This window comes from Phenylobacterium sp. (assembly GCF_036563285.1).
Classification (GTDB): Bacteria; Pseudomonadota; Alphaproteobacteria; order Caulobacterales; family Caulobacteraceae; genus Phenylobacterium.
The window spans coordinates 169026-225539 of the sequence record NZ_DATCMR010000008.1; the positions used below are offsets into that span (position 1 = coordinate 169026).

Sequence of the window (56514 nt, forward strand, 5' to 3'; positions counted from 1 at the left end):
TCCAGCCCCGCCAGGCCTTCGGCGGCCGCAGCCTTGGCGAGTTGGGCGTCGAGCACGGCGGCGCCGGCGGTGAGCCGGGTGTCCCCCGTGCGCTCGACACCTGCGAAGGGCTTGCCCAGGCGGATGACCACACCGTCGACGCCGCCGTCCCGGACCAGCATGTTGGAGCCGACGCCGGTGGCAATGACCGGTACGCCGGGATCGAGCCCGCTGAGGAAGGCGGCCAGGTCGGCCTCGTCGGCCGGCATGAAGATCGCGTCCGCCGGGCCGCCGACCCGCAGCCAGGTGAACGGCGCCAGCGGCTCGTCCCGGAGCACGCGGCCGCGGACCTGCGGCAGCTTGTCTTTCCAACTCATTCGGCGGCTTCGCCCAGGGCCTGCAGCTGGTCGGGGAGCGCGTAGGCCCAGCTGGTGATGTCGCCGGCCCCCAGCAGCACCACCAGGTCGCCGGGCCGCGCCTCCTCGCGCACCATGCCGGCCAGCGCGGCGGGGCCGTCCAGCGGCAGGACGCGGCGGTGACCGCAGCGCCTAAGCCCCTCGACGAAGCTATCGCGGTCGATGCCTTCGATGGGCGCCTCGCCGGCCGCGTAGACGTCGGCCACGATGACCGTGTCGGCGTCGTTGAAGCAGCGGCAGAATTCCTCCAGCAGGTCGCGCAGCCGGCTGTAGCGGTGCGGCTGGACGACGGCGATGACCTTGCCCTCGCTGACCGCGCGGGCAGCGTTGAGCACCGAGGCGATCTCCACCGGATGGTGGCCGTAGTCGTCGACGATGCGCACGCCGTTGGCCACCCCGGTGGTGGTGAACCTGCGCTTCACCCCGCCGAAGCCGGCGAGCCCTGAGCGGATGGCGTCCACGGGCACGCCCAGCTCGCGGGCCACGGCGATGGCGGCGAGCGCGTTCTGCACGTTGTGCTGGCCGGCCATCGGCAGGGTGATGTCGTCCAGGGTGATGTAGTCGCCGCTGCGCGGGTTGATGACCACGGAGAAGCGGGCGCCGTCGGGGCCCATGGTGACGTTGTGCGCGCGCACCTCGGCCTGCGGGTTGAGGCCGTAGGTCACCAGCCGGCGGTTCTCCACCCGCGCGGCCATGGCCTGCACCTCCGGGTGGTCCACGCAGACGGCGGCGAAACCGTAGAAGGGGATGTTCTCCACGAAGTCCCGGAAGGCCTTCTTCACCGCCTCGAAGTCCCCGTAGTGGTCGAGGTGCTCGGGATCGATGTTGGTGACGATGGCGACGGTGGTCTTGAGCTTCAGGAAGGTGCCGTCGCTCTCGTCGGCCTCGACCACGATCCAGTCGCCGGCTCCGACCTTCGCATTGGTGCCGTAGGCGTTGATGATGCCGCCGTTGACCACCGTCGGATCCAGCCCGCCGGCGTCCAGAAGGGCCGCGACCATGGATGTCGTCGTGGTCTTGCCGTGGGTGCCGCCCACCGCCACGGACCACTGCAGCCGCATCAGCTCGGCGAGCATCTCGGCGCGGCGGACCAGCGGCAGGCGCCGGTCGCGGCCGGCCACCATCTCCGGATTGTCGGCCTTCACGGCGGTCGAATAGACGATGGCGTAGGCCCCATCGACGTTGGCGGCGTCGTGGCCGATGAAGATCCTCGCGCCCAGCTTCTCCAGCCGCTCGGTGTTGGCCGACGCCTTGGCGTCGGAGCCCTGCACCGTGTAGCCGGTGCGCATCATGATCTCGGCGATGCCGCTCATGCCGATGCCCCCGATGCCGATGAAGTGCACGGGACCGATCTCGAAGGGGACGGGGCGGCGGGTCATGCCGCCGTGCTAGCGCCGACCGCGGCCCGTAGCAATTGCTAGCCGGCGCGGGCGGTCTGCTCCACGACGTCGGCGAGGCGCTCGGCGGCGTCGGGGATGGCGACGGAGCGGGCGGCGGCGGCCATGCGGGCCAGGCGCTGGGGGTTGGTGAGCAGCTTCTCCAGTGCGGTGGAAAGCGTCTGGACGGTGAGCTGGTGCTCGCGGGCGATCTCCGCGCCGCCGGCGTCGGCCAGCAGCTTGGCGTTCTGGCCCTGGTCGTCGTCCAGCGCGATGGCCAAGGGCACCAGGATCGAGGGCTTGCCGGCCACCGCGAACTCGCAGACCGACCCCGCGCCGGCCCGGCCGATCACCAGGTGGGCGGCGGCCAGGCGGCTGGCCATGTCGCGGAAGAAGGGCGCGATCTCGGCGTCGACCACGGCGTCGCGGTAGATGCGGCGCGCGGTGTTCATGCTCTCCTGCCGCGTCTGCTGCTGCACCACCAGCCGCGCGCGCAGGCCCTCCGGCAGGGTCGCGATGGCTTCCGGCACCAGCTCGGACAGCAGGCGCGCGCCCTGGCTGCCGCCGGTGACCAGCAGGCGCACGGGCCCATCCGCCGTCGGCGGGTCGTAGGGCAGCTCGGCGAGCGCGCGGATCGGCGGGCGGACCGGGTTGCCGACGACGATCGCCTTGCCGGCCACCTTCTCGGGAGCCTTGGCCAGCGTCGGAAAGGCGCAGGCGATGGTCTTCACGTGCGGGGCGAGGCGCCGGTTGGTCCGGCCCATCACCGCGTTCTGCTCGTGGATGACGGTAGGACGCCGATCGAGGATGGCGCCCACCAGCGCAGGCGCGGACGGATAGCCGCCGAAGCCGACGACGACGTTCGGCCCCACCTCGCGGTAGAGCGCGCGGGCCTGGTTGGCGCCGCGCAGGACCGCGAAGCCGGCGCGCAGCATGCCGATGGGGTCGCCGCGCTTGAAGGTGGCGGCGGAGAGCGGGATGCGCCGCTCGGCCGGGAAGTCCTGCGCCAGGCCCGCCACCCGCTCGTCGGAGGCCAGGATCACCCCCCAGCCGCGCGCGATCAGCGCCTCGGCCAGGGCCTGAGCCGGGAAGAGGTGTCCGCCGGTGCCCCCGGCGGCGACGACCGCGAGCTTTCGCATCAGGCGGCTTTAAGCAAAGGCGCCGGCCTTGGCGAGGCCCTCCGGCGGGACGTAGGCGCCGGGCCGCCTGCGGGTGAGCGCCAGGGCCATGCCCAGCGTCAGCCCCATGGCCAGCATGGACGAGCCGCCGTAGCTGATGAACGGCAGGGTCATGCCCTTGGTCGGGATCATGTTGAGGTTCACGGCGACATTGATGATCGCCTGCTGGCCCACCAGCACGAAGAGGCCCGCCGCAGCCACCTGCTCGAAGGGGTCGGAGAGCTTCATGGCCCGGTAGAGGCCGCGGATCACCACGAAGGCGAAGAGGCTGATCAGCAGGAGGCTGAAGACCAGCCCATACTCCTCGGCGCCTACCGAATAGATGAAGTCGGTGTGCAGGTCGGGCACGTGGCGCTTCATGACGCCCTCCCCCGGCCCGCGGCCGAACAGGCCGCCGGCCGAGATGGCCTCGGCGGCGCGGTCGACCTGATGGGTGTCGGCGGTGTCCGGCGACAGGAACTTGTCCACCCGCGCATGCACGTGCGGCAGCAGGAAGTAGGTCGACGACAAGCCCGCGACTGCCGTCGCCCCGAGCAGCATCACCCAAGACATCGGCACGCCCGCCATCCAGAAGGCCGCGCCGAAGGCGACGGTGATCAGCACCGACTGGCCCACGTCGGGCTGGGTGAGCAGCAGGCCGATTGAGACGGCATAGAGCAGGAAGGCGATCGAGACGCCCGGGACCCCCTGCCCCTTCTGCCCCTCGGCGAACATCCAGGCGACCAGGACCACCAGCGCAGGCTTCATGAACTCCGACGGCTGGAAGCCGAACCCGCCGATCTGGATCCACCGCACCGCCCCCTTGGCGGTGTGGCCAATGAACGGCAAGGCGATCATCACCAGGATCATCGCGGTCCAGATGAAGAAGGCCGCCCGCCGTATCCCCTTCACCTCGAGCATGGAAACCGTGAGGAGGATGCCCCCCGAGACGACCGCGAAGACGCATTGCCGGACCGCGAAGTGGAAAGGGTCCCCGATGTTCATGCGCACCGCCGCGGCGGGGCTGGCGGCGAAGCTCATCAGCACGCCGATGCCAATCAGCAGGGCCAGGACGCCCAGGATCCAGCGGTCGACGGTCCACCACCACACGCCGACCGCGGTGCGGTCGGAGCGGGCGAAGGCGTGCGCCTGCGAGGGCGTCATGCGGCGCCCCGCGCCGCGGCGCCGGAGGCGATCCGCTGGACCGCGCGCCGGAAGGCCTCGCCGCGATCCTCGAAGTCGGTGAACTGGTCGAAGGAGGCGGCCGCCGGCGACAGCAGCACGATAGCCTCGTGGCCCGAGGCCGCGGCGTCGGCATGGGCGGCGGCCACGGCGGCGTCCATGGTCCCGGCCTGCACGACCTCGGCCTTGCCGCTCAACGTCCGACCGAACTCGGCGGCGCCCTCGCCGATCAGGTAGGCCTTCTCGATGCGCGGGAAGAGGTCGGTGAGACTCTCGATGCCGCCCGTCTTGGGCTGGCCGCCGGCGATCCAGTAGAACTTGGGATAGCTCGACATCGCCTGGCGGGCGGCGTCGGCGTTGGTGGCCTTGCTGTCGTTCACGAACCGGACGCGGCCCAGCACGCCCACCGTCTCCATGCGGTGCGCCAGGCCCGGGAAGCTCATCAGGTGCTCGGCGACTTCCTCCGGCGGAATGCCGAGGCCGCGAGCGGCGGCGTAGGCGGCCGCGGCGTTCTGCCAGTTGTGGCGGCCCGGCAGCGAACGCGCGCGCTTCAGGTCGGCGATCTCCACCGCGCGATCGGCAGTGGCGTCGTAGAGCAGGCCGTCCAGGGCATAGACGCCGCGGCCCATGGCCTTGGACGCCGAGACCGGCACGATGGTGCGGCGGTTGGCGGCGGTGATCTCGGTGCAGATGCGCGCGCCGTAGGGGTCGTCGACGCCGATCACAGCGGTGTCACCCTTGCCCTGGTTCAGCAGGATGCGGCGCTTGGCGGTGACGTAGTTCTCCATCGTCCCGTGCCGCTCCAGGTGGTCCGGGGAGATGTTGAGGATGATGGAGACGTCGGCCTTTAGGCTGGAGGTCAGGTCGAGCTGGTAGGAGCTCATCTCCAGGACGTAGACGGCGCCGCCGTGCATGTCCTCGAGGCCCAGCACGCCCACGCCGATGTTGCCGCCGATCCGGGTGTCCCGGCCGGCCTGGGCGCAGATGTGGCCGATCAGCGACGTGGTCGTCGACTTGCCGTTGGTGCCGGTGATCGCCACCACCTTCGGCCGCTTGTGCTCCGGCGCGGCGTTCACGGTGCGCGCGAAGAGCTCAATGTCGCCCAGGATCTCGACACCGGCGGCGCGGGCCTTCTCCACCGTCCAGTGCGGCGCGGGATGGGTCAGCGGCACGCCGGGCGACAGCATCACCGCGGCGAAGCGGCTCCAGTCGGCGCTGGTCAGGTCCACGACCGGGAAGCCTTCCGCTTCGGCGGCGGCGCGCGCGGCCGGCCGCTCGTCCCAGAGCGCGACCTGCGCCCCGCCGGCGACCAGCGCGCGCGCGGCGGCGAGGCCCGTACGGGCCAAGCCGAACACGGCGACCGTCCTGCCTTCGAAGCCGCGGACCGGGATCATGGCTGAGCGCTTTCCCTCCCTACCGCAGCTTGAGGGTGGCGAGGCCGAGCAGGGCCAGCATCACCGCGACGATCCAGAAGCGGATCACCACCGTGGATTCCGACCAGCCGAGCTTCTCGAAGTGGTGGTGCACCGGCGCCATGCGGAACACCCGCTTGCCTGTCAGCTTGAACGAGGCGACCTGGATCATCACCGACAGCGTCTCGGCCACGAACAGGCCGCCGATCACGCCCAGCACGATCTCGTGGCGGGTGGCGACAGCCACCGTGCCGACGGCCCCGCCGAGCGCCAGCGAGCCGGTGTCGCCCATGAAGATCTTCGCCGGGGGCGCATTGTACCAGAGGAAGCCCAGGCCGGAGCCGATCAGGGCCCCTGCGAAGACCGCGATCTCGCCCACCCCGGGGACGAAGTGGAGCTGCAGGTAGTTCGAGAAGACGAAGTTGCCCACCAGGTAGGCGATCACGCCATAGGCCGCGGCCGCGATCATCACCGGGACCGTCGCCAGGCCATCGAGGCCGTCGGTGAAGTTCACCGCATTGGCCGCGCCGACGATGATGAAGCCGCCGAACAGCAGGTAGAACCAGCCCATGTCGAGCACGAGCTGCTTGAACACCGGGAAGGTCACGCTGGTGAGCAGCCCCGGGCTTTCCGGAGGCTTCGTCGCGAACAGGATGATCAGCGCCACGGCGGCAAACGCGATGGCGAACTCCATGGCCAGCCGGATCGGCCCGGAGATGCCCGCCGTGGTCTGGCGCGTGACCTTGGCGTAGTCGTCGAGGAAGCCCAGCAGGCCGAAGCCCGCGGTAACGATCACCACCGCCCAGACGTAGGGGTTCGACAGGTCGCTCCACAGCAGCGTCCCGCCCAGCAGACCGGCCAGGATCATCACCCCACCCATGGTCGGGGTGCCGGCCTTCTCGATGATGTGGCGCTCGATGCCTTCCTTGCGGATCGGCTGGCCCTTGCCCTGCTTGGCCTGCATCCAGCGGATGAAGCGCGAGCCCATGGCCACGACGATCAACTGCGCCGTGAACAGCGCCATGCCGGTGCGGAAGGTTTGGTATTTCAGGAGGCGAAGGACGGAGTAGCCGTCGGCCGAAAGCTGTTCGTACAGCCAGTAGAACATCAGCCCGCCTCCCCGTCGGAATCGAGCGCACGGAGGGCCGCGGCGACCGCGCCGGCCTTCGATCCGTTCGACCCCTTCACCATCACCAGGTCGCCGGGCTCTACGGCGCGGACGACCTGCGGCGCGAGTTCCGCCGCCGTTTCCGCGTACGCTCCCCGCCGAGTCGGAGGAAGGGCGTCCCAGAGGCTTTTCATCAGCGGGCCGGCGCAGAACACCCTATCAATTGAGGCGCGCTCCAGCGGTTCTGCGAGGCCGCGGTGGAAGTCATGCGCCTGCTCGCCGAGCTCCAGCATGTCAGTAAGCGCGACGATGCGCCGCCCCTCGGTCCCGCGGGCGCCGAGTGTGGCGATCGCCGAGGCCATGGAGATCGGGTTGGCGTTGTAGCTTTCGTCGATCAGGGTGACGGTCCCGCCCCGTACCCGCAACAGCTTCTCGGCGCCGCGGCCTTCCAGCGGCTCGAACGAGCCGAGCGCCGCCAGGCTGTCGGAGAGGTCGACGCCCAGCGCCTCGTGCATCAGCAGCACGGCCATGGAGTTCAGCCCCCAGTGGAAGCCGGTCTGCAGGATCGGGAAATCCAGCCCCTTGCCGTGCAGGCGCGCCTGCACGGCGGCGTGCGGCGAGGGGACCTGAAAGTCGATCAGGCGGGCGTCGCAGTCGGCGCCCGTGCCGAAGGTCAGCACCTGCGCGCCCACGGTCTCGGCCGCGTCCTTCAGGAAGTCGAACCAGACGTTGTCGGCGTTCAAGATCGCGACGCCGCCCGGCTCAAGGCCCTCGAAGATCTCGGCCTTGGCGCGTGCGACACCCTTCTCGCCATCCGGGAAGTTCTCGGTGTGCACGGGCCCCACGGTGGTGATCACCACCGCGTGCGGGCGCACGAACTTCGTCAGAGGGCGGATCTCGTCGGCGTGGTTCATGCCGACCTCGAACACCGCGCGCTCTGTCTCCCGCGGCATCCTCGCCAGGGTCAGCGGCACGCCGATATGGTTGTTGTAGGACTTCACCGACGAATGCGCGCGCCCGGCAAGGCGCAGCCCGGCCATCACCGCCTGGGTGACGCTGGTCTTGCCGACCGAGCCGGTGACCGCCCCGCGGCGGACGTGCGGAGCCCGCTCCCGCGAGGCGACGCCCAGCTTCTCCAGGGCGGCCAAAACCTCGCCCTCGACCTTCACCGAAGGCCCGGGCACGTCTCGCGAGACCAGTGCGCCGGCGGCGCCCTTGCCCATCGCCTGCTCGACGAACTCGTGGCCGTCGCGCACGCCACCCAGCGCCACGAACAGGTCGCCGGGCTCCAGCGTGCGGGTGTCGATGGACACGCCGGCCGCCGCGAAGTGCGCGGTCACCCGGCCGCCGGTCGCAGCGGCGATCTCGTCTGCGGTCCAGAGCGGCTCAGCCATGGACCAGCTCCAGCGCCTGCGCCGTCGCGGTCACGTCGTCGAAGGGATGGGTCACGCCGGCGACCAGTTGGCCCTGCTCATGGCCTTTGCCGGCCACCACCAGGATGTCGCCATCCGACAGCATGGCCGCCGCGGCGCGGATCGCCTCGCGGCGGTCGCCGATCTCCCGGGCGCCCTTCGCGCCCTCCAGCACCTCGGCGCGGATGGCCGCGGGCTCCTCGGAGCGGGGGTTGTCGTCGGTGACGATGGCGACGTCGGCGAGCTCGGCGGCGATGCGACCCATGATCGGCCGCTTGCCGCGGTCGCGGTCGCCGCCGGCGCCGAAGACCACGATCAGCTTGCCGCGAACGTGCGGGCGGAGCGCCTTCAGCACCGTCTCAAGACCGTCCGGCGTATGGGCGTAGTCGACGTAGGCCTCGCCGCCGCGTGGACCGGAGCCCACGCGCTGCAGGCGGCCGGCGGCGCCGTCGAGGGTCTCCAGCCCCGCGAACGCCTCCTCCGGCGTCAGCCCTGCGGCGATGCAGAGGCCGGCCGCCACCAGGGCGTTGGACGCCTGAAAGCCGCCGGCGAGCGGCAGGCGGATGTCGTAGGGGCGCCCGGCCGTCTCCACCTTCAGCCGCTGGCCCTCGGGGAGCAGGGTGCGCTCCACGAGCTTCAGCCCCTGCCCCGCCTCGCCCACCGACATGATCGTCTGGCCGGCGATCACCGCGGCCGCGGCGAAGGTGGGGAACGCCTCGGAGTCGGCGTTCAGCACCGCCGTCCCGCCGCGCGGCAGCAGGGTCTCGAAGAGGCGCAGCTTGGCGGCCTGATAGGCCTCCATGGTCCCGTGGTAGTCGAGGTGGTCCTGCGTCAGGTTCAGGAACCCCGCCGCCTTCAACCGCACGCCGTCCAGCCGGCGCTGGTCGACGCCATGCGACGACGCCTCCATTGCGAAGTGGGTCACGCGCATGTCGGCCAGCTTGGCCAGCCATTCGGCGACGTCGGCCGCATCGGGCGTGGTGAGCCCCGGGGGCGTCAGCTGTTCGTGCGTCCCATCGGGTTGCGAGACGGTGATCCCCAGCGTGCCCATGCTGGCCGAGGTGCGGCCCGCGTGCGCGAACATCTGGCGGCAGAAGTTGGCCACCGAGGTCTTCCCGTTGGTGCCGGTGACCGCGATGCACACGTCCGGCTGCTTGGCCCAGAAGGCGGCGGCGGCCAGCGCATAGACCCTACGCGGATCCGGCGTCGCGATCGTCGGAACCGAGAGGCCCAGCTCGCGCTCGGCGATGACCGCGACAGCGCCCTGATCCACGGCCTTCGCGGCGAACTCCGCGCCATCGACCTTGGTCCCCGGCAGGGCGGCGAACAGAAAGCCCGGCTTCACCTTGCGGCTGTCGGCGGTGACGCCGGTGATCTCTGGGTCGGCGGCAAGCTCGCGCCGGACGATCTCGGACAGGCGCCGGGTCATTGCGCCTCTCCCGGCGCGGGCGGCGCGGGCGCGGCAAGCGTCAGGATGTCGGCCTTTCGCTTCACGCCCAGGAACGGCGCGATCCGCGCGATGGTCTTGCCCGCCGCCGGCGCCGCCACCCAGCCACCGGTCGAGTAGCCGAAGGTGTTGGCGCTGGGCTTGGGCTCGTCCATCAGGATCAGCACGAAATACCGGTCCTCGGTCACCGCGCCATCGGTCGGGAAAACCGCGGCGAACGACGAGACCTGCCGGTTGTGGTTGTAGGCCCGGATGGCGGGATCGTACTTCTCGCCGGTGCCGGTCTTGCCGCCGACCGAGAGGCCCGGCACGTCGGCCTTGCCGCCTGAGCCGCCGGTCACGTTCGCCCGCATGATCTGCAGCATCTGGGCGCTGGTGCGCTCGCTCATCACCCGGGCGGCCTGTGGACGGGCGCCCTTCTCCAGCTTGCGGATGGTCAGAGGCGGCATGACCCCCCCGTTCAAGAGCGCGCCCATCGCGCGCGCAAGCGCCAGCGGGCTCACATTCAGGCCATGTCCGAACGAGGTGGAGGCCACTGCGTCGATGTCCCACTTCTTCGGCGTCAGCGGGCGCGCGGATTCGAACAGCTCCACCTGCGCCGGCTTGGTGAGGCCGAGCGCCGAGAAATACTGCTCCATCTTCTGCGGGCCGACGCCGAGGGCCAGCTTGGCGGTGCCGATGTTGGACGAGTGCTGGAACACCTCAACCAGGGTCAGGATCTTCCGGGCCGCGTGGTAGTCGTGGATCGTCCGGTAGCCGAGCTTCATGGGCTCACGGGCGTCGAAGGTGGAGCTGGGCGTCGCCACGCCTGCGTCGAGGCCGATGGCGACCGTGAACGCCTTGAACGTGGAGCCCATCTCGAAGACGGCGGCGGCGGCCCGGTTCAGTCGCTCGCTGTCGGTGGCCCCGCCCGGGTCGTTGGGGTCGTAGGCCGGCCAGCTGGCCATACCCAGGATTTCGCCGGTCTGGACGTTGGTGACGAGGCCGACGGCGCCGACGGGCCGGAACTCCATCGCCGCCTTGGTGAGCTCGTCCTCCAGCGCCGCCTGCACGCGCAGGTCGATGGAGAGCGGCACGGGCGTGTTCGCGGCGGCCGCCCGGCGGATGTCCTCGTTCAGCGCCGCTTCCGCGCCGGAGAGGCCCTCGCCGCCCGTGTCGGCGAAGCCGATGATGTGGGCGGCCGTCTTGCCCAGCGGATAGACCCGCCGCTCCTCCGGCTCGAACGAGACGCCGGGCAGGCCCAGAGCGTGCACCCGCGCCTTGGCCTCGGGCGTGAGACCGCCCAGGACGAAGATGCGGCGCTCGCCGCGGAGGGCGCGTTCCAGCCGTTGGGCGTCGAGCTCGGGCAGCGTGGCGGTGAGCGCGCGGCGCGCCTCCGCGGTGTCCCAGATCTCGCGCGGGTCGATGTAGAGCCCGTAGTGCAGCAGGTCAGCGGCCAGCAGCATGCCGTTGCGGTCGACGAGGTCCGCGCGCGCGGCCCCCACCGGGGTTGCATAGCCGCCCGAGCGCAGGCCGGAGAACACCGCCGCCCGCGTGGCGCCGACCGCCAGGATCACGAACAGGAGCCCAAACAGGCCCAGCACCACGAAGATGCGGATGCGGGTGTCGTCCTCGGGCCGGCCCGAGGCGCGCGCCCGCTCGAAGGCGTGCTCCAGCTGCCAGACCCGCCGGGCGAACCAGCGCGAGACCGGCGAGCCGCCGAGCGCCTGCTGCCCGAGGCTCATCGGGCGGCCTCGTCAGCCGCGGGCCCGTCCTCGACGACCGGCGCGGCCGGCGCAGGCGCCGGCGCGGCGACCGCCGGCTTCTCGACCGGCTTGCGGGCGACGTCCACCAGCGCGTCCGGGCTCGTCTCCCGCTTCACCGAGATCGGCGCCAGGCCAAGGTAGGCTTCGGAAAGATGGCCGATGCGGGCGGGCTGCTCGAGGTGGCTGACCTCGGCCTGCAGCAGGCGGATGCGCGCCTTCTCGGCGGCGATCTGGCGCTCGACGCGGGCGATCTCGGCGCGCTCGCGCCCGGCCACGGTCTTGAACAGGTAGACGCCCAGGATCAGCACCACGAGCAGGCCGAGCGCCACCAGGTCGACCAGCCGGAAGCCCCGGACCCTGCGCTCGAGCAGCATCATGCCGCATCCCTCCAGACCGGCGCGTCGGTGCGCACGGCCGCTCTCAGTTTCGCCGAGCGGGCACGGGGGTTGGCCGCCACCTCCTCGTCCGACGGCGCGCGCGCGCCGTTGAACAGGAGCTGGAAGCTGGGCGCTGCGCCGGCCTGGACCGGCGGCGCGTGGCGCGAGCCCGCTGGCGTTCTACCCGCTCGCACCGCCAGGAAAGACTTCACGATTCTGTCTTCCAGCGAATGGAATGTGACGACGCACAGCCGCCCATTTGGCCGCAGCACGCGCTCGGCGGCGGCCAGGCCGGCCTCCAGCTCCGAAAGCTCCTCGTTGACGGCGATGCGGATGGCCTGGAAGGACCGCGTCGCCGGGTGCACCTTGGCGCCGCGCCGGCCGCCCAGGGCCTTCTCGATGAACTCGGCGAGTTCCAGGGTGCGGGTGAACGGCTGCTCGGCCCGGCGGCGCTCAATGGCGCGCGCGATGCGCCGGCTCTGCCGCTCCTCGCCGTAGACGAAGAGGATGCGCGCCAGCTCGGCCGGCTCGGCGGTGTTGACGAGGTCGGCGGCGGTGGGGCCGTCGGCGCCCATGCGCATGTCCAGCGGCCCGTCGCGCATGAAGGAGAAGCCGCGGTCGGCCTCGTCGAGTTGCATGGAGGAGACGCCGAGATCCAGCGCCACGCCGTCGACGCCCGCCTCGCCGACTTCCTGGTCCATTTCGGAGAAGCGGCTCTCGACCAGCCGGAAGCGGTCGGCGGGCAGGCCCTCTGCGAAGCGGCGGGCGGTGGGGTCGCGGTCGAAGGCGATGACGCTGGCGCCGGTGGCCAGGATCGCGCGGGCGTAGCCGCCGGCGCCGAAGGTGCCGTCGATCACCGTCTTGCCGGGGCCGGTCTCAAGGGCCGCGACCACCTCGGCCATGAGCACGGGGACGTGGGGCGCGCCGCTCATTGCGCGGCCCCGAGCTTGGCGGCGCGTTGCTGGGCGCGCAGCTGCGCCAGCCCCTCGCGGGCGAGCTCGCGCTGAGCGGCGCGGTGGGCGTGGAAAGCCTCGCGCTGCCAGATCTGGAACCGGTCGCCGAGGCCCACGACCACCACCCAGTCGGTGAGGCCGAACATCTCGCAGAGGCTTTCCGGCAGGGTGATCCGGCCGGCGGTGTCGAAGGACAGCCTGGCCATGCCGCCGAGCACCGAGGTCTCCAGGGCCGAGCGAAGCGGATCGCCGAACGGCAGCTCCTCGATCACGCCCATGTAGCGGTCGAACAGCGCCTGGCCGCCGCCCTCGATGCAGTCGGCCTCGATGGAGGGGAAGCAGATGACTCCGTCGAAGGGCCCGGCGGCGAGCGCGCGGAACTCCTGCGGCACGACGATGCGCCGTTTCGCGTCCAGCTGTTTCTCGAAGGTCGAGAGAAACATCCCGCCCGCCTGCCCCTGCCCGCCTCGCAACCGCCGCGCTGTCCGCCCCGCCCCCGGCGCAAATCAGCTTGGTTAGCGAATGGTGACTGGGTTAACACGGGACTGAATGGGACACAATGACTCTGGATGACTCAGCAGGCGCAAAAACGCACGCCGATACGGGGTCCACGCCCCGCGTGATCTGTGGCTCGCAATGAAGGGATCAGACGGCCTGTAAGCCGGGTTCTGTGCCGCCCCCTTGCGGAGACGCGGCGGCCATTCCTCTGGACCGACCCTCGCGGGCCGGTTCTCGCGACCTACCCGGGTCCCTCAGGCCTACGACAGCCCTATCCCGGAGCAAGTCCGGGACGCGGAACCCCTATTCGGTCTTGCTCCTGGCGGGGCTTGCCGTGCCGTCCCTGTTACCAGGAACGCGGTGGGCTCTTACCCCACCCTTTCACCCTTACCTCTCCGAAGAGGGGCGGTTTGCTTTCTGTGGCGCTATCCCTGGGGTCGCCCCCGGCGGGCGTTACCCGCCGCCATGTCGTCGTGGAGCCCGGACTTTCCTCGACCCCCGAAGGGGCCGCGACCGCCCGGCCGTCTGATCCGGGCGGACCTTGGTGGCTCGGAGAACGGGAGTCAAATCAGCTTCGCCAGCGGGTGGTCACCCAGGCCGCGGACCACGGCCGCCCGGTCCGCGTCGCCCTTGTTCTGCGAGAGCTTGAAGGTGCCCTCCAGCCGCTCGACCGTGAGCCGCACCCCCATGATCGCCCGCGTCATGGCCTCGAAGCGTCCCGGCGTCATCTTGGCCCGCGTCCATGGCGGCTTCGGCAGCAGCTTTGCCTCCTCCTGGGCGGACAGCGCGTCGAGCAGCGCCACGAGCCCGGTGTCATCCAGTCCCACACACGCGCCTTCCACCTCTACCGTGACGTAGTTCCAGGTCGGCACCTGGTCGGCGGCCTCGTACCAGTCGGGGCTGACGTAGGCGTCGGGGCCGAGGCTCACCAGGGTGGCGCGGAAACCGTCCGCGACGAAGGCGGTGAGCGCATTCTTGCGGGAGAGGTGGAAGTCCAGCGCCAGCCTGCCCTCCAGCCGCCGCGCGATCACCGGCGCATGGGCGATCCGCACGCGGCCGTCTGGGGCAGCAGCGACCGTGCACAGCGGCTGCCGCTCCAACTGCGCCAGCAGCGTCGCCTCGTCCTCGACGCGGAAGCCCGGCGCGGGATGCATCAGGCGCCGAGCCGCAGCAGGGCGATCAACCGCGCGCGGGTCTCCCCATCGGCGACGCCGTCGAACCGCTCGGGGCGCCAGTGCCGCTGGAAGGCGCTGACCACCGTCTTCGTGTGCGCGTCGTACTTGCCGGACGGCGCGCAGTCGTAGCCCAGGCGTGTCAGTCCTGCCTGCAGGGCGAAGACGCCGGCGCCCTCCTCGCCCTCGGCCAGCGGCGCGCCGGGCGCGGGCGGGACCTCGGCCCACAGCCCGTGACCCGCCTCCGCCAGCCGCCGCCAGGGGAACAGCTCGCCGGGATCGATCTTGCGATCGGGCGCCACGTCGGAGTGGCCGACGATATTGCGGTCCTCGATGGTCCACCGCGTTCGGATGTCTGCAACAAGTTCGATCACCGCCGCGATCTGCGGCTCCGGGAAGGGGCGGTAGCCGAACTCGTGGCCCGGATTGACGATCTCGATGCCGACCGAATTCCCGTTGACGTTCTCCACCCCGCGCCAGAACGAGCGGCCGGCGTGCCAGGCGCGGCGCTCCTCCGGCACCAGCCGGAACACGCGGCCGTCTTCTTCCACCAGGTAGTGCGACGAGACCTTGGCTTCCGGATCGCGCAGGCGGGCGAGCGCGCCTTCCCCGGTCTCCATGCCGGTGTAGTGCAGGACGAGGACGTCGGGCGGCGCGGTGCGGGCATCGAAGTTGGGCGACGGCGCCTCGATCACGTTCATTGCGCGCGGTTCCGTATGGCCATGAGCAGCGGCATCACCTGGGAGCCCCTCAACGCGATGATCAGCACGCCGGTCAGCGCGAGCACCGCGCCGATCGCCATCCGCGGCCCGAACGGGTCGTGCAGGATCGCCACCCCGAGCCCGATCGTGAAGAGCGGCGTCAGCAGCGTCAACGCGGAGATCAGGTTGGCCTCGTAACGCTGGATCAGCACGAAGTAGCCGGAGTGCGCCGCCAGCGAGACCACCAGGGCCGAGAACAGCACCGCCGCCAGGAAAGGCCAGCCGGCCGCGAGCCCCGCCTGCACCTGGCCGGGCTCCAGCCGGGCGGAGAGCACCGCCAGCGGCCACACCGAGGCGAACCCCACCCACGCCTGGTAGGTGAGCGGCTTCACCCCCTCCATCCCCTTGATCAGCACCGCGCCGAGCGAGCCCGCGAAGGCCGCCGCGGCCACGAACAGCAGGCCTGCGGAGATGCTGAGCCCGTGCGGGTCCCACATCACGGTCATGGCGCCGGCGAAGGTGAGCGCGATGCCGACGCCGCGGCGCCAGCGGATCCGCTCGCCCAGCATCACCATCGACAGCAGCAACGTCATCGGCATGCCGAGTTGCAGCACCACGGCCGCCGACGAGGCGGTGGACAGCTTCAGGCCCACGAACATCAGGGCGAAGTTGCCGCCGCCCATCAGCAGCGCCACCAGGATCAGCCGCCAGTAGGGCCGAGGCGCCGGGAACAGGAACGGCACGGTCGCCGCCGCCACCACGGCGAACCGCGCTGCCGCATAGAACAGCGGCGGCACGTCCATCCCGCTCACCACATGCTTGGAGATGATGTTGTTGAGGGCCCAGGTCAGGCACACCGCCAGCATCAGTCCGAGGTCGCGGAGGGACATGGCCCTCCGCTTAGGCCGCGTTGGCCGGCGGGGGCAACCTGGGCCGTCGTGAAACCGGCGAGGTCGGCATTCACCCGGTGCACTCGGGCCGTTCGGTTACGCGGTAGGTAAGGGGTAGTCCTTACGGCGGACGAACTTCAGCGCCGTATGCGTGTCCGAGAAGCTGACCACCTTGTTGTCGACCAGCCCATGCGCCTTGGCCGCGGCCATGACCTCGGTGTCCTGCAACGTGGCGGCCTTGCCCTTGCGCGAGACGATCCAGAGCGCGCCCGCCTCTGCCAGCGCCGGAACCAGCTCGCCGACCCGCGCCAACTCGGCGTCGCTGTCCGCGCCATAGAAGAGCAGGTCCAGCTCGGCGAGTTCATCGACCGGAACCGCGCCGGCCGCCGCCAGCTCTGCGGTAAGCGTCGGATCCGGAACGCCGATCACCGCCGCCCGCATGCCCGCCCTCACGCCGATCTTCTGGGCGCGGCCCTTCGGATTCAGGATGGCGTCGGCCCAGTTCGCCGCCCGCTTTTCACCCAGCGCGAACCGAGAGCCGTCCGCCAGCGCCAGGTCACCGCCGTCGGCGCGCACCCCCTTCAGCGCCTCGCCCTCGAACACCAGCCGCTCGCGCCCGCGGAAAATCAGCTTCGGCGCCTCGTACTGCAGCCGCCCCTCGTCGGGCCCGTCCGCCAGGATCGCCGTGACCTCCGCCTCCTTGCCCACGCCTAGGCGGCCTGGCCGAGGCTGAGGAACTCGTAGCGGGCCAGGTGGTGGTCGGTGTTGCCGAAGGCGCTCTCGATCAGGGTCGCCCGCTTGAAGTAGTGGCCGATGGCCATCTCCTCGGTCATGCCCATGCCGCCGTGCAGCTGGATGGCGTTCTGACCCACGAAGCGGCAGGCCTTGCCGATCTGCACCTTGGCGGCGCTGGCCGCCTTCGCCCGCTCGGCGTCGTCGCCGAGCTTGATCGTCGCCATGTAGGTCATGGAGATCGACTGCTCGACGTTGATGAACATATCGACCATCCGGTGCTGCAGCACCTGGAAGGACGAGATCGGCGCGCCGAACTGCTTGCGCTGCTTGGTGTATTCCAGCGTCCCTTCGTGCAGCCGGCGCAGCACGCCGAGCGCCTCGCCGCAGGTGGCCACCACCGCCTCGTCGACGACCCGCTCGATGAGCGGGAAGCCCTGGCCCTCCGGCCCGAGCAGGGCCTCGGCGCCGACGCGGACGTTCTCGAAGGTCACTTCCGAGGCGCGGCCGCCGTCCACTGTCGGATAGTCGCGCGTGGAGACCCCTTGCGCGTCCGTCGGCACGATGAAGGCGCTGATCCCCTGCTGTTCGCGCTCGCCGCCGCCGGTGCGCGCCGTGACGATCAAGTGGGTGGCCCAGGGCCCGCCCACCACGACGGCCTTCTGGCCGTTGATGACGTAGCCGTCGCCGTCCTTCTTCGCCGACGTCGAGACGGCCGCGAGGTTGTAGCGCCCTTTGGGCTCGGCGTAGGCGAAGGCATAGACCGCCGTACCCGCGATGATCTCCCCGATCAGGTCCGCGGCCTGCCCATGGCCGGAGTGCTTCAGGAAGCCGCCGCCGATCACCACCGTCGGCAGGTAGGGCTCTACGACCAGCGCCTTACCCAGCTCCTCCATGACGATCATGTTCTCGATCGGACCGCCGCCCAGGCCGCCCAGCTCTTCCGAGAACGGCGCGCCCAAGATGCCCAGCTCCTCGGCGAAGGCCTTCCACACGCCCGGATTCCAGCCCGGCTCCTTGCCGACCACCGCGCGCCGCTGCTCGAAGGTGTAGGTGTCCGCCAGGTAGCTCGCGACCGTGTCGCGCAGCATCGACTGTTCTTCGGTGAAGCTAAAATCCAAGGGGTCGCTCCGTCGGGAAACTGGAAGGTCGATCGGTCGAGCTTTAGAGGCCCAGCACCATCTTGGCGATGATGTTGCGCTGGATCTCGTTGGAGCCGCCGTAGATCGAGGTCTTGCGGCCGTTAAAGTACTCGCCGGCCAAGCCGCGGGCGTAGTCCGGGCCCGCCTGGAAGTTGTCCCCCAGGTCGCGCAGGAACGGCGCGCCGTAGTGGCCCACCGCCTCCAGCGCCAGCTCCTGCAGCCGCTGCTGGATCTCGGTGCCCTTGATCTTCAGGATCGAGCTCTCCGGGCCCGGGCCCTTGCCGCTGCTCTCACCCGCCAGCGTCCGTAGCTCCGTGAACTCCAGCGCCGTCAGGTCGATCTCCAGCTCGGCCACCTTGCGGCGGAAGAACGCGTCCTGGATCAGCGACCCGCCGGTGTCCGACGTCTCCGTCCCGGCGATCTTGCGCAGCTTCTCCAGGTTCCGCTTCGAGCGCGCCACCCCGGCGATGCCCGAGCGCTCGTGCGCCAACAGCGCCTTGGCGCACGTCCAGCCCTGGTTCTCGTGGAAGATCCGGTTCTCCACCGGCACCTTCACGTTCTCCAGGAACACGTCGTTGACCTCGTGGCCGCCCTCCAGGGTGATGATCGGCCGGACACTCACGCCCGGGCTCTTCATGTCGATCAGCAGGAAGGAGATGCCCGCCTGCGGCTTGGCGTTCGGGTCGGTGCGGACCAGGAAGAAGCCCCAGTCGGCGAACTGGCCGAGCGTCGTCCACGTCTTCTGGCCGTTGACGATGTAGTATTCCTTGCCGTCGTCGGCGGTGATCCGCTCCGCCCGGGTCCGGAGGCTCGCCAGGTCCGAGCCCGCGCCCGGCTCGGAGTAGCCCTGGCACCACCAGACTTCCCCATTGTAGATGCCGGGCAGGAACTGCTTCTTCTGCTCCTCGGTGCCGAAGGTGTAGATCACCGGCGCCAGCATGCTCACGCCGAACGGCAGCACCGGGAGGGCGTCGGCCCGCGCCAGCTCCTCGGACCAGATGTACTTCTGGGTAGGCGTCCAGCCGGTGCCGCCGTGCTCCACCGGCCAGGACGGCGCCACCCAGCCCTTCTTGGCCAGCACGCGGTGCCACAGGAGGTACTCCTCCTTGGTCAGCTGCCGGTGCTCGTCCTGCGCCTCGCGCAGCTCGGCGGGATAGTTGTCCCGGATGAAGGCCCGGACCTCCTCGCGGAAGGCGTTTTCTTCAGGGGTGAAGTCGAGGTTCATGGGGGAGCCTCCGGGCTGCGGGTTTACGGCGTAATACGCCCCGCCCCGGCGCTTGGGAAGATTACGCTTACGTCAACGTCATCAATGCGCCAGTCCGAAATCGCTACCAGATCACCAGGCTGCGGTTGGCGTCGAAGTTCAGCGGCACGTCCACCCAGGGGTCCGCGCCCTTCTCCACCGGGCGCATGCGGAACTTGGAGCGCAGCGACAGGGCGGCCTTCCCGAAGCCGTAGCCCGCCGGGGTTTCGTCCTTGACCGAGCAGTCGGCGAGCCGGCCCACCGCGTTGACCCGGCAGCGGAGCACCGCGCGGCCCGAAATGCCGTTCGCGGCGGCCGTGGCCGGGAAGGCCAGCGCGCCCTCGTAGGGGCTGGGGGTCTCCTTGAACCGGGAGCTCGACAGCTCCGGTTCCGGCAGGACGAACCGGATCGGGATGCGCACCTGCCCGCCGGCCACCGGCTCGCCGGAGCGGGTCGTCGGACGCATCTTGAAGAGGCGGGACATTCTCAGCGCCGCCTCGCGGAAACCCTGATCGGCCGGCGTCTCCTCCAGGACACGGCACCCCTCCAGCAGGCCGTTGGCCGCAATCGTGCAGCCGAGCGTAGCGCGGCCCTCGACGCCGCCCTTCGCGGCGGCCTCGGGATAGTAGCGCGCGATGTCGGCGGCGGTCGGACCCCGCTCGGCGGTCGGACCCGCTTGCAGCGCCAGTATGAGGAGTGCAGCGAACATGGCTCCCGAGCCTCGCCGCGTCCGGCGGCGGAAGGATGGCGAAGCTCGGCCATGCGACCTTGCGTTCGCCTCAAATGACGGCCAAACGGTCGGGCCCCATGCCGCGCATCCTGACCTACAATGTGCACCGCTGCGTCGGGAACGACCGCCGGCTCGACGTCGCGCGGATCGCCGACGTGCTGGCCACCCTTCAGCCGGACATCGTCGCCCTTCAGGAGCTCGACGTCGGCCGCGCGCGGACCAACCACGTCGACCAGGCCCACGAGATCGCCCAGCGTCTCGACATGGCGTGCCATTTCCACGCCGCGATGAGGGTGGAGGAGGAGCTCTATGGCGACGCCATCCTGTCCGCCTATCCCGAGACCCTGATCCAGGTCGGGCCCCTCCCCGGCCACCCGCGGATCGCGGCGCTGGAGCCCCGCGGCGCGCTCTGGATCGAGGTCGACGTCGACGGGACCAGGGTGCAGGTGATCAACACCCATCTGGGCCTGGTGCCCCGCGAGCAGCAGATGCAGGCCACCCACCTGGCGGGGCCCTCGTGGCTTGAGCATCCGCGCTTCAGGGGTCCGCGCATCCTGCTCGGCGACTTCAACGCGACGGGGACCTCCGTCGTCTACCGCACGCTCTCGGCCAGGCTGGAGAATGCCCGGACGCGGGCGCCCGTCCGAAAGCCCAGCTCCACCTTCCCGGCCGCCCTGCCGGTGCTGAAGATCGACCACATCTTCGTCAGCCCGGAGGTGACGGTGAAGGATGTCTTCGTGCCGTTTTCCCCCGCCTGGCGCGTGGCCTCGGACCACCTACCGCTGGTCATGGACTTCGAGGTGGGCTAGCGGGCGCGCGCCGCCTCTTCGGCGATGAGCCGCGCCTCCCGATAGAGCCGCTCGCGCCTGCGCCCCAGCCGCCAGGAGTCGGCCGTGTCGGACGGGTCTCCGATGTGGTAGGCCGACACGAACTCGCCGAACGCGCTCATCTTGGGCGGCTCGATCGGCGCAAGGCGTCCCTCGCGGTTCAGCGCGTCGATGGCGCCGACCAGCCCGCCGAAGTCGGTGCGCGCCTTCTTCACCGCATCGCCCGTCACCGCCATGAAGTGGCCGATCAGCCGGTCGCGGAAGGCCGCGATGGTGAGCCGCGACCTGCGGTCGTCGCAGCGGACCGTCAGCTCGATCTCGGTGTCGAATCCCCCCGAGCGGTTGTTGAGGTTGGCCGAGCCCACGCGGGCCAGCCGGTCGTCGAAGACGCTGACCTTCGAGTGGACGATGATCGTCTCCCCCCCGGGGGTGGTCGGATAGAAGGCCCGGAAGCGGCCGAAGATGTCGGCGGCGCGCAGCCGCCAGATCATCGCGCCCCTCGCCCGGTCCATGGTCAGCTGGTCGAACCAGCTGGGCGCCTTGCCGGTGGAGATGAGCACCACCTCCGGACCGTTCGGCTCGGCGAGGCGCGCCGCGACCGCCTCGGTGATCAGCGGCGAGGTGAAGTACTGGTTCTCCAGGTAGATGCAGCTCTTGGCGCTGGCGATGGCGGCCAGCGTCAGCTTCTGGATCTCGCTCACCATCGGCCGGCCTTTCCAGGCGGGTTCGGTCCGCGCGATGGCCACCTCGGCGTCGAGGATGTGCGGCGGCACGTGGTCCGGCCACGGATCCCCGCCGGCGTCCGGCGGCGGCGGCAGGACTTCGTCGGTGGCGCGCCGCCAGCGCTCGCGGCAGTGTTCGGCCAGCACGCGCGCAGCCTCGCCGTCCACCATGGCCATCACCTCGTGGCGGGGCGCGTGGCACTCCTGCTTGGGCATGATCCGGCGCTGGTCGTCGTCGAGGTGGGCAGCGGTGTCCCAGCGGTCCACGCCGATGTCGCCGCCGCCGCAGAACGCCAGCCGGTCGTCGACCACGACGATCTTCTGGTGGTGGCAGGCTCCGAAGGGCACCGCGCTGTCGAGGCGGAACTTCACCGGCGTCTTCTCGAAGAACTTGCGCGCCTTGTGCGGGAAGAAATCCTGGCTGGCGCTGATCGGCAGGGCCGATTTCCAGATCAGCAGGCGGACATCGAGCTCGGGCCGGGCGCACGCGAGCTCGACCAGGATGCGGCCCACCTCGTCGGGGTCGTCAGGTCCGTCGTAGCCGTCGGGAAACAGCCGGGTCCGCGGGTCGAAGCCCCAGCCCAGGATGAAGATCGACCGGCGCGCCTTGTGGAACGCGTCGAAGAGCGCGGTGAAATAGGCCTCGGTGTCGATCAGGAAGGCGGTCCGCCCGGCGCGCGCGGTGCGCCAGCAGGTTTCACCGGGTCGGATGACCGTCATCTTGCTCCCTAGGCCGGGGCCCGAGCGCGGCCCACCCCCTCAAAGGCTAAGCCTCAAGGTGGGTTCCGAGCCGGTTAAGAGCAAGAAAGAACAGCGCGCCGCTCCGGGAGGAGCGGCGCGCCAGCCCGTGAGACTATTGGGCCTTCGAGGGAGACTTTGCGGCGGCGAACTCCTCGGGGCCGCCCATGTAGGCTGCGCAGCCGCCGGAGAGCTCGGCGGTGACCTTTTCCTTCAGCGAGCCCCGGGCCTCGCGCTTGGCGCGCGCCAGCTCGGCCTCGCCGCGCTGGCGGATGACGTCCAAGCGGCTCATCTTCGCGGTCTTCAGCAGGGCGTCCACGCCGGCCGTGTCGACGCCTGCGGTTTCGGCGATCCCCTTGCAGCGGCTGGCGCGCAGGTAGTCGAGGTCCGAAACCCGGGGGCTGGCGACGGCGGCGCCGGCGACGGCAAGGCTCAGGCCGGCGATGAGTATGGCGGCGGTCTTCATGGTCTCTCTCCCAAACAAACTGACAAGGGGAAGCTGAGCGCCGACAAAGCTGATCTCAAATGAATTGGGTGTAATGAGCAGTAGAGTCGGATTAATTATCAGCAATGATACATGGATGTTACTACCGTCCGTAAACATCTTGTAATGTTCGGACGCGCCGGGCATGTAGGCGGCATGGCCGCCCCGCAGCCCAAGCTCACCGCCGACGAGGTCAACGCCCTGATGCGGCGCGCCTTCCCGGACGCGCCGCAGGACGGCCTCCCCAAGACCGTCGCGGTCGCACCGGGCCGGGTGACTGTGGTGCGCGCCTATTCGCCCGGCATGCTGCGGCCCGGTCAGCTGATCTCCGGGCCGAACCTCATGGGCATCGCCGACAACGCCGCCTACGCCTTGGTGCTGGCCCACGTCGGCGACCAGCTGATGGCGGTGACCTCGTCCCTGCTGATGAACTTCCTGCGCGGCGCCAAGCCCGGCGACATCCACGCGGAGGCCGAGCTGCTGCACCTGGGGCGCCGCAACGCCGTCTGCGACGTGCGCCTCTGGACCGAGAGCCCGGACCGGATCTGCGCCCAGGCTAACGTCACCTACGCGCTGCCGCTGTCATGAGCGAACCTGCCAAGGCGCCCGCGCCGATCAAGACGCCCTGCGTGAAGGTCTGCGTCGTGGACGGGGAGAGCGGGCTCTGCCTGGGCTGCTACCGCCAGCTCAACGAGGTAGCCCAGTGGGCGCGGTTCTCCGAGGAGGAGCGCGAGCGGATCATGGCCGAGCTCCCGGACCGCCGGGCGCGAATCCGGCCGGAGAAGCTGGCAATCTTTCGGTAACGACGGCCGTTCACCGCTTGAAAACCCGCCGGCCTTAACCTTTGGCGCTCAAGAGAGGCCGGAACCGGCCCTTAGAGGTGAGCCGCCAAGGGTGTCGAACGCGCTGAAATACGCCCTGGTGACCCTGGTCGCCTCCGCCTCGGCCTTCACCACCGCCGGCGCCGTGGTCCTGCTTGCGCCCCGTGCGCCCGAGCTGCGCGCCGCCCGCGCCGAAGCCGCCCTCATCGAAGTCGCTCCCGAGATCGCCGCCGTCGGCCGCGCCGAGATCGCCAAGGCCTCCGACGGCCACTACTGGGCCGAGGGCGAGGTCAACGGCCAGACCGTCCGCTTCCTGGTCGACACCGGCGCCACCGCCGTCGCCCTCACCCGCGAAGACGCCGCGCGCCTGGGCATCCCGGTGGACGAGCTGAAGTACGGCTACTCCGTGGTCACCGCCGGCGGTCAGGCCCGCGCCGCGGCCGTCAAGCTGAGCTCGGTCTCGGTGGCCGGCGCCCGGCTCGAGGACGTGGACGCCGTGGTCATCGAGAAGGGCCTCGACACCAGCCTGCTGGGGATGACCTACCTAGGCCGCCTCTCCAGCTTCCAGGCGACGCGCCAGGCGCTCTTCCTGCAGCCCTGACACCGCGGCCAGCGCCGCATCGATGACCTCCAGGCCCGCCCCCGGCTTCACCCCCTCGACGGTGAGGATCCGCCGCCACGTGCGCGCGCCGGGCGCACCGTGGAACAGCCCCAGCATGTGCCGCGTCATGGCGGCCAGGTGGGTCCCCTTCTCTAGCTCGCGGGCGACGTAGGGCCGGTAGCGCCGCACGGCCTCCGCGGCGTCCACGGTCTCGCCTGCGCCGAACAGCCGCCCGTCGGCTTCGCCGAGGATCGCTGGCGTGTGATAGGCCGCCCGGCCCAGCATCACCCCGTCCACGTGCTTCAGGTGCTCTTCGGCGTCGTCCAGCGACTGGATGCCCCCGTTGATCACGACAGTCAGGTCCGGCCGCGCCCGCTTCAGACGCCAGACCAGCGGATAGTCCAGCGGCGGGATGTCCCGGTTCTCCTTGGGCGACAGCCCCTTCAGCCAGGCCTTGCGGGCGTGGACCACGAAGTGGCGGACGCCGGCCTGGGCGCAGAGGTCCACCAGCCGGTACAGGCTGTCCTCCGGATCCTGGTCGTCCACGCCGATGCGGCACTTCACGGTCGCGGGGACCTTCACCGCCGCCGCGATCGCCGCCATGCACTCGGCCACCAGCTCCGGCTCGCGCATCAGGCAGGCCCCGAACCGGCCCGACTGCACCCGGTCCGACGGGCAGCCCACATTGAGGTTGATCTCGTCGTAGCCCTCCGCCTCGCCAATCCGCGCCGCCTCGGCCAGATCGTTCGGCTCCGAGCCCCCCAGCTGCAGCGCCACCGGATGCTCCGCCGGATCGAAGGCCAGGAGCCGCGACCGGTCGCCATGCAGGATCGCGCCGGTGGTCAGCATCTCCGTGTAGAGCACGGCCTTGGTCGTCAGCTGACGGTGCAGGACCCGGCAGTGCCGGTCGGTCCAGTCCATCATAGGTGCAACAGAAAATCTAGAAGCTTGATACAACTCGTCTTCCAGTAAATTTCAATGCGCTAGATGCTCGTGCGACCCCGGCAAACTGCGCCGATCTTCGACATTTTTCGCCAGAGTTTCTAAACTCACAGCACCCGTTTCGCACCGAAAAACCATGGCTTCGATCAGAAAGCAAAAGTCCGGCCGCTGGCGCGCGCAGGTCCGACGCAAGGGCCAGGTGTTCAGCGAGACCTTCCAGCGCCAGGCGCACGCAAAGAGATGGGCGGCGGACGCCGAACTGCAAATTGAGCGCGGCAAGGCTCCCCGAAAGCCGCGAGAGGCCGCGCTGTCGACCTTCGGCGAGCTCATCGAGCTGCACATCGCCGACATGAAGGAGGTGAGCCGGGCGCCCGGCCGGTCCAAGTTGGCGACGCGGCGCTCACGGCCTGAGCCGATCACGCGTTCCCGCGTCGCCTGCGACGTGCTCGTCGGGCGATCTGGCCGGCATCCAGCGGCGGAATGGCGTCGTGTCTCGCGGCGCCCACCGTGTCGGCCACCTCAGCGCCCCGGAAGCCCAGCGGCCGGTTCGGGGGAAGCGTGGAATCCACAGCCGTCTGGTGTTCCATCTCGGCGTTCAACTTGGCTCCGAGCAGGATCGCCAGGGCAGAAAGCCAGCTCCAGAGCAGGAAGCCGAAAACCGCTGCCACCGAGCCGTAGGCGGCCGTGAAGCCGGCGAATGCGCCGACGTACCAGGAGACCGCGGCAGACATGCCCAGCCACGCCGCGGCCGCGAGGGTGCTTCCCCAGCTCACCCACCGCCAGCGGGCGGGCCGCCGATCGGGCGCGGCGCGGTAAAGCAGGCAGAAGGCCACGGCGGCCAACACTCCGAGCGCCGGCCACCGCAGCAGCGCCAGCGGCGCCCAGCCCTCCGGCAGCCGCAGGATCGCAAAAGCTGCTGGCGCCACAACCAGCCCGGCGCCGGCAAGGATGGCGAAAGCAAAGCCGCCGAGGGTGATCCCGAGGCTAACCTTGTTCAGACGGACGACCCCACGACCCTCGAGCTCGAGGTAGGCGATGTTCAAGCCCCGGATCAGCGCCTTGGTGCCCGTGTTGGCGGTCAGGACGGCCAGAAAGAGGCTCAAGGCGAACGCAGCCCCGAGACTCGTCTGCTGCTGCTGGGCGAGGCGCACCATCTCGTCGCCGATCAGCATCAGGACATCGGCTGGCACGACCCCGTCCAGCAGGGCCAGGTGGCTGCGCGCGAGGCTGGGATCTGCAAAGAGGCCATAGAGCGACACCAGCGCGGCGAGCGTCGGAAACAAGGCGACGACCCAGCAGTACGCGATGCTTCTCGCGACCATCGCCAAATCCTCTGAGAGGAAGCCCCGCCCGAAGCGCCACAGCACATCCAGCCAGCCCCTAAGGGGTATCTGTACGGGCCACTCGGCGGCGCGGCCTCTGGAACGAGGCGTGGCTGTGGTCATCTCGGAATCTACCGCTCCCAGGCGCTGCCGTGAAGACATCGCGAGTGTGGCTTCAGGGTCCACTGAGTTGGGCAGACCCCACGTACCTCTTTCGGTGCTCTAATATCGATTGGCGGCCCGCCAAGATGCGGCGAGACATTCATCAAACTATATTTTCGTCGACCGCCACATAACCGCACCGGCATTAGCAATAACTCTAATGCATATTGATGCGCAGCAACTCGTTTACATGAACAAGCGGAACCATTCCCACATAGCGGCGTTCATTTGGCGCCGGAGCCATCGTCATGCGACGCAGAGGCGCGGCCTTGAAAGACCTCATGAAAAACTCGGTTCTCGCGCGCGACGGGCTCTTCCTCATGATCTGCGCGCCGGCGGAACTCAATCGCAGCGGTCGAATGCTGGATCTGCGCCGGCTGACTCCGTTCGGCGTTCGCCTGACCGGGGCCTGCGTCGCACTCGCGGCGGGTCTGCTTCTGGGCGGGGCGATGAAGCCGGAACTGCTCAGCGAGAACCTCGTGAGCGGGCCGCAACAGTTATCTGGCCGCTCAGGTGTCCGCGCGATCGCCGCGGCCGATGACGGCGCCGCGATGGCGGCCTATCGAGGAAATCCTCCGCACTATGTGCTCGGCCTCGGCCCGGCCTAGTCGGACACGCGGGGAACGACCGGGGCCCGCCTTTCCTGTGACCATTCGCCAGGGGTCCGATCCTGGTGGCGCTTGCTGAAAATACGCGGCTGACGGACCGGTCGATGCCCCGGAAGCAGCGTCGCGAGATCGCGCGATCCAGGTCGGTTCACCAATCGCGTTCGCAATCACTCGGCACACCCACAGTGCGCCAACTGCGCAGCCATCACTCGCCCTGGTCCCGAAGCACCAACATGCCTAGGTGCTCTGCCACGTACGCAGGCTTGTTGTGCCCCTCGATCTCCATGGTCTTCTCCTGCTTCATGAGGAGCCGGCCTGGGCCCTTCTCTTCCACGCTCAAGATCTTCGTATGGATCCGTACCCGTGAACCGGAGGGCACAGGAGTCAGGAAACGGACCCGGTCGAGGCCATAGTTCAAGGCGAAGGCCACGTCGCGAACAATCGGGAAGTCCGGCGGCCCGTGCTCGCTGAGCAGGGACAGACTGAGGAAGCCGTGGGCGATCGTGCCCCCGAAAGGCGACTCGCGCTTGGCCCGTTCCGGATCTACGTGGATGAACTGCGGATCGTCCGTGCATGCCGCGAACTGGTTGATCCGCTCCTGCCCCACGGTGATCCAGTCGGAGGGTGAAAGCTGGCGGCCGGCGTAGCCCTTGAACTCTTCGGCCGAGATCTCTTTGCGCATGTGGGCTCCTAAGCAGGCGCACGGCCACCTCCGGCCGTGAGGGCGGTCGCCGACGCGAGATGGCAGGCGACCCGCTGGCCTGGATAAAGCATCTCGAGCGGCGGCTCCTCGACGGAGCAAGGCTCGAACCGGACAGGACAGCGGGTATGGAAGCGGCAGCCCGATGGCGGATTTCGCGCACTCGGCTGTTCGCCCTCCAGCAGGCCCCGGCCCGTCGTGACCGCGCCCACGTGCAGCGTCGGCGCCGCCGCCAGCAGGGCGCGGGTGTAGGGATGCCTCGGGGCCGCGAACAGCGTCTGGGCCTCACCCACCTCCACGAGCTTGCCCAGGTACATGACCCCGATCCGGTCGCTGATGTGTCGCACCACCGTCAGGTCGTGGGAGATGAACAGATAGGCCAGCCCAAGCCGCTTCTGCAGGTCCAGCAGGAGGTTGAGGATCTGGGCGCGGATTGAGACGTCCAACGCTGACACCGCCTCGTCGCAGACCACGAGCTCGGGCTCCAGCGCCAGCGCACGGGCAATGCTGATCCGCTGACGCTGGCCGCCGGAGAATTCGTGCGGATAGCGGTCCGCCATGTCGGGGAGCAGGCCGCACAGCGCCATGAGCTCGGACACCTTGGCGCGCCGCGAGGCCGCATTGCCGATCCCGTGCACGTCCAGCGGCTCGGCGATGATGTCGCCTACTTTCATTCGCGGGTTCAGGGAGGAAAACGGGTCCTGGAACACGGTCTGCATGCGCCGGCGCACCTGGCGCAGCCCTGCGCCCTTGAGGCGGCTGATGTCGTCCCCGTCGAACAGGATTCGCCCAGCGTCGATCGCCTGCATGCGAAGGACGGCCATGGCAGTGGTGGACTTCCCGCAGCCGCTCTCGCCGACGATCGAGAAGGTCTCGCCACGATTGATGCTGAATGAGACGCCATCGACGGCGCGGACCGTCGCCGCCCCGCGCCCTCCAAACAGGCTGCCCCTCACCGGGAAATGAACCTTCAGGTCCTCCACCTGCAGGAGCGGCGTCGCGGGCTCAGACATCGGCGTAGCAGGCCCACTGCCGCTCCGCGTCGATCCGAAGCGGCGGCGGCGCGCCACGGCAGCCGTCCGCTGCCAAAGGCAGCGCGGTGCAAAGGCGCAACCGCCCGGCAAGCGGGCAAGGTCCGGCGGCTGGCCTTCTATCGTTTCCAGCCGTGCCTTGGCCTGAGCGCCGGGCGCAACGGAGGAGGCCAGCAGCGCGCGGGTGTAAGGGTGGCGCGGCCCGGTGAAGAGCGCCTGCGTCGAGGCGCTCTCCACGATACGGCCGCCGTACATCACCGCCACGCGGTCTGCGACCCTCGCGACGACGCCGAGATCGTGCGTGATCAGGATCATCGCCGCGCCGGTGTCCGACAGCAGCGCCTTGAGGAGGTCCAGGATTTGAGCCTGCACGGTCACGTCAAGAGCCGTCGTCGGCTCGTCGGCGATTATCAGCGCCGGCTCGCAGGCGATCGCCATGGCGATCATCACCCGCTGGCGCATTCCGCCCGAGAACTGGTGCGGGTAGTCGTCCAGGCGCTCGCGCGCATCGGGTATGGAGACCTTGGCGAGCAGGTCTCCCGCCCTCGCCCGAGCCTCACGACGGCTGAGGCCCATGTGGACGCGCAAGGGTTCGGCGACCTGTTCGCCGATGGTCAGCACCGGATTGAGGGAGGACATCGGCTCTTGGAAGATCATCGCGATCCGGTTGCCACGCAGGGCACGGATGCCGCTCTCGCTTAGCCCGGTAAGCTCGAGGCCGTCGAAGGTCGCCCGTCCAGCCTCGATGCGACCGGCGTCGCCAAGCAGGCGCAGAAGCGAGAGCGCGGTGACGCTCTTGCCCGAGCCACTCTCGCCCACGATCGCGAGCGTCTCGCCGCGATCCACCGAGAAGGAGACTCCGTCCACCGCGCGCAGTGCGCCGCGGCGCGTGCGGAACTCGACGGCCAGGTTCTCGACCTCCAGGAGGCGGGTCATTCGAAGCCCATCCGCTCTTTGAGGTCGTGGTCGATCCAGATGCGGGCGTAGATCGGTCCGGGCCGCACGGCGCCGGCGCGCAACTCGCCCCCATAGTTGCGGACCCAGGGCCACCAGGCTGTGTAGAGGTAAGGCGTCGGCAGCCAGATGTAGGGTGCGTCGTCCATGATCTTGACGGTCAGCTCGCGCACCACGCGCACACGCTCGGCCTCGTCACGGATCATCACCATCCCGCGGATCTGGCGGTCCACTTCGGGATCTGAGTACATCGACGGGTTCCAGAGCTGCCCGGTCAGGAAGCTCTTCCTCAGGGTACTGGTTGGGCTGACATGGCCGGTGGTGAAGAGATAGGCCGGACCGTGCGTCCGCGTCGTCATCCGGGAGAGGAAGGCGCCGTATTCAAGCGGCTCAATGGTGACCTTCACGCCCACCTGGGCCCAGTAGTCGGTGATCACCGCCGCCAGGTCCAGGTGCGTGGGCGTGCAGGTGCAGACCTGCATCTTTGTAGAGAATCCGTTCGGGTAGCCTGCCTCCGCCAGCAGCTTGCGGGCCTTGGCCGGGTCGTAGACGAACAGCTCCTTCACCGAGGCCGGCATCTCCTCGAGCGGCTGGTAATAGGCGCCGAACTCCGGGTGCTGGGGATAGGCCATCAGCTCGGCCTGGCCCTCGTTCAGCTCCGAGACCAGGCGCTTCTTGTCGATGGCCATGTTCAGCGCGCGCCTGACGCGCACGTCGTCGAACGGCTTCTGGTCGACGCGGAGCGACACGATCGTGCCCTCGGGCTGAAGCCACCTGTGCCACCTAAGCTCAGGCGTGGTCTCCTGGAGGTGCTTCGCCATGGCCCATCGCACGGCCTCCAGGACGTCCAGCTTGCCGGTGCGGATGGCGGTGACGTAGGTCGCCTCGTCCTTGATGATCCGGTAGGTGACCCGGTCGACGAACGGCAGGCGCCGCGGCGCTCCCCCGATGGTCTCCACGCCCCAATACTGCGGATTCTTCGCGAAGGTCTGAACGCTACCCTGCAGGTACCGATCGAGCCTGAAGGGGCCCGTGCCGGTGACGTTGCGCCAGTCGCGCTGGTCGATGTTGGCCGCCTCGCGCGGCACAATCCCGGAGTAATAGCCAAAGCCGAACCGGTACGCCCATTCGACGGTGTAGTTCTTCATGTGGAACACGACCGTATGACGGTCGCGCGCCTCCACCCGCTCGATGTGGCTGAAGTACTCGGCGATCTTCTTCGGGCTGCGGTCCACGTAGTTGTAGCTGAAGACGACGTCGTGGGCGTCGAACTCGCGGGCCTTCATCACACCCGGTTTGTCGGGCCACATCACCCCGCGGCGCAGGTGGACCACCATGGTGAGCGGCCCCTCCCACTCCCAGCTTTCGGCCAGCTCCCCGCGCAGGGCCTCCTCGGGGATGTAGGCGTCCAGGGTGTAGGGATAGGGTCCGCCACGGCTGGTGGATTTCGACAGGTCCGCGGCGAAGAGCTGTTCGCGCACGTTGCCGGTGTCGTGGTTGCTCTTCCAGGTCCAGTCGGCCGGGTCCCACGAAAGGGCTGAGAGCGTAACAAACGCAGTGCCGACGTTCAGCTCGCCCCCGTATTGCGGCCTATCGGCTGGCGAGAGGGGCGGAACGACGCCCGTCCGCGGCGGTCCGCACGCCGCCAGCATCACGAAGGCCAAGAAGGCGGCGGCAATCCTCATCGGCTGCCCCGCATGCGCGGATCGAGCACGTCACGCAGGGCGTCGCCGAAGATGTTGATCGAAAAGACCGCCAGGGTGAGGCAGATCCCGGGCGCCAGCGCCAGCCAGGGCGCCACGTACATGTAGGAGCGTCCGGACCCGGTCAGCATCTCTCCCCAGGTCGCTGCGGGCGGCGGCACGCCCAATCCCAGGAACGACAGGCCCGCCTCCGCCAGGATCACCGCTCCGATACGCGACGTGAACAGCAGGATCACCACTGGGCCGATATTCGGCAGTATGTGGCGCCACAGGATGTGCAGCGGGGAGGCGCCGATCGCCTGCGCCGCGCGCGTGTAGGTGTTCTCGCGAACCGACATGACCGCGCCCCGTATGATCCGGGACCCGCCGATGCCGTAGAGCAGGCCCAGGACGACGATGATCTGGGTCATGCCGGGGCCGAGCACCGAAATGACCACGATCAGGAGCACCAGGTCGGGGAAAATCATCCAGGAGTCGACCATGCGCTGGGTGACCAGGTCGAAACGGCCGCCGAAATAGCCCGCGAGCATGCCGACAATGACGGAGATTACCGTCGCCAGGGCTGAGGTGAGCACGCCCACGAGCATCGAGGCCTGGCCGCCCATCAGCAGCCGAGAAAGTACGTCACGACCGAGATTGTCGGTGCCCAGCAGGTGTTGCACCGAAGGCGGCCGCAGGCGGTTGAAGACCTCGGTTTCGTTCTCGCCGTAGGGGGCCAGCGGGTGGGCGAACACCGCGCAGAACACGAAGAACAGGAACACCGCCGCGCCGACGGCGCCGAGGGGCTTCTCCCGGATCAGTCGCAGCGTTGCGCTGCGGACACCTTCCGCAGCCGCCGCAGGCGCCGCGGTTTCGAGGGTGACAGCGCTCATCCGTAGCGCACCCTCGGATCGAGGTAACCGTAGGCGAGGTCGACGAGCAGGTTGATGACCAGCACGGACACCCCGACCACCAGGAAGACGCCCGTCACGATCGGGTAGTCGCGTGCGAACACTGCGTCGAGGAACAGGGTGCCCATCCCCGGCAGCAGGAAGATCTGTTCCAGGATCACCGCGCCTCCGATCAGCAACGGCGCCTGCAGGCCGATGAGCGTGACCACCGGGATCAGGCTGTTGCGCAGGGCGTGCCGGAAGATCACCGCGCTCTCGCGCAGCCCCTTGGCGCGAGCCGTGCGGACATAGTCCTGGCGAAGCACCTCGAGCATCATGGTGCGCGTCATCCGCATGGTCACGGCCGACAGTGACAGTCCCAGCAGGATCGCCGGAACGAGGACGTGACTGAGGTTGCGCCACGGGTCCTGGAACAGCCCGACGAACTCCAGTTCGGGCGACCATCGCCACCAAACCGACGGGAACACCATGACCAGCGTCCCCAGCCAGAAGCCGGGGATCGACAGCATCAGCAGCGAAAAGGACCGCGCGACATAGTCGCCGGCGGTGTCCTGACGAATGGCGGAGTAGATCCCGATCGCAATGCCCACGCTGATGGAGACCAGGAGCGCGAGCACGCCCAGCTCAAGGGTGACCGGAAGCCGCTGCAGGATGAGCCGGCTGACCGGCGCATTCTCCCAAAGCGAATGGCCGAGGTCGCCCTGCAACGCCGCGCCTGCCCAGTTCAGATACTGGCGCCACATGGGTTGGTCCAGGCCGAGAGCCGCACGCAGGCTCTCACGGTCCTGGCTGCTTGCGACGTCGTTCTGGGCCAGCATCAGGTCGATGACGTCGCCGGGGATCATCCGGATGGTCAGGAAGACGATCAGGCTGGCGAAGACCAAAGTGGGGAAGAGCGCGAGAAGTCTGCGAAGGACGTAGGCGCCCATCTGGTCAGCCCCCCTGTGCGCGTGGAACGCCGCGCCGTGACAGGACCCGAGCTTGCCGAGCCGCGGCGCGGTGAGTCAATCTAAGTCGATACCGGTCACTCAAAGCTTCAACCCGGGAAAAGCTGGCGGAGCACTGCTGCTCCGCCAGAGGGGAGGAAGTTGGTGCGAAGCCCGGGGGCGGACTTCGCCTTGGATTCAGAAGCGCTTTCTCACGCCCACCTCGAAGGACCGGCCGAGCGGGTTGCCTGTGAAGGGGTCGTAGCCGTAGGGGAGCCGCGCGAAGGGCGGGTCCTTGTCGGCAAGGTTGAGGATCGAGGCGTTGAAGGTCGTGTCCCAGGGCAGCTCGACCCGGTAGTGGAGGTCGAACACCAGGTTGGCCTTCACGACGCCGCCGCCGGCGGTGACGTTGTTGGCCGGGTTCAGGACATAGCCGCCGCCCGGGTTCGTGTTCAGCGGCGCATTGATGACCGCCGGCCGGTCGTCCCTCAGCTTGCCGTCGTAGTCCGCCACCAGGCGAAGGCTGTGGATGCTCCAGCGGAACTCCGCGAAGGCGTTGGCCCGCCACTTGGGCACCTGGGCCGAGAGGTCGTAGTTGGCCTTGCCCAGTGCATCGAGCGGCGCCTGGATCGTCGCCCCGTTGAAGGTGAAGGCGCCCTGGCGGTACTTCAGCGTCTGGACGGCGGAGACCCCGAACGCCAGATCGCCGCCGAAGACGTCTGGCAGCCGGTATTCGATGTTGTAGTCGATGCCGGCCGTCTCGAGTTGTGGGCCGTTGACGTAGAAGGTCTGCACCGTGGCGATGTCCGCCCCGCGCGCCTGGGCGCAGGGGACGGTGAACTTGATGAACTGGGCGAACGGCGAGGCGCAATTGGCCGCGGCCGCCGAGTTGTTGCCGGGGATCACCGCCGCGGTGATCGAATTGAATGGCACGGCGGCAATCTGGTCTTCAATGCGGTAGTGCCAGTAGTCGACTGACGCCCGGATGCCATTCCAGTCCAGCAGCACGCCGACGCTGTAGTCGGTGCCCTTCTCGGGCTGCAGGTCCGGGTTGCCGACCGTCTCGACCGAACGCGACTGGTTCTGCGCCGCCGTGACCTGGGGCAGGCTGAGGGTGGAGCCCCCGAGGAGGTTGGCGGGCGGGTTACGGAAGGTGGTCTCGTAGGTGGCCCGAAGCGCGATGGGACCGATCACCTGCCACTTCGCCGCGATGCGCGGGTTAAGCGTGCTGGCCTCGCCGTAGCTCTCGTATCGAAGCGCGAGTTGCGCGTTCAGGGCTTCCGTGAACGGGAGGTTAAGCTCGCCGAAGACCGAGTTGGTCTTCTGGGTCACGTCGATCGGAGTGTTCACGCCCAGGAAGATGAAGGGCCCGGTGCGGGCGAGGCAGCTCGAGTCGCCCGGAATGGTGCAGGGGGTGACACGGGCGTCCAGGTACGGGTCGATGGTCGAGGACAGGCCGTTCAGCCGGTACTGGTAGCCGACCGCCCACTTAGGAGCGCCGCCGGGGAGCTCGAACGGCAGGGCGCCGTCCACGGCGGCGTCGGCCACGAAGAGTTCCGTCTCCCGCAGCCCGAAGCCCTGGTAGAACAGGTGCTTCACCACGTCATCGCGGTTGGCCAGAGCCGGCACGAAGGCCGGGTTGCTGCCGCCCAGGGCGGTGTCGGTCTGAACCGCGCTGCCGAAGGGGTTGTAGTAGTAGCAGTTGGCCGCCGCATTGCCCGCGTCGGCGGGGTTGGTGGACGTGCAGTTCGGGCCGCCGAACCCCCGCAGGGCGCGGTCCAGGCGGGTGGCGAGCATGTCCTTGCCCGTCTCGTAGAATTCGTTGTGGCCTACCGTCAGGGCCACGTCGAAACCGATGCCGGCGAAGAGGTCGCCGTTCACCGAGGTCGAGACCCGCCACATCTCCGCTTCACGCTTCAGCTGCTGTCCGCCGCGTCCGCCGGTGGTCTGGTTGCCGCCGGCCGCGAGCGGCCGCCACTGGCCGGCGTTGGGGTTCACCTGGACGATGGAGGCGATCTGCGCCTCGGAATAGCCGGCGGTGCGCAGGAAGTTCAGCGCGCCCGGATTGCTCACGGGGATGGTGAAGAGCGGCGCGCTCGTGCCGGCGATCCCGTAGCTGGGACCGTAGCCCGGCGACACACGGTAGTCAGGGAGCTCGGTCCGCGACCACAGCGCCTCGGCGTGCCAGTTGATCGTGTCCGTGAGCTTGAAATTGACCTCACCGTACACCTGGTACTGGTGGGTCTCCTCGACGAGGTTGTCGTAGGGCACGTAGCTCCAGTAGCAGGCCGGCGCGGCGCCCACGGCGCCGCCGACGAAGCCCGGGAAGGTGTTGAAGGCGCCGCACGCCGGGTCGCGTACCAGGCCGCTGGCCGGCGCATTGGGAAGGTTCGCGGGGACGACCGGCGTGCCTGAGGTGGACACACCTGGCGTCTGGGGCGTGGAAAAGGCGCGATAGACGCCGGGGTTGCCGAGGCCGGAGAAGGCCTGCGGGTTCTCCCAGTAGCGGCGCACCACCCAGTCGCGCTCGACGCTGGCGAGCTGGCCGCGGTGCTGGTAGCCCGCCGTCACCAGGACATTGGCTTGGTCCGAGGACCACCCCCAGAGCGCGGCGAGGGTGCCGTCCGGCTGGTCGGCGCCGGGGATGTAGCGGTAGTCCGCCGCGAGCTCCAGGCCGTTGAGGTCTGTGCGCGTGATGAAGTTCACCACGCCGGCCATGGCGTCCGAACCATAGATGGTCGAGCCGCCGCCCCTGAGGATCTCGACGCGCCCGATGGCGGCCACGGGGAGCAGGTTGGTGTCCACCTGCGCATTGGCCCCGGAGTTCGGCGCGCGGCGCCCATTGATGAGCACCAGGGTGCGCTGCGAACCGAGGCCGCGAAGGTCGAGCGAGCCCACTCCGATCGCGCCTCCGGCGCTCGCCGGGAACTGGTTGGAGTCGCCGAGCACTCCGGCGACGCCGGGCAGCTGCTTGATGATCTCGAGCGCAGACGGGTTGCCCTGGCGCTGAAGGGTGTCGGCGGTGATGACGTCCACCGGCAGCGCCGCGTCCTCTGGCGTGCCGGCGATCAGCGATCCGGTGACCACGACCTCCTCCACCACGCTCGGTGCGGCAGTCTGCGCGTAGGCGGGAGCGCCGGCCATGGCCGCGGCCAAGGCCGAGATCGCCGTCGTGGTCCACAAGGCACGATTTCGCAAAGTCCCCTCCCCTTCGGTTCGTTTCCTCGCCGTCCCCGCCGCTGCTGGGCGAGTGACTCGGCCGCGCCGTCGGTTCAAAGACGCTGCACAGGACGATAACATGCAGCAAATTCGTAGCAAGCTTTTTGAATTGAGTGTCCGGTTTGTAATGAGAGCCCCTTACCGCTGATCTCTCTTATGAGGCGAGCAAACGCCACCTGGACGTTTTTTCTTGAAGATTATGTCACTTTGTACGACCCTTGCACGGGGACTGCAGCCGCTCGACGCGGCGCGCGAGGGGTAGCTGGCATGGGCACGAGCAGGTCTGAGGCCGTCGCGCGGCTCACGACGGCCGGCGAGCCCCTCGAGATCGGGGTCGAGCCGGTGGGCGGCGTTCCGACGCGCGTGTTCCGGCGCGCGCCTCCCACGCTTCTCGCACTGGCGGACCGCGCTGTTGAGTTTTTCGGAGAGCTGCCGTTCCTCGTCTTCGATCAGGAGCGCCTGACCTTCCGCGAGGTGGGCGAGACCGCCGCGCGACTGGCCAGCGGGCTGCGCGATCTCGCCGGCGTCGGGCCCGGCGATCGCGTCGCCATCGCCATGCGCAACTACCCGGAGTGGGTGACCGCGTTCATCGCCATACAGAATCTCGGGGCCGTGGCGGTGGCCATGAACGCCTGGTGGACGCCGCGCGAACTGGCGCTGGCCCTCGCCGATGCAGAGCCGAAGGTCATCTTCGTGGACGCCGAACGGCTGGAGCGGCTCCCCTGCGAAGCCGACATGGGCGGGCTCGTAGCCGTCGCCGTGCGGACTGATGCAGGCCGCAGGCGCGACGTCGTCCGCTACGACTCGCTGCTGACGTCTTCGCTTACAGACCCCTTCTCGGCGGCGTCTCCGGACGACGAGGCCCTGATCATCTACACCTCGGGCTCCACGGCCGCTCCGAAGGGCGCGGTCTCGACACACCGGAACATGATCCAGGCGCTGTTCTCGTGGCGCCTCGACGCCGCCGCCGACGCCGTCGCCGCGGGGCGGCCGCCGCCCGACGAGACCCGCGACCCGCCGACCGCCCTCCTCCTCCCCGTGCCGCTCTTCCACGTATCCGGCAGCCACGTGGGCCTGCTCACGAGCCTGCTCACCGGACGGAAGCTCGTGCTCATGCACAAATGGGATCCGGAGGCCGCGCTCGATCTGATCGAGCGGGAGACGGTGACGCATTTCACCGGTCCGTCGGCCGTGACCGGCGACCTTGTGCTGACCGCGCGGCGGGCCGGGCGGCGGCTGGACAGCCTGTTGAGCGTCGGCGGCGGCGGGGCGCCGAGGCCACCGGAGCAGGTGCGAGCCATCCCGGACGCCATTCCGACCGCCGAAGCCAACATCGGCTGGGGCATGACCGAAACCAACGCTATCGGCACGGGCCACAGCGGCGCCGCCTACCAGGCCCACCCGACCAGTTCAGGGCTGCCTTCTGCGATCCTGGACTTCCGCGTCGTCACGGAGCTGGGCGTCGAACTCCCCGAGGGAGAGGCCGGCGAGCTCCAGGTGCGAGGCGCCACGGTGATCCGGCGCTACTGGCGCAAGCCCGCCGAGACCGCGGCGTCCTTCCATGACGGCTGGTTCCGCACCGGCGACCTGGCCCGGCTGGAGGGGGGCCGTCTCTATATCCTCGACCGGCTGAAGGACATGGTCCTACGTGGCGGAGAGAATATAAGCTGTCCGCAAGTCGAGGCCGAACTGGCGGAGCATCCCTGCGTGGCCGAGGCCGCGGTGTTCGGCGTCCCCCACGAGCGGCTTGGGGAGCAGCTTGCGGCGGTCGTCACCACACGTCCGGGCGCCCGGGGCACGGAAATGGAGCTGCGCCATTTCCTCGGGCAGCGGCTCGCCGCCTTCCAGGTGCCCCACGCCATCAAGCTGGTGACCGAGCCTCTGCCGCGGACCGCCTCGGGCAAGATCGCCAAGCGCCTGCTGCGCGACGCCTGGGTGGCTGGTATGGCGACGGGGGCGCCCAACTCCGCCTCAGGCACGGCGCCTCAGATGGCTTCACGCACCCGATGACCAGCGCCCCGCCCAAGCAGATCAAGACGAAGGCGTCGCGGCGGCCCAGCAAGTCGGCCGCAGTGGAGCGCGTCTACAGCGCCGCCGTTCAGCAGAAGCGCGAAGCGATGCTGGGGCAGATCCTTCGGGCGGCCACGCGCCGTCTCAACCGGGTGGGGCTCTCCAACACCACGATGGAGGACACCGCGGGCGATCTGAACCTCCTGCCCGGCGCCCTCTACCACTACGTCAAGGACAAGCAGGAGCTCGCCTATCTCTGTCTGAAGCGCGGCTGCGAACTGCGGCGCGAGCAGCTCGAGCGGGCCGACGAGCGCGGGCTGGACGGGCTCGAAAAGGTCCGGCGTTACCTGCGCAGCGTGCTGCGCACCGGACAGTCCCGTATGCCGGTCTTCCACGAGATCAACTCGCTGGCCGAGCCCTACCGCAGCGAGGTCCGCGAGCTGGTGCATGCCAACAACCAGCGCCTGCGCCGCTTCCTCGCTGAGGGACAGCAGGACGGCACGGTGGCAGACGCGGACCTGGGCCTCACGACGCTCGCCATCATCAGCATCGTGGACTGGGTGTCCTTCTGGTACTCGAAGGACTTGGGCTACACGCCCGAACAGGCATCCGCGGAGATCGACGACATCGTCACCCACGGTGTCTACCGGCGCGACCTGCCGCCGATCGAGTTTCCACCCGTCGACCTGGACATGCTCGGCGCGCCGGGACCTCCGGCGCCCGCAGAGGCCAAGCGGCACGCCATCCTGAGAGCTGCGCTGCACGCCTTCAACCGGCATGGCTTCGGTGGGACCTCGATCGAGATGATCGCGGCCGACCTCGGGGTCACCCGGCAGACCATCTACCGTCAGTTTCGCGATAAGGAAGAACTGCTGTTCCACGCCCTGCAGCGGGCCCAGTCGTTCAACGACGCCCGGGCTCAGATCCCGGCCGGCTGCCACATCGTCGACGAGGAGGTCCTGCTGCGGCGGGCCCTTTTCCATGGCCACGCCACCGAGGCCGGCCCGATGCGGACCTACGCCCTGCTCACCTCCCTGTCGGAGACCCACCGGAAGGAGCTGATGAGCAACCTGGAGGGGGTGATGAGCCTGGACCTCGGCCGGATTCAGGTGGGTCTTGATCAAGGCTTCTACCGACGGGTCGACCTGTTCATCGCCGAGCGCGTGCGATCCGGCCTCTACAGCTGGTTCCCCATCTGGTTCGACCCCAAGGGACCGAACACACCGATCGAGATCGCCGACAACCACACCGCCCTCTTCCTCTACGGACTCAAGCCGCGCGCGCACCCCGAGCGGTTCAGCGGCGCCGAGGCATCAAAACGCTCTCGTCGTGCCCCGCGCGCAGGATCGGAGAGCTGAATGTTCGCCACGCCTGTTGGTCCCGTGGAGCCCGGCTCCAGCGTCATAGCCGGGCCGTTGCGCTCGCCGCGCAACCTGCTCGGCGCGCAGACCTACGGCGACCACGCGTCCATTCACGACGACGACACTGCAAGGAAGCTGGGCTTTCGCGGGGGGACGATCGAGGGTCCGACCCACTTCAGCCAGTTCGCGCCTCTGGGCGCGGCGCTGTGGGGTGAGGACTGGATTCGGCGCGGCTGCGTCTCCGCTCACTTCCGCAACCCTTCCTACGACGGGGAAGAGGTCCGCGCCTTCGCCGACAGTTCCACGGCGGGAGATCGGTGGGCTCGCATCTGGATGACTAAGCCGGACGGTACCGAGATCCTCACCGGCAGCATGTCGATCGGGCCCGATCACCCAGTGACGGCGCTCGACGAACGCCTGGCTGGGCTGCGGCCGCTGACCGAGCCATTGCGGATACTCAGCGAGGCCCAAGTCGGCATGCGCTCGGCGCGCCAGTCGGTCGACATCTCCTCGACTCTCCAGATGGGCGATCTCTATCCCTTCACGCTGCAGCAGAAGCTGCAGGTCATCACCGAGCCGTCACCCATCTATGCAGGTGCGGAGAATTCTTTCGGTAGGGCCACTCTCCCGATGGAAATGATTAGCGTCCTCACGCAGTACGACGCGCCTCCGCTCTTCCAGGCGGACCCCCGAGCCATCGGCCTATTCGCAGACCAGGAGATCCGCCTGCTGCAGGGGCCACTGTTCCCTGACGAGCCCTATGAGCTCGACCGGGAAATCGTCGCCCTGAGCGGCAGCCGCCGGACAGAGAGCGTCTGGATCCGGAGCCGAATCTACGCCCCTGACGGGGAGATGCCGTTGGCGAGCGTCCTGCTCAACAGCGCCTATCTGAAGGACTCCATTTAGCAAGTCGGCAGAGCGGAGCGGATCAACCAGCCTGACTTCCAAAAAAGGGGAGGAGGTTTGCCGTCTTACGGGCCGGCAGGACAGCGAAGCGGAGGACGGCATGTCGTTGCCGGGCGGCAGGACCCGGTCAGATCAGCCGCGAAGAGGCCAGGGGGGCTCGATGGCGGAGACTGCAGTTACCATGCCGCGATGGCTGGCCAACATGTTAACTCATGTTAATCGAGCGCGGGTGAGCCGCGCACGGCAGCGGATCGGCATTGATGCCCACGTATCGAGTCACCTACACGTCTTCCAACGGTGCCCGATCCTCCAACGTCTGCGTCTACCCAGACGATGCGGCGGCCATTAGGAGCGCGCGCCTTGCACTGTCAGCACACCTCATTTCGGGAGTCGTAGGTCTGGTGACGCGAGAAGGCGACCACGCCCGCTGTCTCGGCGAGTGGCACTGGAGCGACAGCGAGCCTGTGTGGTGCAAAGCCGACGAACTGAGGATGCGGGCTGCCCGCTAGGACCCGGCCTTCACGACGAGAGCCACTGATCCGACGCTGACGGCAGCGGCGATGGGCCGAGGAGGGCCAAATGCGTCGTAAGCCGACCTGACGCGGGAGCTGAGACGTGGACGTCCCGTGTCGGGGCCCCGGAGCGGACGTTCTGAAGGTCGGCTCGGGGTGGAAAGCTGACATCTGATCGCCACCCTTGATTAGAGCGGGATTACAACCTGGCTGACAGTGGGCGAGTTATCGGAGAGCTTTCTAACGCGGGCTCCATGGAAGATGGCGGAAAGCTTGAACTGATTGGTCTCGATCGATGCCGCGAACATCGACTTCCCCAAACGTTCCGACCATTGATGAGCCAACGGGTCCTGGTTCGGGGCATCCAGTCCCGGATAGGCGAGAGACCAGTTGACTCCCCACACATATCCTTCGGGATTACCCGCCGCCTCCCACGCAGGGTAGTCCGTAAAGAGGTCGTCCCACGAGATTGGCCACACATCATCACGAACCCGCGTCTCGACGTGAACGTCCACGACGTGGGTGAGTGTCAGTTGGAACGTACCCCCGGCCTCTACGATGAAGACGTAGTCTCGACCGTGCGGTGAGAACCCGTGGCTCATGACCCCAAAATCCATCTCAGGGAGCCAACCCCGGATTACGGCTCGCAACGGGTTCTCTGGCAACGGCCACACCTCATTGATGATGGCTGGCAAGCTAGGCCGCACAAGCGCGGTCCGCTATGGGTCGCAAGCGGATATCAGCTTCGGCCTGCAGAGCCGACATTCGCATCTTCCGAAGCTACCTTCCGCACAGCTTGCGATGAAAGCGGCCGCTCGGCGGGCGGCGACCCAAAGCCCCCGCGACGCAGGCGGCCAGAGGGGCGAGTAGTGGTGATCATCGCGCTACTCACGCACGGCATGATCTGCGGCGCGCGAGGCACGTGCACGCGGCCGGAGCTGCGGCCGAGGTCGCGGGACGCTGGATGGTCCACATGCGCAAGGCGTCCGGCCCAGCATCCAGGGATAATGCAAGCTGTGCATTGAGATATATTCTTCCGCGGAACGGCATTCTGCCGATTGATGAGCCGAGTTCGAAATGTAAATCTCAAATACAAGAGTTCACGAATAACGCATTTGCTCTAACGGCGAGGCCGCTCTGCCTACGATCACAGCGGCTATGGCATCTATTTTCCTGCAACTCATGGTGAATTACCGTGGCCGTCACAGAGCAACTCCGCTTGAAATCAGCCGGCCTGGTGACCGCGAGTTCAGTCACGCCCCAGGCAGTGGACGACGCGGCTGAGGTCTCCCAGAACGGGAGCGTCACGATCGATCTTCTGGAGAATGATCGTGGCGGCGGAGCAAGGAGCGTCTACTCGGTCGACGAGGCGGGCACGACAGGCGCAGCATCTTCGTCCACGCTGCTGAGCGGGGCGCTGGTCACCCTAGTCGACGGAAACCTCCTCTACGACCCTAACGGCAAATTCGACTTTCTGGGCACGGGCAGCACGGCGACCGACACGTTCGAGTACCTGCTGCAGGTGGGCAACGGCGCCATCAGCAAGGCGACCGTCACGATCACTGTGATCGGTGAAAACGACGCGGCGGCCATCGGGGAGCTCGGCGATCACGAGGTGACCGAAGACGAGTCCCCGATCACGCTGACGGCGACGGGGCAACTCGCCGTGGTAGACGTAGACAACGGCGAAGCCTTCTTCTCTTCAGAGGTCGCCGCCGCAGAAGGAAACCTCGGCTCGCTTACTCTGGCGGCCGACGGTAGCTATGCGTTCCAGGTTTCCAATGCCGCGGCTCAGCACCTAGGCGCTGGCGACACGAAGGTCGACACCTTCACCGTCCTGACCCTCGACGGGACTTCGAAAGAGCTCAGCTTCACCGTTCACGGTGCAGCTGACGTATCGAACGTTCTGCTGCGACCTGTAGCGCTGGGCCAAACGATTGAAGACTCCTGGGTCGGATCGGACATCTCGACCGTCACCAGGACGACCGCTTTCGGCTCGACGACCACCGTGCACCGCTCTGGCTGGAACGACAGAAGCGACGAGGTCGCAGACCGGGTCCTGGTCTTCGACCCCCTTTCGAGCGGCCCGATGCAGGCCAAAAATCAAGGTGGCGACCCGGTGATCGGTTCGCAGACCATCTTCAAGGAATATCTCGGAACCGCGAACACCGAACAGGTCGTGCGGAATTACCAATACACTTACATTCAGGACATCCGCTCCGTAGCCGAGTTCGCGCTCACAGGCCCGGTGTCGAACGCCACCCTGGTGTTCGAAAGCGCTGGATCGATGGATTTCAACGCCTTCGTGTTCTCACTCTATGCAGGAGACGGCGTCGTGACGGCCACGGATCGTTCTGCCGGGGCCGGCGACGTGGCTGGCACGTGGAACGCTGCGACGCGCAGGTTCGAGGTTGATCTCGATGAGGCATTGATCAACCAGCTACTTGCCAACGGAGCCACCCACATTGGCGTAAACGTCCGCGCGACAGGACCATTTGTCGGCCAGGATTATAGTACGCCAAGCTTCACCGACGTCGTCTACGACGATGGCCCGGGCGGTTCGGTCGACTACCATCAGACGACCACCAGCTACCACGTGGAAAACATCCACAGCGCCTTCTTCCAGGCTCAACGGCCGATCCTGGATATTACTTACATCGGCTGAAGCCGACGTGCTGGTCACCGGATGATGCCGCATGGACGCGTAGAGGTGCCGACAAGCGGATCTAGGCAGGTCCCAGCCGACAGCGACGCTCCAGCCATCAGCAGAGCGGGCAGCCGGCATCAACCTAGTGCACTCAATCGGACTGCCTGAGGTCTGAAGCCGACCTACTTTTCCGGCCTTAGAGCGGACGTCCCGAACGTTGGCTCATAGTCAGGAGCAGGCCTCCAAGGCCTCTCGGGAAGCCGTCCCCACATGTCGGTCCTTCAGCGGACTGGACCGACTGAGAGTGCTCTGGCGCGCGAACGGATATGGAAGGAATGGCGAACTCAGTGCACCCGATTTGCACACGCGCCCGCGTAAGTCATTGATCTATTTCGTTCTCCCTGCCCAGTCCATCATAGGTGCAACGGAGAGGCGGTGGGGCGGGTGGGTCGTCACCGCGCCTGGGTAGGCGAGAAGGGCCGCTTTCGCAAAATCACCCGACGACGCGGCCGCCGACCAGCGTGGCGCGGACCAGCTCGGCGGAAGGCGTGGCGAGCGCCTCCTGCAGGGGGACCTTGAGCAGGCAGAGGTCGGCGGGAGCGCCCACGGCCACGCGTCGCGGCGAGCCGCCCGGCTCAGCCGGGGCGGTCAGGTACATGGCGAGGGCGGCGGCGGCGTCGACGCGCTCCGCCGCGCCGAGGGTGCGCCCCGCGAGGGTGCGGCGCTCGATGGCGGCGGCGATGCCGGCCCACGGGTCGGGAGACGCGTAGGGCGCGTCGGAGCTGCCGGCGACAGGCACGCCGGCGGTGCGCAGGCTGGCGCAGCGGTAGAGGTCGGGCTGCTCTGCGGGGTCGACCTGCGCCAGATAGCGGTCGCCGCGCTCGCGCACGAAGGCCGGCTGGGTGACGACGGTGAGGCCGAGCGCCTTCAGCTGCGCGATGGCGGCCCGCGGGATCACCCCGCCGTGCTCGATCCGGTCGCCGGGCCGCGCGCCCGCGGACTCGAAGGCAGCCAGCGTCAGCGCGAGCTCGCCGGCGGTGACGCAATGGACGGCGACCGCCCGGCCCTGGCTCCGCGCGCCGCCGATGCGATCGGCGAAGTCGTCGAGGTCCGGCAGGTCGGCGTCGTCCAGCAGCACCTTCACCGGCCCCACCGCGAAGGCGCCGTCGGCCGGCGCCTCAAGCGGCGCGCCGCTCATGAGCGTTAGGCGCTGCGGCAGGGCGCCTTCGCGATGGGCCTCCGCCAGGCGCGCGGCGGACGCTGCGTCCGTGGTGACGCTGGCGTCGGTCAGGGCAGTGATCCCATAGCCGGCGAGCTTCCCGCCGATGGGCGCGAGCGGCGGCGGGTCGGGCGCAAGCTGGCCTCGAAGCCAGGCGTCTGCGCGCCACAGCCAGCCTTTGTCGGGATCGGAGCCGGGCGGCGGCTCTGGCCCGAGGCTCGCCCAGGCGAGACTGTTGAGCACCCACAGCGCACCGGTCTGGTGCTGCACCCTCACGCGATGGGCGGGGGCGAGGTCATCGAGCGCTGCACGGGTAAGCTGGCCCGCGATCGTCTCGTGATAGCCGGTGACCCGCACCCAGGCGCCGGGCGGGCGTTCGACGAGCGTAGTTTCGATGCGCGCCGCGAACCCTCGTGCGTCGGTGACGCCATCCAGCACGACCGAGTCCGCCCGCGCGGCCAGGCCGAAGAGATGGATGTGGTGGTCGACGAGGCCCGGGATCAGCGCCCCGCCCTGGCCATCCAGCTCGTCGGGCCCGCGCAAGCCTCGCCCGATCTGCGCGATGCCGCCCCGCTCGATGCGGACATCGACGCCGGGGCGGCCGTCCACCTCCACGTCGCGCAGGATCACGCCGCCGCCTCCAGGTCACAAAGGCTAGCCGCGCCGGCCGCGCAGACGGCCAGGCCGGCGTCCACCACGCACGATCGACGCTCTGTCAGCGCCCGCAGCGCGCCGGCGGCGGCCGCAAGGCCGGTGACAGGGTCGGCGAGCGCGTCGCCCAGGAACTGCGGGACCCCATCGCTCCAGCGCACGAGCCCGCCCGCCGCCGCGGCATCATCGCCGAAGGCTGCGCGGTCGCGCGCGTCTTCCCAGCCGTAGCCGCTGATCGCCACCCAGATAAGCCCGGGGTTTGCCTGCGCCATCCGGTGCGGATCGAGCCCGAGCGAGGCGAGGCCGCGCCGCCGCGCGCTGGTGATCAGCACGTCCGCGGCGGCGACCTGCGCGAGCAGCCGAGCGCGGCCGACGGCGCTCGACAGGTCGAGGCGCAACTCGGTCTTCTTTCCGTTCAGCCGCCGGAATAACTCGGGCGTGTGCTCGCGGGTCGGGTCTGGCCGCCGCAGGCTCTCCACCTTGACCACGTCCGCGCCGGCCTCGGCCATTATCGCGCCGCACAGCGGACCGGCCCAGAGCGCCGAGAGGTCCACGACCCTTGAGGTTCGGTCGCGCGCCGAGCCCGCACCCAGCGGCAGCGTGGGCGCATCGGGCGTGCGGGCCGACACCTCCCCTACCAGTCCGACGGGCAGGCCCAGCTCCGCGGCGTCCGCGGCCAGGTCCCGGGCCGGCCGCAAAGGTGCGATGGCCGAGATCGCCGCCCACGGCTCGGCGCCCCACTCGCAGCCCAGCCAGGCGGGGACCAGCTGGCGGTCCTCTTCCCGGGCGAGGTTCACGGCGATCCACCGGTCGGCCGCGCGAACCAGGCGGCAGGCGCCGTTTGGCGATCGCAAGCCGGGCTCCGCCAGCGGCAGGTGCCCCGCCCGATCGGTGATGCCGAGCGCGGGGACGTCCACCCGCCCGCCGGTCAGCGCCGCGATCTCGGCCGACAGGCGCTCGAGCGCAGGCGCGATGGGGTTCACGGCGGCTCCACCGCGTCCACGAGGCCCCACCCGAGCGCGGTCTGCGCATCGAGGGTCGTCCCGGAAATGGCGAGCCAGCACGCGCGGCGGCGTCCGATGCGGCGGGGAATGGAGACGGTCCCGCCGGCGCCGGGGATCAGGCCCATCCCCACCTCCGGCAACCGGAAGGTCGCGTCGGGGGCCGCGACCAGCCGGCCGGCGGCCGCGGGCGCCTCGATACCCGCGCCGACGCAGGCGCCGTGCACCCGCGCCGTCAGTCGGGAGCCCAGTGCGTGGGCCAGGCGGGCCGGCGAGCGCATCATGCGGATCAGGTGCGCCTCGCCGACGTCCGCGGCCCGGCCGAATTCGTCCAGGTCGCCGCCGGCGCTGAAGGCAGGCCCCTCCCCCGTCAGCACCACGGGGCCCTGCTCGCCGAGGGCGAAGGCGAGCGCCTCGCAGAGTTCGTCGCGCAGGCGCGCGTCGAAAGCGTTGCGCGCGCCTGGTCGGGTCAGACGGATATGGATCGTCTCGTCTCGTTCCACCGCCACCCGCGGCGCGCCGTCGTCCGGCCGCTCGCGGGCAGGGTTCGCCCCGCGCCAGGCGCGGAACCCGTCCGAGGCCAGCAGCATGGAATAGGCCAGCGACTCCAGGGTCAGCGCCTGGTCGAAGGTGAGCTTCAGGCTGACCCGCAGGAGCTGGGCCGCGGCGGCTGCCGCGATCGGCTGGCGCTCGATTGCGTCTCGCAGCGCGTCCGCCGCGGCATCCAGATCCCCGACGCCGACCCACGGGAAGATCGCCGCGGGCTTGGCGCTCAACAGGATGTCGTAGGGCTCGAGCCCGGTGCGCGGCAGGGGGCCGCTTCGGTGCAGGCCGATCCGCACCCGCCCCGGCTCTCGGGCGGGCTCTGCGGCGCCCACCTCAACGACGTCGACCCCGGCGCCTCCGAGGTCCGTCAGGGTGGCGAGGAGGTCGTCCGCCACGGCCCCCTCAGGCCGGCGCGAGCGGCTTGGCGAGCTCGGCTCTCAGCTGGCGGCGCAGCAGCTTGCCGGTGTCGTTGTAGGGCAGCGCCTCCCGGAATTCCCAGACCTCCGGCGTCTTTGTGGAGCGCAGGCGCTCCCGGACGAAGGCGGCCAGCTCGTCGGGCGTCGGCCGCGCCCCATCGGCCACAATCACCGCGGCGACCTGCTCCCCCCACTGCACATCCGGCAGGCCCAGCACGGCCACGTCGCCCACCGCCGGGTGCTGGCGCAGCACGTCCTCGATCTCGCCGGGCGAGATGTTCTCGCCCCCGCGCACGATCACGTCGTCGAGCCGGCCCTCCACGAAGAGGTAGCCGGCCTCATCCATCGAGCCGCCGTCATTGGTGGGGAACCAGCCGTCGTCGCGCACGGCCTTCCTGTGGGTGTATTCGCCGGAGACCTGCTCGCCGCGGACGTAGATCTCGCCGTGCTGGCCAGGCGGCAGCACCTCGCCGTCCGGCCCGCGGATCTCCAGCTCGACGCTGGGCAGCGGCCGGCCGACCGAAGCCAGCCGGTGGCGCACGGCGGGGTCGTCGGAGGCGATGGCGGCGCGGTGGTCGTCGGGCCCTAGAACGGCGATCGTCGAGCTGGTCTCGGTGAGCCCGTAGGCGTTTACGAAGTCCACGTGCGGCAGGAGCTCGAGCGCGCGCTCGATCACCGGCAGCGGCATGCGGCCGCCGCCGTAGGAAAGCGCGCGCAGCGCTGGCAGCCACTCTCCAGTCTTCTCCAGCACGTCGAGGATGCGGCCCAGCATGGTGGGCACCAGCATCGCGTGGGTGATCTGCTCCGCCGCCGCCAGGTCCACCCAAGCCCCCGGCGTGAAGGCCGGCAAGTGGACGATGCGTCGGCCCGCGTAGACGCCGGTCAGCACCGCCGAGATGCCAGCGATGTGGTACGGCGGCACGCTGACCAGCGCCGCCTCGTCCTCGTCGGCGCCGAGGAACTCCACGGTGGAGATCACATAGGCCCCCAGGTTGGCGTGGCGCAGGATCGCGGCCTTGGGCTCGCCGGTGGTGCCGCTGGTGAACAGCAGCACCGCGATGTCCGGGTCGGCGGAGGGGGGCTCCGCGTCGCGCAGCGCCTCGTCCAGGCAGGCGGCGTCGAAGGCGCTGCGGGCGACCACCGTCACGCCCTCCGGCGCCGTCAGCCGCCGCAGCATGTCGTCGTCAACGATGGCCACGGACGGCGCGGTGCGCGCGAGGAGGCGGGCGAGGTCGGCGTCCGGCAGGCGGTAGTTCAGCGGCGCGAAGGACCTGGCGATCAGGCCGCTGGCGAAGATCGCCACCGGGAGCGAGGGCCCGTTCAGGCCGACGAAGGCCACCGTCTCTCCGGCATGCTGCAGGAGCCAGTTGGCGCCGGCCCGCGCGCGCCGACGCAGCTCGTCGAAGCTGATCCCTTCCGCGCGGCGGCCGAGCGCCAGCCGGTCGGGGGCGGCGTCGGCGACCATGTCGAGGAGGAGCGTGGTCTGCACGGGCCTAGTCCGAGGACGGGAGCTTCTTGGCGTCCTTGGCCCCGATGGCCTGGCCGTTCACCGAGATCGAGCCGGCGCCGCCCTTGGAGCAGAGCACCTCCAGTCCGCTCTCGTCGTCGGAGAACCGCTTGCCGGGCTGAGTGCCGGCCGAATGGTCTGGCGACAGGGCGAGCCCTTCCGGCTTGGCTTCCGTGTGGGCGAGGACGGGATGGCCGCCGACCTCCAGGCTCACCGGCGACTTCGGCGGGCGCACCACCACCAGTTCGGTGTCGCAGACGGCGCTCTTCCAGCGCGATCCCGGCTTCAGCTCCACGGCGTTCCCCTCGTTGCTTTGGCTGCGCCCAAACTGCGGCGCCCGCCGCACGATCTCAAGCGTGCGGCGGGCGCCACGGCGTTCAATTCAGAGGCGGCGGGCCGCTTTGGGCCCGCCGCTCTGGGACTATAGGTCCGGCGTCTCGGACTGCTCGCGGGCGAAGCGGCGGTTCGGCGCGCCCACGTTCAGCTCCTTGGCGTCGAGGCCGCCGTCCTTGTTGGCGTCGAGCGTCGCGAACTGCTTCTTGAGGAACTCGGCCCGCGGACCGCGCAGCTCGGAAAGCTCCACCACGCCGTTCACGTTGTCGTCCAGGGCTCCGATCATCTGCGACTGCTGGAGCGCCACCTGCAGGTCGTCACGGACCTTGTCGACGGTCTCGTCGGCCCACCGGTAGTTCACCCGGAAGTACATCATCTCCTCGTGGGACTGCTCGCCCCAGGTGACGTTGATCTTCGGGTCCGGGTTGGCGTGGTTGTGCGGCGAGTTGTCGTACACCCACGTCGCCACCAGCTTGGTTCCGGCCTTCACCAGGATCGGCTCCACGGGGTCGTAGTCCCGCTGCCAATTGAAGTCGTACTTCGGCAGGGAGAGCAGCATCTTCTCCTTGCCGTCCGGCGTGATGGCCTTCAGCTCCACGTGCCGCCCACGGTAGTGGGAGTGCGGGTAGAGCGTGTAGATGTAGGCGTCGGCCGGGAAGGTCATGTACGCGACCTCCTTGTGCCGGGCCTCGCCCGCGGGGATGAACAGGGCGAAGTCGCCGATCACCACCGAGCGCTTGATGTACTTGGGCTTCTCCTTGGTCAGGTAGAAGCCGACCAGCGACTTGTCCTCGGCTTCCTTGCCGAAGGTCGTGTAGTGCATCTGGAAGTTCAGCTCGCCGCCGCCGGGGACGGGCGCGCCCGCGCCTTCACCCATGACCTGGGCTTCGGCGCCCGGCGTGTAGGAGCCCACCGAACCGCCCGGGATCTTTGCCCGCGGCAGCTTGGGGTCCGGACGGTGGTTCGAGACCACGTGGTGCAGGACCCGGCGGTCACCCGGCTTGATCGAGATGGCGCGCAGGAAGGTGTCCTCGCCGAAGGGGTTCTTCACCCGCATGTTCTGGTAGGGGACGATGCCGGTCGCCGGCACCTTGAAGGCCGGCAGCTCGACGATCACGTCGGGCTTGCCGAGGCTTTCCGGCCACTCGGCCGCGACGCGGGTCTTGTTGACCAGCAGCGGGTCGGCCCCGTCGCCGCGCGGCGAGCCGGCTTCGATCCAGTGGACCAGCTTCTTGGTCTGCTCGGCCGTCAGGCCCTGGTCGTTCTTGAAGTGGCCGATATGCGGGTCGGCGAAGTACGGGGGCATGCGCTTGGTGCGCACGCTCTCGCGGATCATCGGGGCAAAGCCCTTGACCACCTCGTAGCTATCCATGGCGAAGGGACCGATGCCGCCCTTCAGGTGGCAGCTGACGCACTTCTCCTGGAGGATCGGAGCGACCTCCTTCGAGTAGGAGATCTTGGAGAACTCGGCTTCCTTGCCGCGGGTGGCGAAGGGGATCAGCTTGCCGGCCTTGAAGTCGACGCGCTGCACGCTGGCCTTGCCGGCGAGCACGGCGTCGATCGCCTTGGCGGTGTAGGCCTGCTTGGCCGGGGCGCGGGTGTTCGGTGCTGCCGCCGCGAAGCGGTCGTCCAGGGGGCCGTGGTAGACGACGCGCCAGGTCTTCGGCTCGATGACGAACACCTCGCCCTCGCGCTGCACGCGCAGCGATTCGCCGACCAGCTGCTGCTCGTCCATCAGCACCGGGATCTCGACGCCGGTGGCCTTGGCCTCGGCCGACACCAGCTCGCGGGACTGGCCGGGGGTGGAATTCAGCATGAAGAACAGCACGCCCTTGGCAGCGTAGGCGGCCTTGAGCTTGGCCAGCTCGCCGGCGGCGGCCTTCGAGTACGGCGAGCCCGCCGTCTCGGTCATCAGCACGATCGCCGGCGCATAGCCGTAATAATAGAGCTGATGCGCGAAGCGCGTGTGGTCGGTGAGCTGGAAGTCGTCGACCCGCTCGGGGGCCCCCGACGTGACGCTCTGCGCCTGTACGACGCCCACAACGCTGATGCCCGCGAGCGTGACGCCCGCCGCAACCGCAACCGCTGCCAGAACTGACTTCATCCCGTTCCTCCCAGAGGGGGTGGTCTATAACACCGTTTTTGTACAGACGTGTTGCAGGCGCGCCAAGAATCCGGGGCGGCGAAGCGCCGCGTTCGATGCCGCCTGCGATGCAGGGGAAGCCTATGGATTTGCACGCTTATCTTGACCGTATCGGCTGGCGCGGGGAGGCCCGGCCGGACCTCGCGACGCTGCGCGAATTGCACCGCTCGCACCTGCTGGCGATTCCCTACGAGAACTTTGACGTGCAGCTCGGCCGGGCCGTGGGGCTGGAGCCGCAGGACGCGTTCGCCAAGATCGTCGAGCGGCGCCGCGGCGGCTGGTGCTACGAGATGAACGGCCTCCTAGGCGCGGCGCTGGAGGCGATCGGGTTCAAGGTCACGCGGCTGGCGGGGGGCGTGCACCGCGCGGCCATGGGCGACGTGATGGTGGGCAACCACCTGGTGCTGCGGGTCGACCTGGAGGAGCCCTGGATCGCCGACGCGGGCTTCGGCGACGGCAGCCTGGAGCCCTACCCGCTGAAGGAAGGCGCGTTCACGGCGCATGGCTTCGACTTCCGGCTGGAGCGGCTCGGCAACGGCTGGTGGCGGTTCCACAACCACCCGTTCGGCGGCGCGCCGAACTACGACTTCCACGAGGAGGCCGGGGATCCCGCCCGGCTGGCCGAGCGCTGCGGCTTCCTGCAGAGCGCGCCGGAGTCGCCGTTCGTGATGAACGCGGTTGTCCAGCGGTTCACACCCGACGGCCTGCTGCAGATGCGCGGCAGGACGTTGCGGCGGGTCACCCCGGCCGGCGCGGCCGAAGAGCTGATCGGCTCGGCGGACGCGTACCTGGAGGTGCTCGAGCGCGAGTTCGGGCTCGTGATGCCGGAGGCCGCCAGCCTGTGGCCGCGCATCGAACGCCGCCACGCGGAGCTGTTCGGCGAGCCGGCCTAGGGTGTTACACGCCGCGTCAGGCCTAGTTGCACGACTCAGCGCGACAACTCTCGAAGTTGCCTAACCTGCTGACCTACAATGAGAAAGATCGTCTCATCGAGTGTACAGCCACGTCGCCTGGCCACCAAATATTTGCGTTACCGCCGAAGCGCGAAGCCCACCCGCAGCGTGCGGGGCGCCGCGAAGCTTTCGATGCCGTCGGCGGTCTCGCCGACCTCGAGCGTCTCGTCGAAGATGTTGTCGGCGGCGAGGTAGACCTCGGTGGTCTCGCTCAGCGACCAGCCGATGCGGGCGTCGACGCCCAGCCCGGGGGAGAGCCGGCGCGTGTTGAGGTCGTCCTCCCAGCGCATGCTCTCGTAGCGAAGGTCGGCGGAGAGGCTCAGCGCGCCGATCGGGCGCCAGTCGAGGCCTGCGGTCACGGTGAGCTCCGGCGTCTGCGCCGGGCGCTTGCCGGTGAGCTGCGGGGCGGACGAGCCGCCGTCCACCTCGGCGTTGGTGGCCGCGAAGGCGAGGCGCCAGCCCAGCGCCTCGCCGAAGTCGCCGTCCGCCTCGCCTTCGACGCCGAAGGCCTCGATCTCGCCGGCGTTTTGGCGCTGGCGCAGCACCCCGCCGGCCGGGACGAAGCCGGCGGTCGGGAAGTTCCCGGGGCCGATGCCGATGGTGACGTTGGCGATCGGGTCCTTGATGCGGTTCCAGAAGCCGGTCAGCGCCCAGCGGAACGGCGCCTCGCCGCCGATCCCGGCCTCCAGGCCGGCCAGGGTCTCGGGCTCAAGACCGGGGTTGGCCTCGGTGATGTCGTTGCCGACCCGGAACGGCCGGTGCAGCTCGTTGAGCGTCGGCGGGCGGAAGCCCAGGTAGCCGGCGCCGCGCAGCCATAGGGCCTCGGAGAGGCTGTAACGCACGCCGAACCGCGCGGTGGGCGTCGTGCCCTCGGCGTCCGGCGAGGTCTGGTTGAGGGTGGAGGCGCCGTTCGCCAGGTCCCACTCCCGGCGCAGCGACTCGGTGTTGCTCCAGGTGTCGATCCGCGCGCCCCCGGTGACGATCCAGGGCCCGCGGTCGAGCGCGGCTTCCAGGTAGGCGCCGCCGACGAAGGTCTCGCCGCCGGCCTCGCGGCCGCGGGTGAACTGGCCGGCCATGAAGCGGAAGCGCTCGCGGGTGAAGCCGTGGGTCCAGCGCGCGTCGCCGCCGGCCTCCCAGGCGATGTCGCCCCACTGTCCCTGCAGGGCGGCGTTGAGGCCGAAGCCCTGGGCGGGCGTGTTGTACTGGTCGTTGGCCGGCGTGGTGGTCGCGCGTCCGGCGGCGACGGCGACGGAGGAGTTCTTGAGGTCGCTGCCGCGCGCCCAGGCCTGCAGCCGCCAGCCGCCGACGCCCTCGCTCGCCGGCTTGCCCAGGGTGAAGGTGGCCGAGAGGCCAGACGCGATGGAACGCGCGCCCCGAAGCCCCGCGTTGCGCCGCTCCTCGTAGGCCCCCAGGCGCGCGGCGGCCTGGATGTCGCCCAGCTGGCGCTGGACGCGGAAAGCAAAACTGGCGTCGTGCAGGTCCACGGGCGTGTCCGCCGCGCCGGCTGCGGGCTCGCGCACCGCCATGTAGCCGGAGGTGGTGGAGGCCGCGCCGGTGACCAGCACGCCCGGCCCGCCGATCGCCGCGCCGAGGCGGTAGGTCTCCCGCTCGCCGGCGGAGACGTCGAGAGCCGCGACGCCGTCCTGCGCCGCCCGCTCCTGCAGGGCGATGACGCCGGTCAGCGCGCCGGCGCCATAGGGCCCTGCGCCCGCGCCGCGGACGATGGTCGCGCCGTCGAGCCCCTCGGGCGGCAGCGCGCTCCAGATGACCCAGCCGCCGAACGGATCGTTCTGCGGCGCGCCGTCGAGGGTGACCAGCGCCCGCCCCGCGCCCGACGGCGCAATGGAGCGCAGGGACACGCCTTGGGTGGTGGGATTGGCCGCGCCGGAGCCGGTGCGGCGGAACAGCGACACGCCGGGGGCGTGCTTCAGCGCCTCGTCCAGCCTCGGCGTTGCGCGCAGCTCGTCGGCGCCGATCTGCACCGCGCTGAAGGCCGCCTCGCCGCCCAGCGGCGCCAGGCGCGGCGGATAGACGATGACCACCTCGACTTCGTTGACAGGCGGAGGCGGTGGCAGATCGGCCATATCTATTTCAACTCTCTTGGAATTTCCCCCGGGTCTTCTCGCCGGTCGGCGCAAGGGCTATCCAGCCGCGATGGGATTAGCAACTAACAAGGTCGCAATCGTCACCGGCGCCGGCAGCGGCATAGGGCGCGCGGTGAGCCTGGCCCTGCTGGGCGCCGGCTGGTCGGTGAGCCTGGCCGGCCGCCGTGCGGAGGCGCTGGAGGAGACCGCGGCGCTGGCGGGCGAGGCGCGCGACTGGGCGATGCCGGTGGCTGCCGACGTCAGCGATCCGGCGGCCGTCGAGCGGCTGTTCCAGGCCACGAAGGCGCAGTTCGGCCGCCTCGACCTGCTGTTCAACAACGCCGGTTCCGGCGCCCCGCCCGTGGCGCTGGAGGACCTGTCGCTGGACCACTGGAAGCGGGTCGTCGACGTGAACCTCACCGGCGCCTTCCTCTGCACCCAGTGGGCGTTCCGGCTGATGAAGGACCAGGACCCGCGCGGCGGGCGGATCATCAACAACGGCTCGATCTCGGCGCATGTCCCGCGGCCGCGCTCCGTGGCCTACACGGCGACGAAGCATGCGATCACCGGGCTGACGCGGTCGGCGTCGCTGGACGGGCGGGCCTACGACATCGCAGTCGGGCAGATCGACATCGGGAACGCGGCGACGGAGATGACCCAGCGCATGGCGTCGGGGGTGATGCAGGCGGATGGGAGCATCGGGCCGGAGCCGGTGATGGACGTGCAGGCGGTGGCGGATGCGGTGCTCTACATGGCCGGGCTGCCGCTGAGCGCCAACGTGCAGTTCATGACGGTGATGGCCACGAAGATGCCGTTCATCGGGCGGGGGTGATGGGGAGCTGTTCCCTCTCCCGCTGGGCGGGAGAGGGTCGGGTGAGGACCGGCTCGCGCAGAGCAAGCGCACTGGATGTCGGCTCAAGGGCGCGCGGCGGTGGCTACGACCCTGCGAGCGGGCCTGGCATCCAGCGCTGGCCCAGCCGGGCCTCACCCCGGCCCTCTCCCGTTCGCTTCCGCTCTCGGGAGAGGGAGCTTAGGCGGCGTTCGCCTGAGCGGGCTCGGCGGGCGCTTCTGAGACCGGCTTCAACCCCTCGGCGCAGGCGGCGGTGTAGTCGTCCATGAGCTGGGTGCAGTAGCCGAGGTTCAGGGCCATGAGCTCCGCCGGGTCGCGCACGCCGCCGAGGGCGCGCCAGTAGTCGGCGATGGCGCGGCCTCGCCGTTCGATCAGGCCCAGACCCACGCCCACGGCCGCGGTCGCGACCTCCGGCAGGACGCTCCGCGGCTCTTCGATTCCCGACATGTCACTCAACCCCGCTGGTCCCCCGACCTGCGAAGCTTCAGCCTACCACCGGGTCAAACGGCCGCGCGTTCACATTAGATGGAGGCTAGTCGGCGAAGGCGGGCTCGCGCTTCTGGAGGTTGGCCATCACCGCCTCGACCTGGTTGGTGGAGCCGATCAGGGCCACCTGCTCCCTGGTCTCCTCCAGGAAGATCTTCGCGATGTCGGCGTCGGATTGCGCCAGGTTGAGCAGGCGCTTGCCGCCGCGGATGGCGTGCGGGTTCTTGGACGCGATCTCGCGGGCCATCGAAAGCGCCTCGGCGCGCGGGTCGGCGGCGACGCGGGTGGCGAGGCCCATCTGCACGGCCTCCTCGCCGGAGAAGACGCGGCCGGTCCAGGTGAGCTCGCGGGCCACGTCGTCGCGGATCAGGCCGCGCATCAGCACGATGCCGCTCATGTCCGGCACGAGCCCCCACTTGATCTCCAGCACGGCCATCCTGGCGTCGGGCGCGACGATGCGGATGTCGGCGCCGAGCGCCAGCTGGAAGCCGCCGCCGAAGGCCACGCCGTGCACCGCGGCGATCACCGGCACCGGGATCTCGCGCCAGACGTAGCAGGCCTGCTGGG

General features: G+C 69.4%; 50 protein-coding genes, 1 other RNA gene and 1 pseudogene (2 of these 52 running past the window's edge). 11 read left to right on the top strand and 41 right to left on the bottom strand.

Going from position 1 to position 56514, the window contains the following annotated elements:
• From murB to VIL76_RS09230, 20 genes are all read right to left on the bottom strand, one after another.
• Positions 1-356 carry the 5' end (the start) of a UDP-N-acetylmuramate dehydrogenase gene (gene murB / locus VIL76_RS09135; RefSeq protein ID WP_332044711.1) on the bottom strand. Its footprint begins 544 nt before the window's first position, so 356 of the gene's 900 nt are visible here — the first part of the coding sequence; it begins with the start codon at positions 354-356; the stop codon falls past the left edge of the window.
• Positions 353-1774: a UDP-N-acetylmuramate--L-alanine ligase gene (gene murC / locus VIL76_RS09140; RefSeq protein WP_332044712.1), complete on the bottom strand. Its 1422-nt coding sequence runs from the start codon at positions 1772-1774 to the stop codon at positions 353-355. Before murC ends, murB begins: the two co-directional genes overlap by 4 nt.
• Positions 1775-1812: 38 nt before the next feature.
• The gene (gene murG, locus VIL76_RS09145; protein ID WP_332044713.1) at positions 1813-2910 is read right to left on the bottom strand and encodes an undecaprenyldiphospho-muramoylpentapeptide beta-N-acetylglucosaminyltransferase; all 1098 of its coding nucleotides are present in this window, start codon (positions 2908-2910) and stop codon (positions 1813-1815) included.
• Positions 2911-2919: 9 nt separating this feature from the next.
• Complete coding sequence (gene ftsW / locus VIL76_RS09150) at positions 2920-4092, bottom strand: putative lipid II flippase FtsW (protein WP_332044714.1); 1173 nt, start codon at positions 4090-4092, stop codon at positions 2920-2922.
• Positions 4089-5504, bottom strand: coding sequence for a UDP-N-acetylmuramoyl-L-alanine--D-glutamate ligase (gene murD / locus VIL76_RS09155; RefSeq protein ID WP_332044715.1), 1416 nt, complete (start codon positions 5502-5504; stop codon positions 4089-4091). Before murD ends, ftsW begins: the two co-directional genes overlap by 4 nt.
• Positions 5505-5523: 19 nt before the next feature.
• Entirely contained in the window at positions 5524-6630 is a 1107-nt protein-coding gene (gene mraY, locus VIL76_RS09160; protein WP_332044716.1) for a phospho-N-acetylmuramoyl-pentapeptide-transferase, read from the bottom strand.
• On the bottom strand, positions 6630-8024 hold the full coding sequence (locus VIL76_RS09165) for a UDP-N-acetylmuramoyl-tripeptide--D-alanyl-D-alanine ligase (protein WP_332044717.1): 1395 nt from the start codon (positions 8022-8024) through the stop codon (positions 6630-6632). The genes mraY and VIL76_RS09165 overlap by 1 nt, the downstream gene beginning before the upstream one ends.
• On the bottom strand, positions 8017-9471 hold the full coding sequence (locus VIL76_RS09170; RefSeq protein ID WP_332044718.1) for a UDP-N-acetylmuramoyl-L-alanyl-D-glutamate--2,6-diaminopimelate ligase: 1455 nt from the start codon (positions 9469-9471) through the stop codon (positions 8017-8019). Before VIL76_RS09170 ends, VIL76_RS09165 begins: the two co-directional genes overlap by 8 nt.
• Positions 9468-11213: a penicillin-binding protein 2 gene (locus VIL76_RS09175; RefSeq protein WP_332044719.1), complete on the bottom strand. Its 1746-nt coding sequence runs from the start codon at positions 11211-11213 to the stop codon at positions 9468-9470. Before VIL76_RS09175 ends, VIL76_RS09170 begins: the two co-directional genes overlap by 4 nt.
• Entirely contained in the window at positions 11210-11611 is a 402-nt protein-coding gene (gene ftsL, locus VIL76_RS09180) for a cell division protein FtsL (RefSeq protein ID WP_332044720.1), read from the bottom strand. Before ftsL ends, VIL76_RS09175 begins: the two co-directional genes overlap by 4 nt.
• Complete coding sequence (rsmH, locus tag VIL76_RS09185; RefSeq protein ID WP_332044721.1) at positions 11608-12543, bottom strand: 16S rRNA (cytosine(1402)-N(4))-methyltransferase RsmH; 936 nt, start codon at positions 12541-12543, stop codon at positions 11608-11610. The genes ftsL and rsmH overlap by 4 nt, the downstream gene beginning before the upstream one ends.
• Entirely contained in the window at positions 12540-13007 is a 468-nt protein-coding gene (locus tag VIL76_RS09190; RefSeq protein WP_332044722.1) for a division/cell wall cluster transcriptional repressor MraZ, read from the bottom strand. The genes rsmH and VIL76_RS09190 overlap by 4 nt, the downstream gene beginning before the upstream one ends.
• 198 nt (positions 13008-13205) lie before the next feature.
• Positions 13206-13591: RNase P RNA component class A (gene rnpB / locus VIL76_RS09195), an RNA gene on the bottom strand.
• Positions 13592-13625: 34 nt separating this feature from the next.
• A complete protein-coding gene (locus VIL76_RS09200; protein WP_332044723.1) occupies positions 13626-14216 on the bottom strand; it encodes an FMN-binding negative transcriptional regulator in 591 nt (196 codons plus the stop codon).
• The gene (locus tag VIL76_RS09205) at positions 14216-14935 is read right to left on the bottom strand and encodes an N-acetylmuramoyl-L-alanine amidase (RefSeq protein WP_332044724.1); all 720 of its coding nucleotides are present in this window, start codon (positions 14933-14935) and stop codon (positions 14216-14218) included. The genes VIL76_RS09200 and VIL76_RS09205 overlap by 1 nt, the downstream gene beginning before the upstream one ends.
• Positions 14932-15825 carry a DMT family transporter gene (locus tag VIL76_RS09210; protein ID WP_332044725.1) on the bottom strand — a complete coding sequence of 298 codons (894 nt, stop codon included), beginning with the start codon at positions 15823-15825 and terminating at the stop codon, positions 14932-14934. The genes VIL76_RS09205 and VIL76_RS09210 overlap by 4 nt, the downstream gene beginning before the upstream one ends.
• Positions 15826-15921: 96 nt before the next feature.
• Positions 15922-16533, bottom strand: coding sequence for a DUF3052 domain-containing protein (locus VIL76_RS09215; protein WP_332044726.1), 612 nt, complete (start codon positions 16531-16533; stop codon positions 15922-15924).
• Between the two features lie 2 nt (positions 16534-16535).
• The gene (locus VIL76_RS09220; RefSeq protein ID WP_332044727.1) at positions 16536-17678 is read right to left on the bottom strand and encodes an acyl-CoA dehydrogenase family protein; all 1143 of its coding nucleotides are present in this window, start codon (positions 17676-17678) and stop codon (positions 16536-16538) included.
• A 43-nt stretch (positions 17679-17721) separates the two neighbouring features.
• Positions 17722-18924: an acyl-CoA dehydrogenase family protein gene (locus tag VIL76_RS09225; RefSeq protein ID WP_332044728.1), complete on the bottom strand. Its 1203-nt coding sequence runs from the start codon at positions 18922-18924 to the stop codon at positions 17722-17724.
• Positions 18925-19027: 103 nt separating this feature from the next.
• Positions 19028-19651 carry a TonB family protein gene (locus VIL76_RS09230; RefSeq protein ID WP_332044729.1) on the bottom strand — a complete coding sequence of 208 codons (624 nt, stop codon included), beginning with the start codon at positions 19649-19651 and terminating at the stop codon, positions 19028-19030.
• Between the two features lie 98 nt (positions 19652-19749).
• Here VIL76_RS09230 and VIL76_RS09235 point away from each other — a divergent pair, with 98 nt between their 5' ends.
• On the top strand, positions 19750-20481 hold the full coding sequence (locus tag VIL76_RS09235; RefSeq protein ID WP_332044730.1) for an endonuclease/exonuclease/phosphatase family protein: 732 nt from the start codon (positions 19750-19752) through the stop codon (positions 20479-20481).
• Here the strand turns inward: VIL76_RS09235 and VIL76_RS09240 are convergent.
• Together VIL76_RS09240 and VIL76_RS09245 are read right to left on the bottom strand one after the other, a co-directional pair.
• Positions 20478-21941 (bottom strand): phospholipase D-like domain-containing protein, encoded by a 1464-nt coding sequence (locus VIL76_RS09240; protein WP_332044731.1) that lies wholly within the window; start codon positions 21939-21941, stop codon positions 20478-20480. The genes VIL76_RS09235 and VIL76_RS09240 overlap by 4 nt on opposite strands.
• 133 nt (positions 21942-22074) lie before the next feature.
• The gene (locus tag VIL76_RS09245; RefSeq protein WP_332044732.1) at positions 22075-22425 is read right to left on the bottom strand and encodes a hypothetical protein; all 351 of its coding nucleotides are present in this window, start codon (positions 22423-22425) and stop codon (positions 22075-22077) included.
• A 174-nt stretch (positions 22426-22599) separates the two neighbouring features.
• On the opposite strand from VIL76_RS09245, the gene VIL76_RS09250 reads away from it, so the two are divergent.
• From VIL76_RS09250 to VIL76_RS09260, 3 genes are all read left to right on the top strand, one after another.
• Positions 22600-23031 carry a PaaI family thioesterase gene (locus VIL76_RS09250; RefSeq protein WP_332044733.1) on the top strand — a complete coding sequence of 144 codons (432 nt, stop codon included), beginning with the start codon at positions 22600-22602 and terminating at the stop codon, positions 23029-23031.
• Complete coding sequence (locus VIL76_RS09255; RefSeq protein WP_332044734.1) at positions 23028-23246, top strand: DUF1289 domain-containing protein; 219 nt, start codon at positions 23028-23030, stop codon at positions 23244-23246. Before VIL76_RS09250 ends, VIL76_RS09255 begins: the two co-directional genes overlap by 4 nt.
• 91 nt (positions 23247-23337) lie before the next feature.
• Positions 23338-23865 (top strand): TIGR02281 family clan AA aspartic protease, encoded by a 528-nt coding sequence (locus tag VIL76_RS09260; protein WP_332044735.1) that lies wholly within the window; start codon positions 23338-23340, stop codon positions 23863-23865.
• Here VIL76_RS09260 and dusA read toward each other — a convergent pair.
• A complete protein-coding gene (gene dusA, locus VIL76_RS09265) occupies positions 23809-24822 on the bottom strand; it encodes a tRNA dihydrouridine(20/20a) synthase DusA (protein ID WP_414695426.1) in 1014 nt (337 codons plus the stop codon). The genes VIL76_RS09260 and dusA overlap by 57 nt on opposite strands.
• 401 nt (positions 24823-25223) lie before the next feature.
• Positions 25224-26174 carry a YihY/virulence factor BrkB family protein gene (locus VIL76_RS09270; RefSeq protein WP_332044736.1) on the bottom strand — a complete coding sequence of 317 codons (951 nt, stop codon included), beginning with the start codon at positions 26172-26174 and terminating at the stop codon, positions 25224-25226.
• A gap of 386 nt (positions 26175-26560) precedes the next feature.
• On the opposite strand from VIL76_RS09270, the gene VIL76_RS09275 reads away from it, so the two are divergent.
• The gene (locus tag VIL76_RS09275; protein WP_332044737.1) at positions 26561-26899 is read left to right on the top strand and encodes a hypothetical protein; all 339 of its coding nucleotides are present in this window, start codon (positions 26561-26563) and stop codon (positions 26897-26899) included.
• 205 nt (positions 26900-27104) lie between these two features.
• On the opposite strand, the gene VIL76_RS09280 is transcribed toward VIL76_RS09275, so the two are convergent.
• From VIL76_RS09280 to VIL76_RS09305, 7 genes and pseudogenes are all read right to left on the bottom strand, one after another.
• The gene (locus VIL76_RS09280; RefSeq protein ID WP_332044738.1) at positions 27105-27581 is read right to left on the bottom strand and encodes a MaoC family dehydratase; all 477 of its coding nucleotides are present in this window, start codon (positions 27579-27581) and stop codon (positions 27105-27107) included.
• 8 nt (positions 27582-27589) lie between these two features.
• The gene (locus VIL76_RS19755; RefSeq protein ID WP_414695427.1) at positions 27590-28612 is read right to left on the bottom strand and encodes an ABC transporter ATP-binding protein; all 1023 of its coding nucleotides are present in this window, start codon (positions 28610-28612) and stop codon (positions 27590-27592) included.
• Between the two features lie 75 nt (positions 28613-28687).
• Positions 28688-29566, bottom strand: a pseudogene (locus VIL76_RS19760) (ABC transporter ATP-binding protein); the annotation flags it as partial.
• A complete protein-coding gene (locus VIL76_RS09290; RefSeq protein ID WP_332044740.1) occupies positions 29563-31269 on the bottom strand; it encodes an ABC transporter substrate-binding protein in 1707 nt (568 codons plus the stop codon). The gene VIL76_RS09290 and the pseudogene VIL76_RS19760, both read right to left, overlap by 4 nt.
• Positions 31266-32159: an ABC transporter permease gene (locus VIL76_RS09295; protein WP_332044741.1), complete on the bottom strand. Its 894-nt coding sequence runs from the start codon at positions 32157-32159 to the stop codon at positions 31266-31268. Before VIL76_RS09295 ends, VIL76_RS09290 begins: the two co-directional genes overlap by 4 nt.
• Positions 32156-33106: an ABC transporter permease gene (locus VIL76_RS09300; protein ID WP_332044742.1), complete on the bottom strand. Its 951-nt coding sequence runs from the start codon at positions 33104-33106 to the stop codon at positions 32156-32158. Before VIL76_RS09300 ends, VIL76_RS09295 begins: the two co-directional genes overlap by 4 nt.
• Positions 33107-33301: 195 nt before the next feature.
• Entirely contained in the window at positions 33302-36301 is a 3000-nt protein-coding gene (locus VIL76_RS09305; protein ID WP_332044743.1) for a TonB-dependent receptor plug domain-containing protein, read from the bottom strand.
• A gap of 288 nt (positions 36302-36589) precedes the next feature.
• Between VIL76_RS09305 and VIL76_RS09310 the strand changes: the two genes are divergently transcribed.
• Genes VIL76_RS09310 through VIL76_RS09320 form a run of 3 tightly spaced genes read left to right on the top strand, consistent with a single transcriptional unit; the run spans position 36590 to position 40599 of the window.
• Positions 36590-38332, top strand: coding sequence for a class I adenylate-forming enzyme family protein (locus VIL76_RS09310; protein ID WP_332044744.1), 1743 nt, complete (start codon positions 36590-36592; stop codon positions 38330-38332).
• Positions 38329-39690, top strand: coding sequence for a TetR family transcriptional regulator (locus VIL76_RS09315; RefSeq protein WP_332044745.1), 1362 nt, complete (start codon positions 38329-38331; stop codon positions 39688-39690). Before VIL76_RS09310 ends, VIL76_RS09315 begins: the two co-directional genes overlap by 4 nt.
• Positions 39691-40599 (top strand): hypothetical protein, encoded by a 909-nt coding sequence (locus VIL76_RS09320; RefSeq protein ID WP_332044746.1) that lies wholly within the window; start codon positions 39691-39693, stop codon positions 40597-40599.
• A 700-nt stretch (positions 40600-41299) separates the two neighbouring features.
• On the opposite strand, the gene VIL76_RS09325 is transcribed toward VIL76_RS09320, so the two are convergent.
• Positions 41300-41713: a hypothetical protein gene (locus VIL76_RS09325; RefSeq protein ID WP_332044747.1), complete on the bottom strand. Its 414-nt coding sequence runs from the start codon at positions 41711-41713 to the stop codon at positions 41300-41302.
• Positions 41714-42306: 593 nt separating this feature from the next.
• On the opposite strand from VIL76_RS09325, the gene VIL76_RS09330 reads away from it, so the two are divergent.
• Entirely contained in the window at positions 42307-43776 is a 1470-nt protein-coding gene (locus VIL76_RS09330; RefSeq protein WP_332044748.1) for a VCBS domain-containing protein, read from the top strand.
• A gap of 475 nt (positions 43777-44251) precedes the next feature.
• Here the strand turns inward: VIL76_RS09330 and VIL76_RS09335 are convergent, their stop codons facing one another.
• From VIL76_RS09335 to VIL76_RS09360, 6 genes are all read right to left on the bottom strand, one after another.
• A complete protein-coding gene (locus VIL76_RS09335; RefSeq protein ID WP_332044749.1) occupies positions 44252-45607 on the bottom strand; it encodes an amidohydrolase family protein in 1356 nt (451 codons plus the stop codon).
• Positions 45604-46611, bottom strand: a complete 1008-nt coding sequence (locus VIL76_RS09340) for a CoA transferase (protein WP_332044750.1) — start codon at positions 46609-46611, stop codon at positions 45604-45606. The genes VIL76_RS09335 and VIL76_RS09340 overlap by 4 nt, the downstream gene beginning before the upstream one ends.
• Positions 46608-47570 (bottom strand): enoyl-CoA hydratase/isomerase family protein, encoded by a 963-nt coding sequence (locus VIL76_RS09345; RefSeq protein WP_332044751.1) that lies wholly within the window; start codon positions 47568-47570, stop codon positions 46608-46610. The genes VIL76_RS09340 and VIL76_RS09345 overlap by 4 nt, the downstream gene beginning before the upstream one ends.
• A gap of 7 nt (positions 47571-47577) precedes the next feature.
• On the bottom strand, positions 47578-49080 hold the full coding sequence (locus VIL76_RS09350) for a class I adenylate-forming enzyme family protein (RefSeq protein ID WP_332044752.1): 1503 nt from the start codon (positions 49078-49080) through the stop codon (positions 47578-47580).
• A gap of 4 nt (positions 49081-49084) precedes the next feature.
• Positions 49085-49393 carry a hypothetical protein gene (locus VIL76_RS09355; RefSeq protein ID WP_332044753.1) on the bottom strand — a complete coding sequence of 103 codons (309 nt, stop codon included), beginning with the start codon at positions 49391-49393 and terminating at the stop codon, positions 49085-49087.
• 126 nt (positions 49394-49519) lie between these two features.
• On the bottom strand, positions 49520-51535 hold the full coding sequence (locus tag VIL76_RS09360) for a hypothetical protein (RefSeq protein WP_332044754.1): 2016 nt from the start codon (positions 51533-51535) through the stop codon (positions 49520-49522).
• Between the two features lie 122 nt (positions 51536-51657).
• Between VIL76_RS09360 and VIL76_RS09365 the strand changes: the two genes are divergently transcribed.
• A complete protein-coding gene (locus tag VIL76_RS09365) occupies positions 51658-52467 on the top strand; it encodes an arylamine N-acetyltransferase family protein (protein ID WP_332044755.1) in 810 nt (269 codons plus the stop codon).
• Between the two features lie 137 nt (positions 52468-52604).
• On the opposite strand, the gene VIL76_RS09370 is transcribed toward VIL76_RS09365, so the two are convergent.
• The gene (locus tag VIL76_RS09370) at positions 52605-54611 is read right to left on the bottom strand and encodes a TonB-dependent receptor (protein ID WP_332044756.1); all 2007 of its coding nucleotides are present in this window, start codon (positions 54609-54611) and stop codon (positions 52605-52607) included.
• Between the two features lie 70 nt (positions 54612-54681).
• Between VIL76_RS09370 and VIL76_RS09375 the strand changes: the two genes are divergently transcribed.
• Positions 54682-55443: an SDR family oxidoreductase gene (locus VIL76_RS09375; protein ID WP_332044757.1), complete on the top strand. Its 762-nt coding sequence runs from the start codon at positions 54682-54684 to the stop codon at positions 55441-55443.
• 198 nt (positions 55444-55641) lie between these two features.
• Here VIL76_RS09375 and VIL76_RS09380 read toward each other — a convergent pair whose 3' ends face one another.
• Together VIL76_RS09380 and VIL76_RS09385 are read right to left on the bottom strand one after the other, a co-directional pair.
• Complete coding sequence (locus VIL76_RS09380) at positions 55642-55908, bottom strand: hypothetical protein (protein ID WP_332044758.1); 267 nt, start codon at positions 55906-55908, stop codon at positions 55642-55644.
• An 85-nt stretch (positions 55909-55993) separates the two neighbouring features.
• On the bottom strand, positions 55994-56514 hold the 3' portion of the coding sequence (locus tag VIL76_RS09385; protein WP_332044759.1) for a crotonase/enoyl-CoA hydratase family protein. 295 nt of this gene lie beyond the right edge of the window; 521 of the gene's 816 nt are visible here — the last part of the coding sequence; its start codon lies beyond the right edge, outside the window — the gene reads right to left on this strand; its stop codon occupies positions 55994-55996.

What these genes read in the sequence shown, in the direction of transcription:
- murC (WP_332044712.1), bottom strand. Translation starts at nt 1,774, where the DNA reads ATGACCCGCCGCCCCGTCCCCTTCGAGATCGGTCCCGTGCACTTCATC.
- murG (WP_332044713.1), bottom strand. Translation starts at nt 2,910, where the DNA reads ATGCGAAAGCTCGCGGTCGTCGCCGCCGGGGGCACCGGCGGACACCTC.
- ftsW (WP_332044714.1), bottom strand. Translation starts at nt 4,092, where the DNA reads ATGACGCCCTCGCAGGCGCACGCCTTCGCCCGCTCCGACCGCACCGCG.
- murD (WP_332044715.1), bottom strand. Translation starts at nt 5,504, where the DNA reads ATGATCCCGGTCCGCGGCTTCGAAGGCAGGACGGTCGCCGTGTTCGGC.
- mraY (WP_332044716.1), bottom strand. Translation starts at nt 6,630, where the DNA reads ATGTTCTACTGGCTGTACGAACAGCTTTCGGCCGACGGCTACTCCGTC.
- VIL76_RS09165 (WP_332044717.1), bottom strand. Translation starts at nt 8,024, where the DNA reads ATGGCTGAGCCGCTCTGGACCGCAGACGAGATCGCCGCTGCGACCGGC.
- VIL76_RS09170 (WP_332044718.1), bottom strand. Translation starts at nt 9,471, where the DNA reads ATGACCCGGCGCCTGTCCGAGATCGTCCGGCGCGAGCTTGCCGCCGAC.
- VIL76_RS09175 (WP_332044719.1), bottom strand. Translation starts at nt 11,213, where the DNA reads ATGAGCCTCGGGCAGCAGGCGCTCGGCGGCTCGCCGGTCTCGCGCTGG.
- ftsL (WP_332044720.1), bottom strand. Translation starts at nt 11,611, where the DNA reads ATGATGCTGCTCGAGCGCAGGGTCCGGGGCTTCCGGCTGGTCGACCTG.
- rsmH (WP_332044721.1), bottom strand. Translation starts at nt 12,543, where the DNA reads ATGAGCGGCGCGCCCCACGTCCCCGTGCTCATGGCCGAGGTGGTCGCG.
- VIL76_RS09190 (WP_332044722.1), bottom strand. Translation starts at nt 13,007, where the DNA reads ATGTTTCTCTCGACCTTCGAGAAACAGCTGGACGCGAAACGGCGCATC.
- VIL76_RS09200 (WP_332044723.1), bottom strand. Translation starts at nt 14,216, where the DNA reads ATGCATCCCGCGCCGGGCTTCCGCGTCGAGGACGAGGCGACGCTGCTG.
- VIL76_RS09205 (WP_332044724.1), bottom strand. Translation starts at nt 14,935, where the DNA reads ATGAACGTGATCGAGGCGCCGTCGCCCAACTTCGATGCCCGCACCGCG.
- VIL76_RS09210 (WP_332044725.1), bottom strand. Translation starts at nt 15,825, where the DNA reads ATGTCCCTCCGCGACCTCGGACTGATGCTGGCGGTGTGCCTGACCTGG.
- VIL76_RS09225 (WP_332044728.1), bottom strand. Translation starts at nt 18,924, where the DNA reads ATGAACCTCGACTTCACCCCTGAAGAAAACGCCTTCCGCGAGGAGGTC.
- VIL76_RS09230 (WP_332044729.1), bottom strand. Translation starts at nt 19,651, where the DNA reads ATGTTCGCTGCACTCCTCATACTGGCGCTGCAAGCGGGTCCGACCGCC.
- VIL76_RS09235 (WP_332044730.1), top strand. Translation starts at nt 19,750, where the DNA reads ATGCCGCGCATCCTGACCTACAATGTGCACCGCTGCGTCGGGAACGAC.
- VIL76_RS09240 (WP_332044731.1), bottom strand. Translation starts at nt 21,941, where the DNA reads ATGACGGTCATCCGACCCGGTGAAACCTGCTGGCGCACCGCGCGCGCC.
- VIL76_RS09245 (WP_332044732.1), bottom strand. Translation starts at nt 22,425, where the DNA reads ATGAAGACCGCCGCCATACTCATCGCCGGCCTGAGCCTTGCCGTCGCC.
- VIL76_RS09250 (WP_332044733.1), top strand. Translation starts at nt 22,600, where the DNA reads ATGGCCGCCCCGCAGCCCAAGCTCACCGCCGACGAGGTCAACGCCCTG.
- VIL76_RS09255 (WP_332044734.1), top strand. Translation starts at nt 23,028, where the DNA reads ATGAGCGAACCTGCCAAGGCGCCCGCGCCGATCAAGACGCCCTGCGTG.
- VIL76_RS09280 (WP_332044738.1), bottom strand. Translation starts at nt 27,581, where the DNA reads ATGCGCAAAGAGATCTCGGCCGAAGAGTTCAAGGGCTACGCCGGCCGC.
- VIL76_RS19755 (WP_414695427.1), bottom strand. Translation starts at nt 28,612, where the DNA reads ATGTCTGAGCCCGCGACGCCGCTCCTGCAGGTGGAGGACCTGAAGGTT.
- VIL76_RS09290 (WP_332044740.1), bottom strand. Translation starts at nt 31,269, where the DNA reads ATGAGGATTGCCGCCGCCTTCTTGGCCTTCGTGATGCTGGCGGCGTGC.
- VIL76_RS09295 (WP_332044741.1), bottom strand. Translation starts at nt 32,159, where the DNA reads ATGAGCGCTGTCACCCTCGAAACCGCGGCGCCTGCGGCGGCTGCGGAA.
- VIL76_RS09300 (WP_332044742.1), bottom strand. Translation starts at nt 33,106, where the DNA reads ATGGGCGCCTACGTCCTTCGCAGACTTCTCGCGCTCTTCCCCACTTTG.
- VIL76_RS09310 (WP_332044744.1), top strand. Translation starts at nt 36,590, where the DNA reads ATGGGCACGAGCAGGTCTGAGGCCGTCGCGCGGCTCACGACGGCCGGC.
- VIL76_RS09315 (WP_332044745.1), top strand. Translation starts at nt 38,329, where the DNA reads ATGACCAGCGCCCCGCCCAAGCAGATCAAGACGAAGGCGTCGCGGCGG.
- VIL76_RS09320 (WP_332044746.1), top strand. Translation starts at nt 39,691, where the DNA reads ATGTTCGCCACGCCTGTTGGTCCCGTGGAGCCCGGCTCCAGCGTCATA.
- VIL76_RS09325 (WP_332044747.1), bottom strand. Translation starts at nt 41,713, where the DNA reads ATGAGCCACGGGTTCTCACCGCACGGTCGAGACTACGTCTTCATCGTA.
- VIL76_RS09360 (WP_332044754.1), bottom strand. Translation starts at nt 51,535, where the DNA reads ATGAAGTCAGTTCTGGCAGCGGTTGCGGTTGCGGCGGGCGTCACGCTC.
- VIL76_RS09365 (WP_332044755.1), top strand. Translation starts at nt 51,658, where the DNA reads ATGGATTTGCACGCTTATCTTGACCGTATCGGCTGGCGCGGGGAGGCC.
- VIL76_RS09370 (WP_332044756.1), bottom strand. Translation starts at nt 54,611, where the DNA reads ATGGCCGATCTGCCACCGCCTCCGCCTGTCAACGAAGTCGAGGTGGTC.
- VIL76_RS09375 (WP_332044757.1), top strand. Translation starts at nt 54,682, where the DNA reads ATGGGATTAGCAACTAACAAGGTCGCAATCGTCACCGGCGCCGGCAGC.
- VIL76_RS09380 (WP_332044758.1), bottom strand. Translation starts at nt 55,908, where the DNA reads ATGTCGGGAATCGAAGAGCCGCGGAGCGTCCTGCCGGAGGTCGCGACC.